The 57,671-nt window shown below is 72.9% G+C and carries 45 protein-coding genes, 1 pseudogene and 1 riboswitch (2 of these 47 running past the window's edge); of the genes and pseudogenes, 29 read left to right on the forward strand and 17 right to left on the reverse strand.

The window, feature by feature from the left end; all coding sequences use genetic code 11:
- The 5 genes and pseudogenes from AB0M03_RS14240 to AB0M03_RS14260 form a co-directional block, all read left to right on the forward strand.
- Positions 1-2,569, forward strand: the 3' portion of a protein-coding gene (locus AB0M03_RS14240; protein ID WP_363491687.1) for a hypothetical protein. Its footprint begins 1,445 nt before the window's first position; the window shows 2,569 of its 4,014 coding nt (coding positions 1,446-4,014); its start codon lies beyond the left edge, outside the window; its stop codon occupies positions 2,567-2,569.
- Between the two features lie 336 nt (positions 2,570-2,905).
- A pseudogene (locus AB0M03_RS14245) lies at positions 2,906-3,025 on the forward strand (family 1 glycosylhydrolase); the annotation flags it as partial.
- A gap of 253 nt (positions 3,026-3,278) precedes the next feature.
- Positions 3,279-4,250 carry a pyridoxal-phosphate dependent enzyme gene (locus tag AB0M03_RS14250; protein ID WP_363491689.1) on the forward strand — a complete coding sequence of 324 codons (972 nt, stop codon included), beginning with the start codon at positions 3,279-3,281 and terminating at the stop codon, positions 4,248-4,250.
- A 639-nt stretch (positions 4,251-4,889) separates the two neighbouring features.
- The gene (locus AB0M03_RS14255) at positions 4,890-5,294 is read left to right on the forward strand and encodes an ATP-binding protein (RefSeq protein ID WP_363491691.1); all 405 of its coding nucleotides are present in this window, start codon (positions 4,890-4,892) and stop codon (positions 5,292-5,294) included.
- Positions 5,295-5,419: 125 nt separating this feature from the next.
- A complete protein-coding gene (locus AB0M03_RS14260) occupies positions 5,420-8,353 on the forward strand; it encodes an AAA family ATPase (protein WP_363491693.1) in 2,934 nt (977 codons plus the stop codon).
- A gap of 86 nt (positions 8,354-8,439) precedes the next feature.
- Here the strand turns inward: AB0M03_RS14260 and AB0M03_RS14265 are convergent, their stop codons facing one another.
- Entirely contained in the window at positions 8,440-9,612 is a 1,173-nt protein-coding gene (locus AB0M03_RS14265; protein WP_363491695.1) for a peptidase M6, read from the reverse strand.
- 471 nt (positions 9,613-10,083) lie between these two features.
- Between AB0M03_RS14265 and AB0M03_RS14270 the strand changes: the two genes are divergently transcribed.
- Positions 10,084-10,176, forward strand: coding sequence for a hypothetical protein (locus AB0M03_RS14270; protein ID WP_363491697.1), 93 nt, complete (start codon positions 10,084-10,086; stop codon positions 10,174-10,176).
- Positions 10,177-10,395: 219 nt separating this feature from the next.
- On the opposite strand, the gene AB0M03_RS14275 is transcribed toward AB0M03_RS14270, so the two are convergent.
- Positions 10,396-12,819 carry a SpoIIE family protein phosphatase gene (locus tag AB0M03_RS14275; protein ID WP_363491699.1) on the reverse strand — a complete coding sequence of 808 codons (2,424 nt, stop codon included), beginning with the start codon at positions 12,817-12,819 and terminating at the stop codon, positions 10,396-10,398.
- Between the two features lie 512 nt (positions 12,820-13,331).
- Positions 13,332-13,874, reverse strand: a complete 543-nt coding sequence (locus tag AB0M03_RS14280) for a thioredoxin family protein (RefSeq protein ID WP_363491701.1) — start codon at positions 13,872-13,874, stop codon at positions 13,332-13,334.
- Positions 13,875-14,273: 399 nt separating this feature from the next.
- Between AB0M03_RS14280 and AB0M03_RS14285 the strand changes: the two genes are divergently transcribed.
- From AB0M03_RS14285 to AB0M03_RS14325, 9 genes are all read left to right on the forward strand, one after another.
- Positions 14,274-14,762, forward strand: a complete 489-nt coding sequence (locus AB0M03_RS14285) for a hypothetical protein (protein WP_363491703.1) — start codon at positions 14,274-14,276, stop codon at positions 14,760-14,762.
- Positions 14,763-15,401: 639 nt separating this feature from the next.
- Entirely contained in the window at positions 15,402-15,962 is a 561-nt protein-coding gene (locus tag AB0M03_RS14290) for an RNA polymerase sigma factor (RefSeq protein ID WP_363491705.1), read from the forward strand.
- On the forward strand, positions 15,959-16,786 hold the full coding sequence (locus AB0M03_RS14295) for a zf-HC2 domain-containing protein (protein WP_363491707.1): 828 nt from the start codon (positions 15,959-15,961) through the stop codon (positions 16,784-16,786). The genes AB0M03_RS14290 and AB0M03_RS14295 overlap by 4 nt, the downstream gene beginning before the upstream one ends.
- 32 nt (positions 16,787-16,818) lie before the next feature.
- A complete protein-coding gene (locus AB0M03_RS14300) occupies positions 16,819-17,628 on the forward strand; it encodes an ABC transporter ATP-binding protein (protein ID WP_363491709.1) in 810 nt (269 codons plus the stop codon).
- Positions 17,625-19,022 carry a hypothetical protein gene (locus tag AB0M03_RS14305; protein ID WP_363491711.1) on the forward strand — a complete coding sequence of 466 codons (1,398 nt, stop codon included), beginning with the start codon at positions 17,625-17,627 and terminating at the stop codon, positions 19,020-19,022. The genes AB0M03_RS14300 and AB0M03_RS14305 overlap by 4 nt, the downstream gene beginning before the upstream one ends.
- Positions 19,019-19,591: a hypothetical protein gene (locus tag AB0M03_RS14310; protein WP_363491713.1), complete on the forward strand. Its 573-nt coding sequence runs from the start codon at positions 19,019-19,021 to the stop codon at positions 19,589-19,591. Before AB0M03_RS14305 ends, AB0M03_RS14310 begins: the two co-directional genes overlap by 4 nt.
- 311 nt (positions 19,592-19,902) lie before the next feature.
- Entirely contained in the window at positions 19,903-21,258 is a 1,356-nt protein-coding gene (locus tag AB0M03_RS14315) for a discoidin domain-containing protein (protein WP_363491715.1), read from the forward strand.
- A 2-nt stretch (positions 21,259-21,260) separates the two neighbouring features.
- Complete coding sequence (locus AB0M03_RS14320; protein ID WP_363491787.1) at positions 21,261-22,514, forward strand: MFS transporter; 1,254 nt, start codon at positions 21,261-21,263, stop codon at positions 22,512-22,514.
- Positions 22,481-23,482, forward strand: coding sequence for a hypothetical protein (locus AB0M03_RS14325; RefSeq protein ID WP_363491717.1), 1,002 nt, complete (start codon positions 22,481-22,483; stop codon positions 23,480-23,482). Before AB0M03_RS14320 ends, AB0M03_RS14325 begins: the two co-directional genes overlap by 34 nt.
- A gap of 292 nt (positions 23,483-23,774) precedes the next feature.
- Here AB0M03_RS14325 and AB0M03_RS14330 read toward each other — a convergent pair whose 3' ends face one another.
- The 6 genes from AB0M03_RS14330 to AB0M03_RS14355 form a co-directional block, all read right to left on the reverse strand.
- Positions 23,775-25,028, reverse strand: a complete 1,254-nt coding sequence (locus AB0M03_RS14330) for a VWA domain-containing protein (protein WP_363491719.1) — start codon at positions 25,026-25,028, stop codon at positions 23,775-23,777.
- Between the two features lie 5 nt (positions 25,029-25,033).
- On the reverse strand, positions 25,034-25,891 hold the full coding sequence (locus AB0M03_RS14335) for a MoxR family ATPase (protein ID WP_363491789.1): 858 nt from the start codon (positions 25,889-25,891) through the stop codon (positions 25,034-25,036).
- Positions 25,892-25,965: 74 nt separating this feature from the next.
- On the reverse strand, positions 25,966-26,904 hold the full coding sequence (locus tag AB0M03_RS14340) for an XdhC family protein (RefSeq protein ID WP_363491721.1): 939 nt from the start codon (positions 26,902-26,904) through the stop codon (positions 25,966-25,968).
- A gap of 73 nt (positions 26,905-26,977) precedes the next feature.
- Positions 26,978-29,353 carry an aerobic carbon-monoxide dehydrogenase large subunit gene (locus tag AB0M03_RS14345; RefSeq protein ID WP_363491723.1) on the reverse strand — a complete coding sequence of 792 codons (2,376 nt, stop codon included), beginning with the start codon at positions 29,351-29,353 and terminating at the stop codon, positions 26,978-26,980.
- Positions 29,350-29,853: a (2Fe-2S)-binding protein gene (locus tag AB0M03_RS14350; protein ID WP_363491725.1), complete on the reverse strand. Its 504-nt coding sequence runs from the start codon at positions 29,851-29,853 to the stop codon at positions 29,350-29,352. The genes AB0M03_RS14345 and AB0M03_RS14350 overlap by 4 nt, the downstream gene beginning before the upstream one ends.
- A 19-nt stretch (positions 29,854-29,872) precedes the next feature.
- On the reverse strand, positions 29,873-30,754 hold the full coding sequence (locus AB0M03_RS14355) for a xanthine dehydrogenase family protein subunit M (protein WP_363491727.1): 882 nt from the start codon (positions 30,752-30,754) through the stop codon (positions 29,873-29,875).
- 195 nt (positions 30,755-30,949) lie between these two features.
- On the opposite strand from AB0M03_RS14355, the gene AB0M03_RS14360 reads away from it, so the two are divergent.
- The 3 genes from AB0M03_RS14360 (at position 30,950) to AB0M03_RS14370 (ending at position 33,987) form a co-directional block, all read left to right on the forward strand.
- Positions 30,950-31,957, forward strand: a complete 1,008-nt coding sequence (locus tag AB0M03_RS14360) for a LysR family transcriptional regulator (RefSeq protein WP_363491729.1) — start codon at positions 30,950-30,952, stop codon at positions 31,955-31,957.
- 109 nt (positions 31,958-32,066) lie between these two features.
- Positions 32,067-32,807 (forward strand): SRPBCC family protein, encoded by a 741-nt coding sequence (locus AB0M03_RS14365; RefSeq protein ID WP_363491731.1) that lies wholly within the window; start codon positions 32,067-32,069, stop codon positions 32,805-32,807.
- Positions 32,800-33,987, forward strand: coding sequence for an XdhC/CoxI family protein (locus tag AB0M03_RS14370; RefSeq protein WP_363491733.1), 1,188 nt, complete (start codon positions 32,800-32,802; stop codon positions 33,985-33,987). Before AB0M03_RS14365 ends, AB0M03_RS14370 begins: the two co-directional genes overlap by 8 nt.
- A 39-nt stretch (positions 33,988-34,026) precedes the next feature.
- On the opposite strand, the gene AB0M03_RS14375 is transcribed toward AB0M03_RS14370, so the two are convergent.
- Positions 34,027-34,293, reverse strand: a complete 267-nt coding sequence (locus tag AB0M03_RS14375; RefSeq protein WP_363491735.1) for a hypothetical protein — start codon at positions 34,291-34,293, stop codon at positions 34,027-34,029.
- A riboswitch (SAM riboswitch) is annotated at positions 34,287-34,429 on the forward strand. Its footprint overlaps the gene before it by 7 nt.
- 195 nt (positions 34,430-34,624) lie before the next feature.
- Between AB0M03_RS14375 and AB0M03_RS14380 the strand changes: the two genes are divergently transcribed.
- The 3 genes from AB0M03_RS14380 to AB0M03_RS14390 all read left to right on the forward strand — a co-directional run bounded on the left by AB0M03_RS14380 (position 34,625) and on the right by AB0M03_RS14390 (position 37,571).
- Entirely contained in the window at positions 34,625-35,338 is a 714-nt protein-coding gene (locus tag AB0M03_RS14380) for an IclR family transcriptional regulator (RefSeq protein WP_363491737.1), read from the forward strand.
- 113 nt (positions 35,339-35,451) lie between these two features.
- Positions 35,452-36,231 carry a class I SAM-dependent methyltransferase gene (locus AB0M03_RS14385; RefSeq protein ID WP_363491739.1) on the forward strand — a complete coding sequence of 260 codons (780 nt, stop codon included), beginning with the start codon at positions 35,452-35,454 and terminating at the stop codon, positions 36,229-36,231.
- 497 nt (positions 36,232-36,728) lie between these two features.
- Positions 36,729-37,571 (forward strand): hypothetical protein, encoded by an 843-nt coding sequence (locus tag AB0M03_RS14390; protein ID WP_363491741.1) that lies wholly within the window; start codon positions 36,729-36,731, stop codon positions 37,569-37,571.
- Positions 37,572-37,592: 21 nt separating this feature from the next.
- On the opposite strand, the gene AB0M03_RS14395 is transcribed toward AB0M03_RS14390, so the two are convergent.
- Positions 37,593-38,066 carry a hemerythrin domain-containing protein gene (locus tag AB0M03_RS14395; RefSeq protein ID WP_363491743.1) on the reverse strand — a complete coding sequence of 158 codons (474 nt, stop codon included), beginning with the start codon at positions 38,064-38,066 and terminating at the stop codon, positions 37,593-37,595.
- A 38-nt stretch (positions 38,067-38,104) separates the two neighbouring features.
- Entirely contained in the window at positions 38,105-39,268 is a 1,164-nt protein-coding gene (locus tag AB0M03_RS14400; protein ID WP_363491791.1) for an MFS transporter, read from the reverse strand.
- 343 nt (positions 39,269-39,611) lie between these two features.
- Here AB0M03_RS14400 and AB0M03_RS14405 point away from each other — a divergent pair, with 343 nt between their 5' ends.
- From AB0M03_RS14405 to narI, 4 genes are read left to right on the forward strand one after another with little or no spacing between them, the layout of a single operon-like run.
- The gene (locus AB0M03_RS14405; protein ID WP_363491745.1) at positions 39,612-43,304 is read left to right on the forward strand and encodes a nitrate reductase subunit alpha; all 3,693 of its coding nucleotides are present in this window, start codon (positions 39,612-39,614) and stop codon (positions 43,302-43,304) included.
- 58 nt (positions 43,305-43,362) lie between these two features.
- Positions 43,363-44,865 (forward strand): nitrate reductase subunit beta, encoded by a 1,503-nt coding sequence (gene narH, locus AB0M03_RS14410; RefSeq protein ID WP_363491747.1) that lies wholly within the window; start codon positions 43,363-43,365, stop codon positions 44,863-44,865.
- 4 nt (positions 44,866-44,869) lie between these two features.
- The gene (narJ, locus tag AB0M03_RS14415; RefSeq protein WP_363491749.1) at positions 44,870-45,631 is read left to right on the forward strand and encodes a nitrate reductase molybdenum cofactor assembly chaperone; all 762 of its coding nucleotides are present in this window, start codon (positions 44,870-44,872) and stop codon (positions 45,629-45,631) included.
- Positions 45,628-46,392, forward strand: a complete 765-nt coding sequence (gene narI / locus AB0M03_RS14420; RefSeq protein WP_363491751.1) for a respiratory nitrate reductase subunit gamma — start codon at positions 45,628-45,630, stop codon at positions 46,390-46,392. Before narJ ends, narI begins: the two co-directional genes overlap by 4 nt.
- A 282-nt stretch (positions 46,393-46,674) precedes the next feature.
- Here the strand turns inward: narI and AB0M03_RS14425 are convergent, their stop codons facing one another.
- Entirely contained in the window at positions 46,675-47,073 is a 399-nt protein-coding gene (locus AB0M03_RS14425) for a DUF4440 domain-containing protein (RefSeq protein ID WP_363491753.1), read from the reverse strand.
- 82 nt (positions 47,074-47,155) lie between these two features.
- A complete protein-coding gene (locus AB0M03_RS14430; RefSeq protein ID WP_363491755.1) occupies positions 47,156-47,959 on the reverse strand; it encodes a DUF6585 family protein in 804 nt (267 codons plus the stop codon).
- A gap of 246 nt (positions 47,960-48,205) precedes the next feature.
- Between AB0M03_RS14430 and AB0M03_RS14435 the strand changes: the two genes are divergently transcribed.
- Complete coding sequence (locus AB0M03_RS14435) at positions 48,206-49,678, forward strand: protein kinase (protein WP_363491757.1); 1,473 nt, start codon at positions 48,206-48,208, stop codon at positions 49,676-49,678.
- Positions 49,679-49,894: 216 nt separating this feature from the next.
- Complete coding sequence (locus AB0M03_RS14440; protein WP_363491759.1) at positions 49,895-50,671, forward strand: PE-PPE domain-containing protein; 777 nt, start codon at positions 49,895-49,897, stop codon at positions 50,669-50,671.
- Between the two features lie 23 nt (positions 50,672-50,694).
- Here the strand turns inward: AB0M03_RS14440 and AB0M03_RS14445 are convergent, their stop codons facing one another.
- Positions 50,695-53,130, reverse strand: a complete 2,436-nt coding sequence (locus AB0M03_RS14445) for a helix-turn-helix domain-containing protein (RefSeq protein WP_363491761.1) — start codon at positions 53,128-53,130, stop codon at positions 50,695-50,697.
- Positions 53,131-53,314: 184 nt separating this feature from the next.
- Between AB0M03_RS14445 and AB0M03_RS14450 the strand changes: the two genes are divergently transcribed.
- The gene (locus AB0M03_RS14450) at positions 53,315-53,542 is read left to right on the forward strand and encodes a hypothetical protein (protein WP_363491763.1); all 228 of its coding nucleotides are present in this window, start codon (positions 53,315-53,317) and stop codon (positions 53,540-53,542) included.
- A 367-nt stretch (positions 53,543-53,909) separates the two neighbouring features.
- On the opposite strand, the gene AB0M03_RS14455 is transcribed toward AB0M03_RS14450, so the two are convergent.
- Complete coding sequence (locus AB0M03_RS14455; protein WP_363491765.1) at positions 53,910-55,028, reverse strand: NAD(P)/FAD-dependent oxidoreductase; 1,119 nt, start codon at positions 55,026-55,028, stop codon at positions 53,910-53,912.
- Between the two features lie 53 nt (positions 55,029-55,081).
- On the opposite strand from AB0M03_RS14455, the gene AB0M03_RS14460 reads away from it, so the two are divergent.
- Positions 55,082-55,774, forward strand: a complete 693-nt coding sequence (locus tag AB0M03_RS14460) for a TetR/AcrR family transcriptional regulator C-terminal domain-containing protein (RefSeq protein WP_363491767.1) — start codon at positions 55,082-55,084, stop codon at positions 55,772-55,774.
- Between the two features lie 263 nt (positions 55,775-56,037).
- Here AB0M03_RS14460 and AB0M03_RS14465 read toward each other — a convergent pair whose 3' ends face one another.
- Positions 56,038-57,671 carry the 3' portion of a hypothetical protein gene (locus tag AB0M03_RS14465; protein ID WP_363491769.1) on the reverse strand. 394 nt of this gene lie beyond the right edge of the window, so the window shows 1,634 of its 2,028 coding nt (coding positions 395-2,028); the start codon falls outside the window, past its right edge; it ends in the stop codon at positions 56,038-56,040.

The raw sequence follows: 57,671 nt of genomic DNA on the forward strand, positions 1-57,671 counted from the left end.
CGTCTGCAAACTGACCGGCACCGCTCCGTTCCGCGCGGTGCTGCGCGGGACGCCGGCCAAGGCCTACCAGCTGGTGATCAACCGGACCGGCGAGGCGGCCGGGTGCGCCACTTGGCCGCAGTCGAAGTTCGGCGGCGCCTGGGGTGCGGAGATCGCGCTGACGGCGGACGTCCAGCAGGCCTGCCTGAGCCTGCCGGCCGACCAGCACTCCACCGCCGAGATGTACGACTACACCAACACCAAGAACCAGGCGTACGCCTCGATTCAGTTCGCCGACGCGGCGGGCAACGCGCCGACCTGCACGAACATCGGCGGTAGCTCCACCGGCAGCTGTGCGTTCACTGCCGGTGTCCCGTACACGGCGATGCTGGTGGGAGCCGGTTGGCAGGCCACGGACACCTACAAGCTGGTGCGCCGCGACCTCTCGCCGACGGCGACCTGCCCGACTCCGTCCTCGATGAAGGTCGGCGGACCGTCCATGCCGTTCGACCTGACCTCGGCGCTGGACTCCCGCTGCATCCGGGTCACCGGCTCTGCCACGGACAGGTTCTGGTTCAGCGCGCGGACCCTCGGCTCGCGCTACGACCCCTCCACACTCCTCATGGTCGTCGACGCCAACGGCAAGTTCGTCTGCACCCAGTGGGGCATCGCCTGTCGGGTCACCGGATCGACCTCCTACGTGGTGATCGTGCTGGCCTCCGGGTACAACGGCAGCACCATCCACACCAATGTGGACACCTGGAAGGTCGGTACGGCGGAAGGCTGGGCGCCGGAGTGCGCGGGGAACAAGATCTCGGTCGACGGCTTCCCGCTGCGCAGCGGGGTGCTGACCGAGTCCTCGACCGCCTATTGCGCCGTGGTCGACATGAAGCCCAACCAGGCCTTCAACGTCGTCGGCACCGCGAGCGCCACCGGTGTGGAGAACCCGTACCTGACTGTGGCCGGAAACACCGACTGGGTGGACCGCAACCTCACGTACCAGTGCAACGGTTCGTACGGCACGTTCGGCGCCCGGTGCCAGGCCACCAGCAGTTCCGTGGCAGGCCAGGCAGTCCTGGTCCTGAGTGCCGCCAAGGTGGCGACGCCGGTCGAGTACAGCATGCAGGGTGTCTGCGACTCCGGCTGCACTCGTCAGGCGGGCCCGCAGCTGGACGGGGTCAGCCCCGCGACCGGCGCCGCCGGCACGCTGACCCAGGCTGTCGTCCACGGCACCGGCCTCACCCTGGGTACCAAGGTGAAGCTGGCCCGCAGCGAGAGCTGGGACGGCAACCAGCCGGTCATGAAGCCGGTCTCGGTCAGCGCCGACGGCACCGAGCTCAACGTGCTGGTCGACACCAACGGTCTGACGGCGGGCATGTACGACGTGGTGCTGGACGGCGTCGGCTACACCCAGGGGACGCCCTCGCCGGGCTACTTCCCGAAGGCGTACACCGTGACGGCCGCGGCGAACCCGGCCAAGAGTCGGCTCGTCCCGATCACGCCGTCGCGGTTCCTGGACACCCGTGAGGGCATCGGTGCCCCGAAGGCGCGGGTCGGCCAGGGCGGTGTGGTGCCGCTGCAGGTGGCAGGTGTGAAGGGCATCCCGGCGACCGGGGTGACCGCGGTGGTGATGAACGTGACCGCGGTGAACCCGACGGGCGCCGGTTACGTCACCGTCTACCCGGACGGCCAGGCGGTGCCGGGGGTCTCGAACCTCAACTTCACGGCCGGCCAGATCGTCCCCAACCTGGTGACCGTGCCGGTCGCCAACGGGAAGGTCGACCTGCGCAACGCCTGGGGTTCGGTCGACCTGGTCGCCGACGTCACCGGCTACTACACCGATGGCAGCACCGGGTCCGCGCTGACCCCGATCACGCCGTCGCGGTTCCTGGACACCCGTGAGGGCATCGGTGCCCCGAAGGCGCGGGTCGGCCAGGGCGGTGTGGTGCCGCTGCAGGTGGCAGGTGTGAAGGGCATCCCGGCGACCGGGGTGACCGCGGTGGTGATGAACGTGACCGCGGTGAACCCGACGGGCGCCGGTTACGTCACCGTCTACCCGGACGGCCAGGCGGTGCCGGGGGTCTCGAACCTCAACTTCACGGCCGGCCAGATCGTCCCCAACCTGGTGGTGGTCCCCGTCGTGAACGGGAAGGTCGACCTGCGCAACGCCTGGGGTTCGGTCGACCTGGTCGCCGACGTCACCGGCTACTACTCGGCCACCGGGTCGACGTACTCAGCCGCCGGCCCGGTCCGGCTTCTGGACACCAGGCGGGGCATCGGGGCCCGGGCCGGCGCGGTCGGCCAGGGCGGCCTGGTCAGCATCCAGTTGTCCGGGGTGGCGGGCGTTCCGGCGACCGGCGTGACCGCCGTCGTGCTGAACGTCACGGTCACCGACCCGACCCAGAGCAGCTACCTGACCGTCTACCCGCACGGAATCGACCGGCCGGGGGTCTCCAACCTCAATTACACGGCCGGCCGGACCGTCCCCAACCTGGTGGTGGTCCCGGTCGTGGACGGCCGGGTGACCTTCGCCAACGCCTGGGGTGACGCCCACGTGATCGCCGACCTGAACGGCTACTTCGCGTCCTGATCCCGATCGGTACCGACTGCCGCGCCGCCCGACCAGGACGGCGCGGCAGCGTGCTTTTCAGGGCTCCGTCACGTTGTCGGATGCTTGATCATCTGATGGCACGCCGGGGCGTGGTGGATCTGGTTCAGGCCGGCGTATCCCCGCATCAGGCAGATCACCGCGTGCTTCCCACCCCCATGCCCTGGCCGACGACCAAGGCCGTCGCTGGTCACGTGTCGGGCGGACAAGGCCTAACTGTTGTTCGTAACTCCGTCACCAGACATCCGACTTGAGAACCACTGGTGACTCACGGTAAGGGCTTTGCCATAATGACAGCCTGTTCGACGGGCTGAGGGCTACCACCAGCGCTTCGGCCTGGTCCACGTCGACTTCGAGACCCAGCGGCGCACCCCCAAGGCCTCCTATGCCTGGTGCCGCGATCTGATTACTGCTCATCGAGCGAGGAAGGAAGCGTAGTTGACATCACGGACCGGCGTGACACGCGCCCAGTTCTGATCCAGCTTCGGCGGGGGCATCGCGAAGCAGTCCCACCGGCCGATCGAATCGTCATCGCCGTAGGAAGCACCGGATCGACCGCTCCGACCGGATCCTCACGACGCCGCTGCGGGTGCGGTACCCCGAACGGGACAGCTTCCAGGCGGGTTCACCGGCGGCTCGACCCCGACGGGCGGTTCGCCGGTGCCTACATCCGTCGCGTTCTGGGAGACGTATGAACACGGCACTGCTGCACGGGCGTTGTCCCGAACTTGAGCGAACCCTGCCGTTCCTCCGACTCGGGGACGGCCCCACTCCGGTGCGAGAACTCACCGGGACCACCCGCAACGACCTGTGGTGCAAGGACGAGAGCGGCTACGGCTCAGGCGGCTGGGGCGGCAACAAGGTCCGCAAGCTGGAGTGGCTCCTGCCCGAGGTGAGACGTCGCGGGGCGCGCACCATCCTGACCGTCGGCGCGACCGGGACGAATTGGGGCCTGGCGGCAACGCTGTACGCACGCGAACTCGGCATCGACACCGTCCTCGCCCTCATCGACCAGCCCGGGAACACGCATGTGTGCGAGCAGCAGCGCAGGTTGCGGTCGTCCGGCGCGACCATCCACTTCACCCGCACCAAGCGGCTGACGATCGCCGCCGCACCGTGGCTGTTCCTGCGACACGCACACCGACTGCGGTTGCCCCACTACCTGCCCGCCGGCGGCTCCGCACCGATCGGCGTGCTCGGCTACGTCGAGGCGGGACTGGAACTCGGGGAGCAGGTGGCCGCGGGCGAACTGCCGGAGCCCCTGCACATCGTCACCGCCGTGGGCTCGGGCGGGACCGCCGCGGGTCTGGCACTGGGCTGCGCACTGGCCGGACTGCGGTCGCAGGTGCTCGGGGTCGTGGTCAACGACACCCTGCCGCTCGCCGCGAGCGATCTGACTCGGCTCGCCGACCGGGCCGCGACTGTGCTGCGCAAGCGCGGAGCGGCATTCGACATTCCACCGCTGCGGCTCGCCTCGACCCGTGCCTACCTGGGCAACGGTTACGGCCACCCCACGCCCGAGGCCGGCGCCGCTGCGAATGTCGCCGCGGCCACCGGACTGCGGCTGGACCCCGTGTACACCGCCAAGGCGTTCGCCGCAGCACTGACTGCCGATCTGGACGGCCCGGTACTGTTCCTGAACACCCACGGCCCGAGGCGGTGAGCGAGCGGATCACTGTCTGTCGGAGGGCTGCCATGATCGGTGAGCAACTCCGGTCGGGCGAAAAAGGGACTGGCCGATGACCCGGGCCCTCGGGTGCCGGGAGGAATCCGGCCGTGGCCGGACGCCGACGGCGCCGGTCCCGGTGGGGGGCATCACCGCGCCGACGGCTCGGGCTGCCTGGCGCTGTCCATCTCCCGCTGGAGGGCCGCCCGGAACCGGCCCGTGCACGAGGTGGTGCCGCCTACCGTCCGCTGAAGGTCGACGAGGGTCTCGACCTTCACGTCGACCGCGATCTGCGTGCCCCGCGTCGGGTTCCTCTCGTGCCCCGCCGGCCGGCAGGCGCGCTCCGCCCTGGCGATCTTCTCGTGCGCTTCCGCCGCGCGCGGGTCGTTGCCGGGGATCGCGTGATCGCCGTACGGGTTCGGCCACCCGGCAATCGGCGGATTTGTCGGGTACCCGCGGTTTCCCGATACCGCATTGTTTCGGCGGCCCCGGGAAGGGAGCGTGACGTGCAGAGGACGGTCCCAGCAGCTTCGGGAGTCACTGATGATCAGTACCGATCCCCTCCGCCGCACCACCCCCGGCCCCGGCCTGCCGGGCCGGACAGCCGGTCCTCCAGCCAGGTCGGCCGCGTGTGTCATGGCCGCGAGCGCCGAATCGGTGCCCGCGCTGCGGCGGTTCGCCGGGGCGATGGCGCAGCGGTGGAACCTGCACGAATCCATGGACGAGGCTCTGGCGCTCGTCGTCACGGAGCTCTCCAGCAACGTGGTGCGGCACAGTGGCAGTCCGGACCTGGCCCTGCTGCTCACCGTGCACGGCCGCACGCTCACCGTGCAGGTCAGGGATGCCGGGCGGTGGCGGCAGCGCCGACCGACGGTTCCACCGCAGGGCTCGGCCTCCCCGCGTCAGCCCGAGGACGGAGAGGCCTGCGACGGTCGTGGCCTCCGGCTGGTCGAGGCGCATGCGGCGAGCCTCCGGGTGTGGTGTTCGACCCTCGGGACTCAGGTGACCGCGAAACTACTCCCGGTGCTGCCCGGGTCGTGACGCCCCACCGGCGCCGTCCCCTACGGCCCCGGTGACATCCTGCCCGGGAGGGCCGGTCGAAGGCTTGCCGCCGAGGCGGATCCAGCGTGAGAGTAGGAGGCAGAGTAGCGAGAAAAGGTGATCGTGTGGCACGGGTCATCGGGCCCGGCGCTGCGGCCCTCGGAGGAACGTTCCCGCTCGTCGGCCGGCAGCGGGAGCTGGGCCTGTTGCTTGCTGCCGCCCGGCACCCGCCGGCCGTGGTTCTGGTCGAGGGCGAGGCCGGGATCGGCAAGTCCCGGCTGGTCCACGAGGCGGCCTCGGTCCTGACCGCCGAAGGTCACCGCGTGCTCACCGGCCACTGCCATCCGCTCCGGGAGCCCTACCCGTACGGCCCGGTCGTGGACGCGCTGCGCAAGGCCGGCCGATTCCTCCCCACGGCCGGCCTGCCCCGGACGGCAGGCGCGCTGGCCCCGCTGCTCCCGGACCTGGCCGACCGGCTGCCCGACCCGCCGCCCCGCCCCGAGGACGCACGCACCCAGCGGCACCAACTGGTACAAGCCGTCGCCTCCTTCCTCGACGCCCTCGGACCGACCCTCCTGGTGGTCGAGGACCTGCACTGGGTCGACGACGCCACCCGCGACCTGCTGCTGCTCCTCGCCCGCGACCAGCCCGAACAGCTCGGTCTGGTCCTCACCTACCGTGCCGAGGACCTGCCGACCGACACCCGCGTGCTCGGCGCCGCCTACCGCCACCCGCCCGGGACCAACGGAGCCCTGCTCCGCCTCACCCCGCTGTCCGAACAGGACGTCCAGGAGCTCGCCACTGCGGCGCTCGGCGCGGACGCCACCCCGGAGCTCTGCGCCCGTCTGTTCGCGCGAAGCGAGGGACTGCCGCTGGTCGCCGAGGAGGATCTGATCACGCTGGCCGAGCACGGCCGGCAGGACGCGACCGGGCCGGACTTCGCCGCGGAACTGGAGCGCGCCGAGATCCCGCAGGGGCTGCGCGACGCCGTCACCGAGAGGCTCGCCTCCCTGTCCACCGCCGCCGCCGCGATCGTCGACGCCGCAGCCGTGCTGGCCGTCCCCGCCACCGAGGCACTGCTCACCCGGCTTGCCGGGCTCGACCCGCAGGAGGGTGCCCGGGCCCTCATCGAGACGCTGCACGCCGCCGTACTCCGAGAGGCGGGCTCGGACCGCTACACCTTCCGCCACGTCCTCGCCCAGCAGGTCGCCTACTGGCGAGTCCCCGGCCCCGAACGCAACCGCCTCCACCGCAGGGCCATTGCGGAACTGGAGACCCGGGTTCCCGCCCCGCTGGTACAGATCGCCCACCACACCCACGCGGTGGGCGACCACGAGGCCTGGCTCCGCCGGGCGGAGGCCGCCGCGGACCAGGCCGTCGCGCTCGGCGACGCGGGCACGGCTGCCACGCTGCTGCACCGGATCCTCCAACAGCCGCGCCTCGCGGACGACCTGCGCTCACGCACCGCCCTGGCGCTCGCCCGGATCGCCGTCAACGGAGTGGACTACACTGCCAATGCCGCCGTGCTCCGACGCATCCTCGCCGATCCGAGGCTTCCCGTCGCCACCCGGGGCGAGATCCGCCTGGCGCTCGGCCTGCTCGTGATCACCCACGCCGGTGATCGGGCTGGATTCCAGGAACTCGAGTGTGCTGTCGACGAATTGGCGACTCGTCCGGAGCGGGCCGCCCGGGCGATGGTCGCGCTGGCCATGAACGAGCAGAACGGGGCCTCCGGCCGGGCACGGGACTGGATCGACCGGGCCGAGCAGACCCTCGTGGAGGACTCCGAGGCGACGCGGGCCATGGTCCGCGCCACCCGGTTGACCCTGGTGGCCAGGAACGGCGACCCGGCCGTCTGGAAGCTGTTGGAGGAGCTGCCCCGGCAGGGCGATGACGTCGCGGTGCTGCGCCAGACCGTCCGGGCGCTCTACAACGTCGGCGAGATCGCCATCGAGCTCGGCCACGACCGCCACGCCGCAGACCTCCTGACGGAAAGTCGGCAGCTGGCGCGGCGCAGCAGTGTCCCGTACCTGGAGTGCTACAGCCGGATCGCCTTGCTGCGCCTGGAGCTGCTGGCCGGCCACTGGGTCGGCCTGGAGGAGCGCCTTGCCGCGCTCAGCACCGAGTACCCGGGCATCGCCATGGCCGGCGTGGAGCAGGCACTGCTCATCGGCCACTTGGCCACCGCCCGCGGTCGGCGTACCAGGGCATCCGAACACCTCACCGCCGCAGCCGAGATGGGGGCACGGGAGTCCCAGGTGACCTCGGCGCTGCGGGCCGCCGCCGGGCTGGCCGGGCTCCGGCTGGCCGAGGGCGCCGCCGAGGACGCCTGGGCGATCGCTGCGCCCGCTGTGGCGAGGCTGCGCCGTGCCGCCGCCTGGGCCCGCGCGACCGGTCTGGTCCCGGTGGCCGTCGAGGCCGCGCTGGCCCGCGGTGACCGCCGGGCCGCCGAACAGCTCGTCGACGACGTCGAGCACGGACTGGTCGGCCGGGACGCGCCCGGCGCGAGTGCCGAACTCGAATCCGTCCGGGGTCTTCTGCTCCAGGAGGCCGAACCGGAGGCCGCCGCCGAGTGCTTCGCGCGAGCCCGTGACAGGTGGCGCGACATCGGCCGCCCGTACGAGACCGCGGGCGCCGCCGCGCGCCGGGGTCGTGCCCTGGCCGGCGTCCGTCCGGAGGACGCCGCCGCCCACCTCGGCGAGGCCGTCGACACCTACACGCGGCTCGGTGCCACCGGCGACGCCGCCCGCTGCCAGCACCTCCTGCGCGAACTCGGTCTCGCCCGGCCTTCCTCACCCGGCCGCCGCGGATACGGGGACCGGCTCTCCCCCCGTGAGCAGCAGGTGGCCGACCTGCTGGTCGTGGGTGCCACCAACCAGGCCATCGCCGAAACGCTGTTCCTCTCGCCGCGCACGGTCGAGGCGCACGTGGCCCACGTGCTCAGGAAGCTGGGTACCACCCGGAAGGCCATTCGGACGCCCGTCGGGGCGGCATCGTCGGCCGACCCCCGAACCGGGTCGAAGGCTTCGCCGTCGGGCCACGACGGGCCACCCGGGTAGGCCTTCCCTCTTCGCCGGCGGCAGAGGCCGGTGATTCCCGGCCGTCGGGCGGGTCACCCGACGGCCGGAAGGTTCCGCGCATCAGGTCACCACTTGATGGCGTTCACCCTGCTGTTGTAGGCATCGGCGGACTGGACGGTGAACCGGACGTTCGAGGCGGGGTCGTAGAAGGTCTGGCCGGGTTGCCAGGCGGCCATGTCCAGCGTGGTGCAACCAGTCGGTGGCGCCGGGGCGTTGGGGTTGGCCACGACCCGGATCGGGCCCTGGCCGGTCGCGACGGAGGTGTCGACCTTGTAGATGAGCACACCGCTCGAGCAGGCGCTGGAGTCGTTGTAGGCCTTCCTCCGGGCCTCGGCGACGTACGCGGTGGTACCGCCGGTCCTCACCACCAGGAGCTTGTAACCGCCGGTGTACTCCACCCCGTTCAAGGTGGCGGTGTTCTGGGTTCCCGACTGGGACACGCAGACCACCTGGTTGTCGCCGATCCAGCCGAACTTCCACGTGAGCCAGCCGAAGTACTGGGGTCCCCAGCCGCTGATCCTGCCCATGAGGTCCCAGCCGCCGGTGTACTGGAACTGATCGCCGCTGTAGGCGTACAGGTCGGGCGCTCCGAAGGAGTGCGCGGTCTCGTGGCCGACTTCCTTATAGCCCCAGTTCCACATGTCCGTACCGAACGTTGCCACCCAGTGGAGTGAGGTGCCCCTGATGACGACCGGGCTGGACGGGCTCCAGGACCAGGCGGAGGAGCGGCTGATCCGGGAGTACGCGGTCGGGACGATGTAGAACATGTCGTACGCGGCCAGGTTGGCGCCGGCGCCCGCGGCGGCCGTCAGCGCGTCGGTCACGTACTGGGTGTGCTGCTGGTAGGTGGGGCTGGGGAAGCCGTAGCTGTTGGAGGTGGACGGCATCCGGACCCACGCGTTCACCGGTGCCTGCATGTTCAGCCAGGTCTTGCCGTACGAGGCGTTCCACATCCAATTGGCCGCCGGGGACAGGACGTTGTAGTAGTCGGCGACGCTGCCGGCGCCGGCCATGTCGGGAAAGTCGACGTACACCACGCCGATGTTCTTGGTGCCGATGGGGTTCTGGAACTGGGTGTAGTCGGTGTTCTGGCCCGCGTTGAGACCGGCTCCCTGCCCCCGGAGCGCGCACGGCGACGTACTGCCGTTGACGGCATGGGCAGACTGGGCGGGCACTGTGGTCAGGGCGAGCAGAGCCAGGAGCAGGGCGGCGAGGAGAACGGGGAGCGGGCGCCGCATCCGGTGGATCGAAAAGCGCATGGCGTGCCTTTTTGTGGGGGAAGTGGGGTGTTCGGGCTTCCGGCCGCCGGCCCCGATCCCGGACAAGCGGCCGACGGTACGGCGGCGCTGGTCATCAGTGGCTCCCGGGACTGCCGGAACGGCTCACGCGCACCCTCCCTTCCCGACGCCACGGGAACAATGCGGAGTCCGAAAAACCGCGAGTACGCGAGAAATTGACGGTCGCACACCGTGATCCCCGCGCGTGATCCGACCGAGTTCGGCTCGCCGCTCTGCCGACGCCCCTGCCCTGACCGCGGGCTGACGGAGGGGCAGCCGGTCTTTCCGTCCCCGCTGGCCCCTCGCGCAGGCGCTCGGGGAGTCCCGTCGGAGCGGCGTGGACGGCGGCGCCCGCGGGACGTGTGGGCCTGCAGAGGATGACAGGGTGTCCGGCGGGCCGAGGACTACCAGCAGCGCTTCGGCCTCGTCCACGTGGACTTCGAGACGCAGAAACGCACCCCGAAGGCCTTGTACGCTTGGTGCCGGGACGTGATCGCCGCCCACCGGGCGAGGCATCGGAGGTAGGCCAGGCGCTCTTCCGGGACGAGGCGAAGCGGATCGGCATCGCCTGCCCCGAAGTGGGTCGGCTTCCGGTCGTCCGCTGTGGCAGGACGGTAGACGGAGATTCCGGCCGGACCGAACGACCACCCGGCAGGTTCGTCCGGCCCCGGGCTCTTCGTCGTTGTGCGGTCCATGCCTGCTTGCAGCGTGTCCTGCGTGGGGCCGAAGTCACTTCGGTCCTGGCTACGGCAGCGGCAGCTCGGTCCACACGGTCTTGCCGTCCCGGGCGTAGCGGGTACCCCAGCGTTCCGTGAGCTGGGCGACCAGGAAGAGACCGCGCCCGCCCTCGTCGGTCATGCGGGCGCGCCGCAGGTGGGGTGAGGTGCTGCTGCCGTCGGAGACCTCGCAGATCAGGACGCGGTCGCGGATCAGCCGCAGGATCACCGGTGCCCCGCCGTAGCGGTAGGCGTTGGTGACCAGCTCGCTGACGGTCAGTTCGGCGATGAAGGCCAGCTCGTCGAGCCCCCACTCCGCCAGCGTGGAGGTGGTCAACCGGCGGGCCCGGGCGGCGGCGGTGGGCTCTGCGGGCAACTCCCAGGAGGCCACGTTCTCCGCCGCCAGCACCCGGGTACGGGCGATGAGCAGCGCGACGTCGTCGTGGGAGAACTTCGGCAGCAGGGCGTCCTCCACCGCCGTGCAGGTCTCCTCGAGGAGCTGGGCGGGCCGGCACAGTGCCTCGCGCAGCCGCTGCAGCCCGGTGTCGAGATCGCGGTCCCGGGCCACGACGAGCCCGTCGGTGTACAGCGCCAGCAGGCTGCCTTCCGCGAGCTGCAGCTCTGCGGCCTCGAAGGGCAGCCCGCCCAGGCCCAGAGGCGGTCCGGCGGGTAGGTCGAGAAGGCTGAAGCGGCCGTCCGGAGTCACCACCGCAGGCGGCAGGTGGCCGGCCCGTGCCAACGTGCACTGCCCGGCGACGGGGTCGTACACCGCGTAGAGGCAGGTCGCGCCGACGATCTGTTGCGATTGCGAACCTCCGTCGGCCATCTCCTGCTCATCGGCGAGGCGGTTCACCAAATCGTCCAGATGGGAGAGGACCTCGTCCGGCGCGAGGTCCAGGTTGGCCAAGGTGTGGACGGCGGCGCGCAGTCGGCCCATGGTGGCTGCGGCGTGCAGGCCGTGGCCGACCACGTCGCCCACGACCAGGGCGACGCGGGCGCCGGAGAGCGGGATCACGTCGAACCAGTCGCCGCCGATGCCCGCGGCCGGATCGGCCGGCAGATAGCGATGGGCGACTTCGACGGCACGGTGCTCGGGCAGTCCGTGGGGCAGCAGACTGCGCTGCAGGGTCAGCGCCGCTCGGTGCTCCTGGGTGAAACGGCGGGCGTTGTCGATGCAGACGGCGGCGCGGGCCGCGAACTCCTCGGCGAGCGTGAGGTCGTCCTCCTCGAACGCTTCGGGCCGCCGGGCCCGCCACAGGCTGACGATGCCCAGGATCAGGCCGCGGGCGATCAGCGGCACCACGATGAGCGAGTGGGCCCCCAGGGCGACAGCACGCCTGGAGCGCTCCGGGTCCTGGAAGTACCAGCCGGGGCTGCTCTCCAGCTCGAATTCGACGACCGGCGACTGCTCGATCAGGCACTTGGCCTGCGGCGTGCGGCGATCGAAGGAGAAGACCTCGCCGACCGGGTACATCACCTTGAGCGCCCCCGGTACGACCGCCTGGACCGCCGCCCTGCGCATCGGCCCGGATGCCTGGACGGGCTCCTCGCCCCGGATCACGGGCTCCAGAAGGTCCACCATGACGGCGTCGGCCAGATCGGGGACCGCGACGTCGGCCAGTTCCCGAGCGGTCTGCGCCACGTCCAGGGTGGTGCCGATCCGGGTACTCGCTCGGTTGAGCAGCGACAGGCGGCGCCGGGCCCGGTGGCGGTCGGTGACGTCCTCCACCGTCTCGGTGACCCCGAGGACCCGGCCCGAGGGGTCCTGCATCCGGAAGGCCGAGATCGCCACCATGCGCTCACGGCCGGGATCCCGCCGGACCCGACAGGGCTGCTCGGTGAAGATCAGCGGCTCGCCCGTCTCCAGGACCCGTCGCAGCCGTTCCTCGACCGTCTCCATGTCGGGACCGATCAGGAAGTCACCTATCCGCCGGCCGCGGTGCTGCTCGACCGGGACCTCGCTGAACCGGGCGATCGCCCTGTTGACCCGCAGGATGCTCAGGTCGGGGGCGTGCACCGCCAGGCCGATCGGGGAGCGCCGGAACAGGCCGTCGAGTACCGATCGGTCCGCCTCCCACTGGGCCACCTCCTCGGCGGGCGCTGCGACCAGGAACCACTCGGAACGTAGGTCGACCCGCGTCACGGTACGTGCCCGGAACCCCAGCTCCACCCTGCGGCCGCTCCGGTGCAGCACCGGCAGCACCCCGTACCAGCCGCGCTCGCGCTCACACTCCGCGACCGCGGTCAGCACGGCGTCCCGATCGGCGGGGTGGACCAGGAACTCGGCGGCCGCGCGACCGAGCGCCTCGCCGGGCCGGTAACCGAGCAGGGCCTCGGCCCGCTCGCTCCAGCCGACGACCCTGCCACGGTCGTCCAGGACCGCCCACGCCGAACGGCTCACTGTGAACGGATCCTCAGGAGCCTCGCCGATCGCGGGCACCGGTACGTCCATATCGCCAGTATCACCGAGGGCGGATCACCCGACTTGCCGAGATCGGCAGCGGCGACCGGACATGCTGCTCCGGGTGGGCATGTCACGACGTGAAGCGCTGCCCGAGGATGCGCGCCGGGGGCGCTGCAGGGCGACGTGTGGGGCATCCGCTGCTGGGAGCAGGAGGCCCGATGGTGCTGACGATGGCGCTACGGGCTGTAGCCGGGCGCAGCAGCCCGACGGATCATGCCGCCGACACGCGTCCATCGCCGGCCACGTGAACAGCCCGGGCGCGAGCAGCGAGGCGACCCGGGTGCGCACGCCGAAGGCGTCGTACGGTTGGTACCACGACCTGATCGCTTCCCGCCGTACGTGGCAGAAACGGTAGTCGGTGGCTGCGTCCGAGGTGGCACAAGAACAGTCCGATGAATCAGGTGCCCGAAGTCGCATTCAATGTGTTCGAGAGGTGCCGCCCACGGTTCGGTACGGCCGGAACGCCGTGATCTCCCGTAGGCCCGCCCGGCAGTCGTCCGTCACGCCCACTTGATGGAGCAGCCCATGCTCGGCCGGTGCGGTTCCGGGACGGTCCGGCCGGCCAGCACCAGGTCGATGGCGTGCCGCAGCAGGTCCCCGGTGACCGGTTTCCCGTTGCCGGGTGTCGAGTCGTCCATCGCGCCCCGGTAGGCCAGCTCGCGGTGGGCGTCGTAGAGGAAGAAGTCCGGTGTACAGGCAGCCTGGTACGCCCGGCCGACGGACTGGTCGAGGTCGACGAGGTACGGGAAGGCCCACCCCGTGCGTGTGACCTGGGCGTGCAGCCCGTCGGTGTCGTCGGCGGGTACGACGGTCGGGCTGTTGCTGCAGATCCCGACGACCGCGAGGTCCGGGAACTCGCCGACCAACTCGGCGAAAGCCTGCTCAACGTGCCGTACGTACGGGCAGTGGTTGCACAGGAAGGCCACCAGCAGGGCCGGTGCGGCGGCGAAGTCGTCCCGTGCCACGACCCGGCCGTCGATCGCGGGCAGCGAGAAGTCCGGCGCCGGTGTCCCGAGCGGGACCAGGGTGGAGATGGCTGCCATCTGATTCACTTCCTCTGATCGACAGCGGCGGCCGTGCGCATACCACCATGGTCGTCCGGCGGGGTCGGCGGTTGCCAATTCACCGATGCCGGTCACTGCGGCCGACGCAGACGTCGGCTGTACCCGGGCGTGGACCAGTGCGGCGTCCTCGACGTCCTGCCCCGCCGCGCCCTTACCGACGGACCGGCCGGGTCGGGGGCGTCGGAGTCGTTCCCGACCCGGCCGGCCGCCCGGGGTCGCGTGTCCGTGGTGTCACCATCCCGACACCGGACGCATCGGCCGGTCGGCAGGCTCTCCCGCGTCGAACCCGGCGAGCCGAAGCATGGGAAGATCGCTTCCCGACACCATCCGCGTCAAAGCGGTCGGCGAAGCCGTCCGAATCGTCATCGAGGAGCAGCTGTGACCGAGCAGCACGGCCCGCAGCAGCGCATCGCCGACGCCATCCGCCCAGCGATGCTCAACGGCCTGCAGGGCGCCGAACTGATCGGCGCGCCGGGCATCGAGCGCATCAACGAATGGGTCGACTGGATTGCGGCGGTCATCGCCGGCGAGGTCGTGCAGCCGATCGCCGCCGAACGCGATGCCTTCGCGGACCGGGTGGACACCCTCACGGATGTCGCCAGGCGCAACAAGGAGGGGTACAGGGGCGCGGCCCGGGACGTGCAGCTGCTCGAGGCCCGTGTCGCCGAGCTGGAAGCGGAGGTCGCGCAGTTGCGTGTACCCGGTGTCGTGCTCGCCGGCCCGGGGGTGGAAGCCGCCGCGGCATCGGTGGCCGGCGCGCCGTCGCAGTCCCTCCGGGACCGGCTCCGCGCCAAGTACCCCGCCACTGCAGAGGCTCTGGACCGCCGGGATGCCGAGGCCGGTCCGAGCTGGAACGCAGAGAACTGACGGTCCGCCGGACGCGTGGCAGCCACGGCGGGCCGGCCACCGTGGGCACGGTTCCGGCGCCCGGCCGATGACCACCCTCGTCCACCACATGCGGGACAACGGCATCAACCCCCGGCCTTCGGCCGGGGGTTGACCCATCGGGTTGCAGGCCATGTGCGAGGGCGGCGGCATGGCCAATGCCACCGTCCTCGAACTGCTCTGAACCGGTACCCGTCGGCGGGCGGCGAACCGTCGACACGGCGAAGCGCCGCCCGTACCGAGCTCTGGCCCGCCGGCCGCACCGCCCGAGGTCCGTCGTGCGGCTCGGTCCCGGCAGGCACATGGGGTGATGACAGGGCGTTCGAGTGGTCGGACTGCCTTCACCAGTGGTTTGGCCGGGTGAGATCGGGGCGGCTCGAGCGGGCTCTTCGTGACGGCGGTGGCCCCGCAGGCGGGTGGCCCGGCTGAGCCTGGTCGGCCTGGAGGACGCGAGGTTTCGGCCGAGCCGGATGTGTCCGGCCGGAACCTGTTCACCAGTTGCCGAACCGGATCGAAGCCGGCGACCGGGTTTCACGGGGATCGAAATCCTCCGCGCGTGACACTGTGACGCAGGTCACGGCAGGCGCAGAACCTGTGCGCCGGATCGGGCGTCTGGCTGGTGTGAGATCACTCAGGAGAGCACTGGACGAGCTGGACGAGGAACGCCTCGTCCGGCTGGTGGCCAGAGGCGACCGCAGGGCGTTCGACGAGTTGTACCGACGCACGTCACCATGGCTGGCGGTGCGGTTGCGCCGCCGCTGCGCGGACGAGCAGATCGTCGCCGAGGTCATGCAGGAGACCTATCTGGCGGTGTGGCGCGCGGCCGGTGCGTTCGCCGGGAGCGCGGTCGGCGGGACGGCCGTCGGGTGGCTGTGGACGATCGCGGCGCGCCGCCTCGTCGACGCGTTCCGGCGCCGTGCCCACCATGCCGAACCGCCGGTCGCCGCCGCCGAGCGGGCGCTGGTGCCCGCGGCGGAGGAGGAGGCGCTCGCCGGGACCGTCGGCGGCGACGTCGGCGACGCCCTGCGGCGACTGGCGCCGGAACTCCGAGAGGTACTGCAGGCCACGGTGCTCGACGGGTTCTCCGTCAGGGAGACCGCCGTCCTGCTCAGACTGCCCGAAGGCACGGTCAAGACCCGCGCCCGCCGGGCCCGGATCGCGATGCGGGAGGCGCTGTCATGAGCGGGGAACACGCGTCGAGGCGGTTGATCGACGACTATGCACGTGGTGACGCGACGATGGCCGCGGACGCGGTATGGGCGCTGGAGGCCCATCTGGAGACGTGCGCGCCGTGTCGGAGCCGCCTGGCGGCCTCCGTGGCCACCGAGGCGCCCGGCATCGCCGCGCTCGTCGACACCGTCCGGGCCGGTCTGGAACCGCAGTTGGACGCGGCCGTCCCGGTGCCCTCGCGGCGACGCCGCCCGAGGTGGGTGGCGGCCTGGCTGACGCCGGTCATGGCACCGTGGCTGGCCATGACCGTCGTCGTCACCCTGGTGGCGCTGCTGCTGGACGCGGTCGCGTCGCCGACGCTCTTCGGCAACGCCTCACCACTGTTGCTGGTCGCGCCCGTGCTGCCGCTGTGCGGTGTCGCCGCATCGTGGTCGCGCGGCCTGGACCCGGCACACGAACTGACGGCCTCGACCGCCCGGGCCGGCCTGCCCCTGCTCCTCAGGCGCACCACCTCGGTCCTCGTGGTGGTCCTGCCCGGGCTCCTGGTGGGGGACTGGCTGACCGGAACGATGACGGCCGCGCAGTGGTTGCTGCCCTCCCTGGCCTTCACCTCCACCGCCCTGGCGCTGGGCAGCGTGGTCGGCGTGACCCGCGCCGCCACCGGGCTGCTGGCCACGTGGGGCGTCGTCGTGGCGGTACCCGCATGGGCCACCGGCCACGTCCCCCTTGCCCTGCGGCTTGTCCTCCAGCCGGACCAACTGCCCGGGTGGGGGCTGCTCCTCGCCCTCGGCACCGGCGCTGTCATCGCCCGCAGAAACGCCTACTCAACGCTGTGAAACCATCGTCGACCCTCGAAAGGGACCACCGCATGACGCCCACCAAGAGCGCGGCCGACACCGCGCCGAAGACCTACGCCTGGGAGATCCGGGCCAGCGGCCTGAGAGTACGCGTCGGACGCAAGAAGATGGCCGTCGACGGGCTCGACCTCTCCCTGGGCATCGGCACCCACGGCCTCCTGGGGCCCAACGGAGCGGGAAAGACCACCCTGATCCGGGCCCTGGCCACCGTGCTGCGCCCCGCCGAGGGCGAATTGGAGATGCTCGGCACCTCCGTGGGCGGGGTGGGCGACCACCGGGCCCTGCGCCGCCAAATCGGCTACCTGCCGCAGGATTTCGGCTACTACAAGCGCTTCACGGTGCGTGAGTTCGTCGAGTACATGGCCTGGTTGAAGGAGGTTCCGAAGGCGGACGTCCCCGGGGCCGTTCAGCGGGCCGTGGAACGGGTGGGCCTGGCGGACCGCGCCGACCATCGGATGAAGACCCTGTCCGGCGGCATGGTGCGGCGGGCCGGCATCGCCCAGGCCATCGTCAACGACCCCGCGGTGCTGCTGCTGGACGAGCCGACAGTCGGCCTGGACCCGGCGCAGCGGCTGCGCTTCCGCGAGCTGTTGCAGGAGTTGGGCCGCGACACCTGTGTGGTCGTCTCCACCCATCTGGTCGAGGACGTCGCGGCCGCCTGTTCCGACGTGGTGCTCTTCGCCGAGGGCCGCCTCGTCTTCCAGGGCACGCCGCACGCCCTGGCGGCGGCGGGCGGCCCCGAGTACCCGGGCGACAGCCCCTTGGAGCGCGGCTACTCGGCGCTGCTCCAGGGCTTCGAGCAGCCGGGAGGCACCTGGTGAACGGACGTGTCCTGCGCATCGAGCTGAAGCGCTCCCTCGCCCCGTGGCCCGGCCTCGTCGTCCTGGGAGGCAGTCTGGCGGTCTTCTGCCTGATCGACGGGATCTGGTGGCAGGGCGACGCGGGATGGACGGCCCAGTGGACCTCCATGGCCCTGTGGACCCGGTACCTGTTGGGCTTCTGGTGGCCGCTCGTGGTGGGCCTGGGGGCGGTGTACGGGCTGCGCGACTCCCGCTCGCGGACGGCCGAACTGCTGACGACCACGCCGCTGCCGGCCTGGCGCCGTGCGGCGCTGCCGGCCGGCGCGACGGCGCTCGTGCTGGCGTCCGGCTTCGGCCTCCTGGTCCTCGTGGGCGCAGTCCAGGTGGCCCTCGGCGCCACCGCCTACACGAGTCTCGGCTGGCTGCCGATCTCGCTGGTGGCGGCGCTGTCGCTCATCGCGGGGGCCGTGTTCGGCATGGGCGTCGCGCGGGCCGTGCCCTCCGTGCTCACCCCGCCGGCCCTGACGGTGTTCCTCCTGCTTGCGGCCCTCCTCCTGCGGCAGAGCAATGAGAGCGCACTGCCCTCGAGCAGCGCGCCGAACCGGCTCGCCCTGCTGTTCCCGGTGACCGCGGAGCCGCGGGAGATGCTGCTGACCCTGTCCGGCTCCGTGCACCTCGGCCAGACGCTCTGGCTGCTCGGCCTGCTCGCCACCGGCTTCGCACTGCTGGTGGCCGCGACCCGCCGGGCCCGACTGCTCGCGGTGGCCCCCGTCCTGGCCGGCGCGGCCCTGGCCCTGTTGATCCTCCCGGCCGACCCGCGCGACACCTATGTCGTCGACAAGGCCGCCGCCACCCTGGTCTGCGACGGACCCGTGTGCCTGACGGCGGCGCACCGGTCGCGCCTGCCCGAACTCGCGCCGCGCGGCAAGGACGCGCTGCGCGTGCTGCACGACGCCCTCGGTGACCAGGCGCCGACCTCGGTGCGGGAGGACACCGAGCTGCGCGCGCTCGGCGACGACCGCCAACTCTCCGGCGAGGCGGTGCTGGTCGACTTCGACGACCCACTGATCGCCCATGCGACGGGGGCGGAACTGACCCGCCTCCTGGTCGCCCAGGGCCTGGCACCCAACTGCGCACCGCGCACCCCCTGGGAGGGCAGGGGTCAGATCGACATCCTCGTACAGAGCATCGCCGCGAGCTGGGCCCTCGGCGATCACCAGTTCAAACCGCTGCAGAGGCCGGACTCCTACGCCTACTCGCCACGTACATGGGCGGACGCCGACCTCGCCTGGCAGCGGCTGATGGCGCTGTCACCGGCCGAGCAGCGCTCGCGGATCGCCGAGGTGCATGCCGCCGCCCTCTCCTGCACGGGGTACAACGAGCTTTCGGTGCTGGCGGGGAAGGTGGCGCAATGAGGTGGCTGATCCTGTACGCCCGTTCACGACAGGTGCCCACCTCGGCCGCGGCGGTCGCGCTCGTCGCGCTGGCGGCGTGGGCCTTCAACCAGGACGGCGCGGGCCCGATGGACCTGGGGATCGCGGTCCTGATCCTGACCGCGAACGTGGCGGCCGCTTCCGTCGGGCTCGGTGGGCGGGACGTCGCGCTGGATCGGACGGCCGCGATCCGGTGGATGCCCCGGCGGGCGGCGCACGTGCTGCTGGCCGGTGCGGTCGCCGGGGCGGCGCTGCTGGCGGTCCAGGCGGCGGGAGCCAAGCTCGCCCCGGCCGCGCTCGTCGTCCGGGACAGTGCCGGCTTGGTCGGCCTGGCCGCGCTCGGCGCGGTGCTGTGCGGGGCACAGTTCGCATGGACCCTGCCGATCGGCTGGCTCGCGTTCACCCTCCTTGTCCCGGTTCCGCCCGGCATCGCGGGAGAGGTGGGCGGCTGGATGATCATTTCCCCCGCCACGACGGCGTCCGCCGCGACCGCGTGGGTCCTGCTGGCGACCGGCACCGTGCTCTATGCCGTGGCAGGCCCGAGACGGTAACGGCCACGCCCCGCGCCTGCGCCCGATCGACTCGGTACGGCCTGCCTTCGGGCTCGGATCTCACCGGCCCGCCGGGGCGCCGGGGCGAGGCGGGCGGAGGTTCGGTGTCGCCCCACTATTGATAGGTAACTTTCCTTTCTATTACGCTGGCGCCGGCGGCTTGGCGCGGCGCCCGTGTTGGAGGGCGTGACGCGCTCAGTGAGAGCTCTGACCCGGCCGCTGCGGTGGTGCGGTCGCCGCTTGCCCGGTGAGCTCGTGTGGTGTGGACCGGAGTCCAGCTCTCGCCGTTTCTCAAGGTCATGGAGTCAGGGATGCGTCTGGGTGTCTCGGCAAGGCCTGTTCGTGTCGGAGTCGTCGCCGCCGTGCTCTCGTTGCTCGGCGGCCTGTTGCTCGGCTGGTCCGGGCGGGCGGGGGCGGCGGGCGATCCGCTGATCTCGCAGGGGAAGGCCGCGACGGCCTCGTCCACCGAGGGGTCGTCGTACGCGGCGGGGAGGGCGTTCGACGGGAGCGCCTCCACCCGGTGGGCGAGTGCGGAGGGGAAGGACCCGCAGTGGTTGCGGGTGGACCTCGGAGGGAGCGCCAACATCTCGCGGGTGAAGCTGAGTTGGGAGTCCGCCCATGCGAAGGCGTACCGGGTGGAGGTGTCGGCGGACGGGGTGACCTGGACGACGGTGGCGGAGGAGAAGGCCGGGAACGGCGGGACGGACGATTGGCCGGGGCTGGGTGCCAAGGGCCGCTACGTCCGGATGTACGGGACGGTGCGCGGGACGTCGTACGGGTACTCGCTGTTCGAGATGCAGGTGTACGGGGTGCCGGACGGCAGCCCGTCCCCGACCGGCCCGTCACCGACCGGGCCCACCCCCGGCGGGGCGTTCACCGTGGTGGCGGCGGGCGACATCGCCGCGCAGTGCACCGCTTCGGACAGCGGTTGTGCGCATCCGAAGACGGCCGCGCTGGCCCGGCAGATCAACCCGAAGTTCTACCTGACGATGGGTGACAACCAGTACGACGACGCCCGGCTGGCGGACTTCCGGAACTACTACGACAAGACCTGGGGGGCGTTCAAGGCGAAGACCCGCCCGGTGCCGGGCAACCACGAGACCTACGACCCGGCCGGGTCGCTCGCCGGTTACAAGGCGTACTTCGGCAGCATCGCCTATCCGCAGGGGAAGAGCTGGTACAGCTTCGACGAGGGCAACTGGCACTTCGTCGCACTGGACTCCAACGCCTTCGACCAGAGCGCCCAGATCGACTGGCTGAAGGCCGACCTGGCGGCCAACGCGAAGAAGTGCATCGCCGCCTACTGGCACCACCCGCTGTACTCCTCGGGCGGGCACGGCAACGACCCGGTCTCCCGGCCGGTGTGGAAGATCCTCTACGGCGCCGGGGCGGACCTGGTGCTGAACGGGCACGACCACCACTACGAGCGGTTCGCCCCGCAGGACCCGGACGGGAAGGCCACCGCGGACGGGATCGTCGAGATCGTCGGCGGGACGGGCGGCGCCGAGCCGTACCCGATCGAGCAGGTCCAGCCGAACAGCCAGAAGCGGATCAGCGGCGACTACGGCGTGCTGAAGCTGGACTTCACCGACTCCGGCTACGGCTGGACCTACGTCGGAACGGACGGCCGGGTCAAGGACACCGGCCCGAAGTACAGCTGCCACTGATGATGTACCTGGCCACCACCGGCCGCCGTACGGACGCCCCGTCCCGTCCCGCCGGGACGGGACGGGGCGTCCCCGGCACGGTCATCGCCCTCGGCGCGGTCAGCCTGGTCACCGACGTCTCCTCGGAGATGGTCACCGCCGTTCTGCCGCTCTACCTGGTGCTGGGGCTCGGCCTCTCACCGCTGCAATTCGGTTTCCTCGACGGGCTGTTCAACGGCGCCACGGCGCTGGTCCGGCTGTTCGGCGGCAGGCTCGCCGACCACGGCGGCGGCCGGCACCGGACGGTCGCCGGGGTCGGCTACCTGCTCTCCGCGCTCTCGCGGCTCGGACTGCTGCTGGCCGGCGGAGCGGCCGGCGGGATCGCCGCCGCGCTGGCCGCCGACCGGCTCGGCAAGGGCGTGCGGACCGCACCGCGGGACGCGCTGATCTCGCTCAGCGCACCGCCGGAGGCGCTCGGCCGGGCGTTCGGAGTGCACCGGGCGATGGACACCACGGGGGCGCTGCTCGGACCCCTGGTCGCGTTCGCGGTGCTGTGGGCGACGGCGGACGCGTACGACGCGGTCTTCGTGGTCAGCTTCGCCACGGGGCTGTTCGGCGTGCTGGTGCTGGTGCTGTTCGTCCCGGCCGGGCCGGAGCCGGCGGCCGGGACGGCGGCGGCAGCCGAGTCGAGGCCGACCGGAAGGACGAGGAGCAAGGCGCTCGCCGATCCGGTGTTCCGGCGGGTCGTCACGGCCGCCACGCTCCTGGGGGCCGCGACGATCGGCGATTCCTTCCTCTACCTTCTGCTCCAACGCGGCCTGGACCTGCCGCCCCTGCTCTTCCCGTTGCTGCCGCTCGGCGCCGCGGCCGGCTACCTGCTGCTGGCCGTACCGGCGGGCCGGATCGCGGACCGGACCGGGAGGCGCGTTCCGTTCCTCTGCGGGCACGTTGCGCTGCTGGCGGCCTACCTCACCCTGCTGGCCCCGCCGGGATGGCCGGCCGCCGTACTCGTCCTGGTACTCCTGGCCGTCTTCTACGCCGCCACGGACGGTGTGCTGATGGCACTGGCCGGGCCGGTGCTGCCGCTCGACGGCCGAGCGAGCGGGCTCGCCGTGCTGCAGACCGGCCAGGCGCTGGCCCGGCTGGTCGGCGCGGCCGGCTTCGGTGCGGCCTGGACGTGGTGGGGGCCGCGACCGGCCCTGGCGGTGGCCGCACTCGCGCTGGCCGCCGCACTCGTCGCCGCATGGCGGACCCTGCCGGAGAGAGAGGTCTCGTGAAGGCGCGTTCAGTGGTGCTGATCGCCGCTGCCCTGGTGCTGCTGGGCGGTTCGCTGGGGTACGTGCTGCACGCCAGGCAGCGCGGCGACGGACAGCGGCTCGTGGCCGCGGAGAGCTCGTTCACGCTGGACGGGCCCGGGCTCTACTACCGGGACACCGCCACCGGGCGGGTCGCCCGCAGCCCGGGAGCGCCGGACGGGCCGTCCTGCGTCCGCTTCCACGCCGCGGGAGAGCGGGCCCTGTGCCTGCGGGCGCTGCCCGGCACCCCGGCCCGTACCCAGGCGGTGGTGTACGACCGGCGGTTCACCGAGCTCCGGACGGTGACTGTGCCCGGGATCCCGAACCGGGCCCGGGTGTCGGCCTCCGGGCACCTGCTCTCCTGGACCACCTTCGCCGTGGGGGACTCCTACGCGGCGGGTGCCTTCTCCACCCGGACGTCGATCCTGGACCTGCGCACCGGCTATCTGGTCAAGTCGGTCGAGTCCATCCCGCTGACCGTCGACGGTGCCCGCCACCACGCCGCCGACGTCAACTACTGGGGCGTCAACTTCGCCGCCGACGACAACCGTTTCTACGCCACCGTCTCGACCGGCGGCCGGACCCACTTGGTCGAGGGCGACCTTCGGGCGTGGTCGGCCCGCACGCTGCGGGAGAACGTGGAGTGCCCCTCGCTCTCGCCGGACGGTACCCGGATCGCCTTCAAGAAGAAGGTCTCGGCCGACCCGGCGGCGCCCTGGCGGCTCCACGTCCTGGAACTGGCGGGGATGCGCGAGCACCCGCTGGCCGAGTCGCGCAGCGTGGACGACCAGGCGGCCTGGCTCGACGGGAAGACGCTCGGGTACGCGCTGTCGACCCCGGACGGGAAGGGCACCGATGTCTGGAGCGTGCCGGCGGACGGCAGCGGGACGCCGCACCTGCTGGTGCCCGGCGGCTCGTCGCCGGTGACCGTGCAGGCGGCGTCGAACTGACCAGGCGGTCGGCGCCGCGCAGCCCCACGGCGCAGCGGCGGACGCCGAAGGCGTCGTACGCCTGGTACCGGGACCTGACTGCTGATCAATGCCCGTCGCGATCGACCCGGGCCGAGTGGCCCCGTAGGACATGGCGCCGAGCGTGCACGAGGTAGCTGCGTTTCATCGCCGCGGTGGTCTGCTCCCCTGAGGTGCCTTCCCTGCCTCGACAGCGGCCGGGGAACGCGTACGCTCCCATGGCGGCCGCCGGAGGACCCCGGTTCCGGCATTTGGTCCGGGTCGGGTGGAGTGCCTACGGGGTCGGCGCAGTTCTGTTTGCCGCCGACGGCTCGCGGCCGGCGATGGCGTCGAAGACGTCCGCCATCGCCGCGAGGCTGTGCCCGCTCACGAAGGCGTCGCAGTGCGGCAGCGCTGCCGCGATCCCGGCGGCGAGCGGGGCGTAACCGGGCGCGGCCTTACGGGGGTTGACCCAGACGACGCGATGGGCGAGTCGGCCGAGCCTGGCCGTCTCCCGGCCGACGGCCGACGGGTCCTCGCCCTCCCAGCCGTCGGAGAAGATCACCACCACCGCTCCCCGGGCCATGCCGCGCCGCCCGAAGCGGTCGTTGAACTCCGCGAGCGCCCGCCCGATCAGCGTGCCGCCGGACCAGTCGGGAGCGGCCCGGCCCGCCCGGCGCAGCGCGGCATCCGGAGCCGTGTGCCGCAGCACCGGCGTCAGACGGGTCAGCCGGGTGGCGAAGACGAAGATCTCGGCGGCCACCCCGGACCCCGCCCGTGCGCACAGCCGGGAGAAGAACCGCACGTAGACGCGGGTGTACGGCTCCATGGAGCCGGAGACGTCGCACAGCAGCACCAGCGGTCGGCGGCGCAGCCGGCCGTGCGAGCGGGCCAGCCGGACGGTCTCCCCGCCGGTTCGCAGGCTGCGCCGCAGGCTCCGGCGCAGGTCGATGCGGCGCCCCCGCGGGTCGGCCTCCCGGCGGCGGGTGCGGCGCAGCGGGACGCTGATCACGAGGTTGTCCAACAGGCGGTCCAGTTCGGCCAGTTCGCCCGGTCCGAAGGTGCCGAAGTCCTGCTGGGCGAGCGTTTCGGCGGTGCTGCCGACCAACCGCTCCGCGCCGGTGCGGCTGGGCCGCTCGCGCGCTTCGCCGGCGGCGTCCCGGTGGAGCGGTCCGCTCGGCAGGGGCCCGGCCGCGGGACGTGGCGGTGCCGGGGCGGCGGCCGGGGGCGCGCCCGGTCCGGGTTCGAGGCCCGGGAGCGGCGGGTTGTCGGGGGATCCCCGGCTGTCGGCCGGGTCCGCCTGCCCGCCGAAGAGTGCGGCGAAGACGCGGTCGAACGGCTCGATCTGTTCATGGGCCGTGACGAAGGCCAGCCGGGCCGCCCAGTACAGCGTCGTCGGGTCCACGGGCGGCAGCAGCTGCAGGACGTCCAGGAAGCGGCCCGAACGCTCGGGCGTGACCGGGACGCCGGAGCGGTGCAGCGCGGCGCCGAGGCGGGCGGCGAAGGCGGGCCGGTCGAAGGCCGGGAGCCGGGCGGGCGGTGCGGCCATCGGGCTCAGCCCTCGGGTCCGCCGACCAGCCAGGGGAGCCCGCGGTCGCGTACCAGGTCGACGTCCTCCCGGTACTTGACGAGGACGCCGAGGGTCCGGTCGGCGGCGTCGGCGTCGAGCCGCTCCACGCCGAGCAGGGTGAGCGCGCCGACCCAGTCGATGCTCTCGGCGATGCCGGGCGGCTTCTGGATCTCCAGGGTGCGGATCCGGCGTACCGACGCCGCCACGTCGGCCGCGAGCGAGGGCGTGGTCCCGGGGACGCGGCGGCGCACGATCTCGACGACCCGTTCGGTGTCGGGGTAGTCGATCCAGTGGTAGAGGCAGCGCCGTTTGAGGGCGTCGTGCAGGTCGCGGGTGCGGTTGGAGGTGAGTACGACGACCGGTGTGACGGTGGCGTGCACGGTGCCCAGTTCCGGGATGGTGACGCTGGCCTCGGCCAGCACCTCCAGCAGGAAGGCCTCGAAGTCGTCGTCGGCGCGGTCGATCTCGTCGATCAGCAGCACTGCGGGCATGGGGCCCGGGTGGGTCAGCGCGGCGAGTACCGGGCGGCGCAGCAGGAAGGCGTCGGTGAAGAGGTCGGCCTCGGCCAGTGCCACGCCCTGGCTCTCAGCGAGCCGGATGCTCAGCAGTTGGCGCGGATAGTTCCACTCGTACAGCGCCTCGGCGGCGTCGAGTCCGTCGTAGCACTGCAGCCGGATCAGCGGGCTGCCGAGGACGCCGGCCAGGGCGCGGGCGGCCTCGGTCTTGCCGACGCCCGGTTCGCCCTCCAGCAGCAACGGCTGGGGCAATCGCAACGCGAGGTAGAGCGCGGTGGTCAGGCCCGGATCGGCGAGGTAACCGAGGGAGTCCAGCGCGGCGTGCAGGGTCGGCGGGTCCGGTACGGCCCGCGCGACTGCCGCCCGGGCCGACTCGGCCGTCCCGGGCGTGCCGGCCTCGGTCACGGCACCTCCGCGGACTGGGCGGTCTCGGCCTCGAAGCGGTCGCGGCAGCCGGTCGAGCAGAACCAGTGCCGGTGCCCGCGGACGTCCGAGTACGGGGTGTCGGCGACGACGGCGACGGTCATGCCGCAGACCGGGTCGAGCGCGGTGAGCGGTTCGGCCGCCACCGGCGCGGGCTCGGCGGCCGCCTCCTCGGTGTGCACCGACAGGGCGTGCCGCGATGCCACCAGCTCGGCCAGGATCGACACGGCGATCTCGCCGGGCGTGCGGGCGCCGATCCACAGCCCGGCCGGCGTGTGGATCCGGTCCCGCTGCTCGGCGGTGAGGTCGAGGCCGTCGAGCACGGCGGCGCCGCGACGGCGGCTCGCGACCAGCGCGACGTACGGCACCCGGGCCCGCGCGGCACGGGTCAGCAGCCCCTCCTCCTGCCGTCCGTGGGAGGCGATCACCACGGCCGCCACGTCGGCGAGTTCCTCCGCGGTGACCTCCTCGGCGGCCGTCCGGATGTCGTACCCGAGCCCGGCACCGAGCGCGACCAGGCTCCGGCCGATGGGGGTGTCGCCGAGCACCAGCACCACCGGGGCGGGCCGCAGCGGCTCCAGGAAGATCTCCAACTCGCCGCCGGACAGGCAGGGGTTGGCGACCAGCAGGGTGCCCGCCTCGCCCTCCTCCTGCGGCTGTGCGGGAGCGTCGGGCGAGATCCGCAGCAGCAGCGACTCGCCGCTGCGCAGCAGCCGCAGTGCCTGCACGCGGACGGTCGCCTCGGCGCAGACCCCGCCGACGAAACCCTCGATCCGGCCGTCCTCCAGGACCAGCGCGGTGTCACCCGGCTGCGCGCTGGTCGGGTGCAGCGCACGCACCACAGTGGCCTTGACGAAAGGCACCTGGCTGCCGGTCAGTTCCGCCATCCGCCGCTCCAGAGCCGGGCTCGCACTCATGCGTCCGCCTCGCAGAGCTCGGCGGGCGCTTCGTGCACACGCACCTTTCGATCGGTGGCCTCGCTCCGCTCGTTCACTGCGGCGCCTCCACACCTCCGTGCATCGCCAGCCACACCCGGCCGGGGGTCAGCGGCATGTCGGCGTGCCGGACGCCGATGGCGTCCATCACCGCGTTGACGATCGCCGGGGGCGAACCGACCGTCGCGGACTCGCCGACGCCCTTGGCCCCGATCGGGTGGTGCGGGGACGGTGTGACGGTGTGGCCGAGCTCCCAGGCCGGCACTTCCAGCGCGGTGGGCACGAGGTAGTCCATGAAGGAGCCGGACAGGCAGTTGCCGTCCTCGTCGAAGCTGATGATCTCGCTCAGTGCCATGCCGACGCCGTCGGCGAGGCCGCCGTGCACCTGCCCTTCGATGATCATCGGGTTGATCCGGGTGCCGCAGTCGTCGACCGCGACGAAGCGGCGCACCTTCACCACGCCGGTGCCCGGGTCGACGTCCACCACGCACAGGTAGGCGCCGTACGGGAAGGTGAGGTTGGGCGGGTTGTAGACCGTGGTGGCCTCCAGATGGCCCTCCACGCCCTCGGGCAGCTCCAGTGCGCCGTGCGCGGCGAGCGCGATCTCCTGGATCGTCCTCGCGGCCGTCGGGTCGCCCCTGACGAACCAGCGGCCCTTCTCCCACTCCAGGTCGTCGGGGGAGACCTCCATCATGGCGCCGGCGACGATCCGTGCCTTGTCGCGGACCTTGCGGGCCACCACCGCCGCCGCGGCACCCGAGACCGGGGTCGAGCGGCTGCCGTAGGTGCCGAGTCCGAACGGCGTCTGGTCGGTGTCGCCGTGCACCACCTCGATGTCCTCCGGCGGGATGCCGAGCTCCTCGGCGACGATCTGGGCGAACGTCGTCTCGTGCCCCTGGCCCTGGCTCTGGACGCTGAGCCGCACCACCGCCTTGCCGGTCGGGTGCACCCGTAGCTCGCAGCCGTCGGCCATGCCGAGGCCGAGGATGTCCATGTGCCTGCGTGGCCCGGCGCCGACCGTCTCGGTGAAGAACGACAGACCGATGCCCATCAGCTCGCCGCGCGCCCGCCGCTCGGCCTGCTCGCGGCGCAGCGCCTCGTAGCCGGCCAGGTCGAGCGCTTTGCGAAGGGTGGCCGGGTAGTCGCCCGAGTCGTACTCCCAGCCGGTCTTGCTCGGGTACGGGAACTGATCGGGCCGGATCAGGTTCTTCATCCGCAACTCGGCCGGGTCGGCGTGCAGTTCGTCCGCCAGGCAGTCCACCAGCCGCTCGATCAGGTACACCGCCTCGGTGACCCGGAACGAGCAGGCGTAGGCGACGCCGCCGGGTGCCTTGTCGGTGTAGACGCCGGTGACGGCGCAGTGGGCGGCCTCGATGTCGTACGAGCCGGTGAAGACGTGGAAGAAACCGGCCGGGTACTTGCTGGGCTGGGCCGTCCCGTTGAACGCGCCGTGGTCGGCGAGCACCTTGACCCGGACGGCGAGGATCCGGCCCTCGCGGGTCGCGGCGATCTCGCCGTGCATGTGGTAGTCGCGGGCGAAGCCGGTGCTCATCAGGTTCTCGGAGCGGTCCTCCATCCACTTGACCGGCTTCTTGGTGAGGATCGAGCCCACGACCGCGCACACGTAGCCGGGGTAGATGGGGACCTTGTTGCCGAAGCCGCCGCCGATGTCGGGGGAGATCACCCGGATCTTGTGCTCGGGCAGTCCGGCGACCATCGCGTACAGGGTGCGGTGGGCGTGCGGCGCCTGGGTGGTGGACCAGAGGGTGAGCTTGCCGTCGACCGGATCCATGTCGGCCACGCAGCCGCAGGTCTCCAGCGGGGCGGGGTGCACGCGCGGGTAGAGCATGTCCTGGACGACGACCACCTCGGCGCGCGCGAACACCTCGTCGGTCGCCGTTCTGTCGCCCGCCTCCCAGTCGAAGATGCGGTTGTCGGTGCGGCCCTCCTGGTCGTCCCGGATCACCGGCGCGTCGGCGTCCAGCGCGTGCCGCGCGTCGATCACCGGGGGCAGCGGCTCGTACTCGACGTCGATCAGCTCGACGGCGTCGCGTGCCGCGTAGTGGTCGTCGGCGACGACGAACGCCACCTCCTGGCCCTGGAAGCGCACCTTGTCGGTGGCCAGCACCGCCTGGGTGTCCATCGACAGGGTGGGCATCCAGGCCAGGCCCAGCCCCTCCAGGGCGGCACCGGTGATCACCGCCCGGACCTTCGGGTGCGACTCGGCCGCAGAGGTGTCGATGGACACGATCCGGGCGTGCGCCAGCGGGCTGCGCAGCACGGCGCCGTGCAGCATGCCGGGCAGCTGCACGTCGTCCACGTAGTGCCCCTTGCCGCGGACGAACCGCGGGTCCTCCTTGCGCTTCAGCCGCCCGTAGCCGATCGGGCGCTCCTCCGCGGGCGCCGATCCGGTCTCCTGAACGGCGGTCATGGCGTGCTCCCCGCGCTCGCATCGGCGGCGACGGTGGCCTCCGCCGGGTGGTCCGCGGCCCATCGGACCGCGCGGACGATGTTCAAGTAGCCGGTGCACCGGCAGAGTTGGCCGGAGATCGCCTCGCGGATCTCCTGGTCGGTGGGGTCCGGATCGCGGTCCAGGAGCGCGCGGGCGGTCAGCATCATGCCCGGCGTGCAGAAGCCGCACTGCAACCCGTGCTGCTCGATGAACCCCTGCTGGACCGGATCGAGGCCGTCCGCGGTCTCCAGGCTCTCCACGGTGCGCACCCGGTGCCCGGCCGCCATGGCCGCCAGCATCGTGCAGCTCTTGACCGGCTCGCCGTCGAACAGCACCACGCAGGTGCCGCAGTTGCTGGTGTCGCAGCCCCAGTGGGTGCCGGTGAGGCCCAGGTCGTCGCGCAGGAAGCGGACCAGCAGGTGCCGGGCCTCCACCTCGGCCGTGCGGTCCTCGCCGTTCACATTGATGGTGACCTGCATCGCGGGCCGTCCTTTCGGTTTACGCCGTGCTCACGGCCTGCCGGGCCCGTTCGGCGGCCCGGCGCAGCGCGCGCTCGGTGAGCTCGCCGGCCAGGTGCCGCTTGTAGGCGGCGGTGCCGCGGGTGTCGGTGACCGGATCGCAGTCCTCGGCGGCGATCCGGCCGGCCGCGGCGAACGCCTCCTCGGACGGCTCGCGGCCGACCAGGGCCTCCTCGGCACGCCGGTAGCCGACGGCCGACACACCGACCGCCGCGAGCCCGACGCCGGCCGCCTTGATCCGCCCGTCCGCCAGCGACAGGGCGGCGCCGGCCGCCGCGATGGCCCAGTCCCCGGTCTTGCGCTCGACCTTCTCGTAGGCGCTGCCGGCGTTCGGCAGGATCGGCACGCGGATCTCGACCAGCATCTCGCCGAGCCCCACCTCCGTCTCGTACGGCCCTTTGTAGAAGTCCGCCATCGGCACCGAGCGCCGCCCGCCGTGGCCGAGCACCACCGCCACCGCCCGGACGGCCGCGCAGACCGCCGACAGGTCCTCCGCCGGGTCGGCCTGGCAGAGCGAGCCGCCGATGGTGCCCCGGTTGCGCACCGGCGGGTCGCCGATCACCCGTTCGGCGTCGTGGAAGATCGGGAAGAGCCGGCCGACCGGCTCGGACTCCAGCAGGCCGCGGTGGCGGGTGAGCGCGCCGATGCACAGCTCCGCGCCCTCCTGCCGCACGTAGTCCAGTTCGTGCAGGTCGTTGATGTCGACCAGGAGCCCCGGACGGGCCAGGCGCAGCTTCATCATCGGCAGCAGACTGTGCCCGCCGGCGATGACCCTGGCCTCCTCACCGAACCGCTCCAGCAGGGTGAGGGCGTCGTCCACGCTCTCCGCCCGCCGGTACTCGAATGACGCGGGAACCTGCACGGCGGCCTCCTCACGCAGTGCCTCCGGTGATGGCGGACCCGCGGCAAGGACCACGTACCGCACGAGCGCACTGTCACCCCGGCGACCACCCGGGTCAACGGCGACTGAAGGGAATGGTTAAGAGGCGTCCCCGGCTGACATGTGGGGGGGAGGCCGTGACACGTGGGGGAGGCCTTGCGACCGCTGGAGGCGGCGATGACCCTCACACAGCTCAGGGCGTTCGTCGCGGTCGCCCGGCTCGGCTCGGTCAAGGCCGCGGCGATCTCCCTGGGGGTCAGCGAGCCCGCGGTCTCGGGCGCGGTCGCCGTGCTGCGCCGCGAGCTCGGCGACCGGCTCTTCGTCCGGGTGGCGGGCGGGATCACCCTGACGCCCGGCGGGCGGCGGCTGGCAGCGGGCGCGGCCGAGATCGTGGGCCTGGCCGAGGAGACCCGCCGACAGGTCCGGCAGGCCGGCGCGGACAGCTCCCACCTGCGGGTCGCCGCCACCGAGACGACCGCCGAGCAGATCGTCCCGCCGCTGCTGGAGGCCTTCGTCCGGCGGCACCCGGACGTGGAGACCACGACCCTCGCGGTGCCGTCCACCGCGCTCGGCGAGCTGCTGCTGGACCGGCGCGCGGACGTCGCGATCAGCCCGGTCGCCGCCGAGCCCGGCGCGGTCGCCGCAGCGCCCGGCCCGGACACCCTCGAGCACATCCCGTTCCTGCGCATCCAGCTCGTGGTGGTCGCCTCGCCGCACCACACCGGCGCCCGGCCGGACCACGTCGACGGCGGCCGGCTGCACCTGCCGATCGGCAGGCTGTCCCGGGAGCACTGGTTGCTGGGCCCGGGCGGGCTCGACCCCGGCACGCCCGGCGGCTCCTTCCTGACCCGGCACGGCGTCGGCGACGCCGACGCGTCGATCTTCCCCAGCACCAGTGCGGCGCTGGGCGCGGCCGTCGCCGGCGACGGGCTGTCGCTCGCCGTGCTCCACCTCGTCCGCGACGAGCTGCGCCACGGCACCCTCACCGTCGTCGCCGTCCCCGGCACCCCGGTCAACGGCGTGCTGCGGGTCTCCGCCCTGTGCGGCGACCGGCGCTCGCCGGCCGCGTCCGCGCTGTGCCGGTTCGTGACCACGCCCACCGCCGTGCGGAGCCTGCTGACCCGGGCCACCGGCGTGCCGGTGGACCACTACCGGCCGACCGTCCGGGTGAGCCTGTGGAGCTGACCGGGGACGGCTCCGGGGGAATCGCCGGGTGGCCGGTCATCGTTGGAACGTACGTCGACGGCCGGAACATCGGGGCACCGGGCAGATCCGGGCAAGGAGGCTCGTCCGCATGGAGTTCACCAACGAGTTCCGCGTGAGCCTGCCGGTGGAAGCGGCCTGGGACCTCTTCACCGACGTCGAGCGGATCGCCCCGTGCATGCCGGGGGCGCAGCTCACCGAGGTCGAGGGCGACCGGTTCCACGGCACGGTCAAGGTGCGGGTCGGAGCGGTCGCCGTGCAGTACCGGGGCACCGCCGCGTTCGACGAGCGGGACGAGGCGAACCGCACCGTGCGGCTCACCGCCTCCGGACGGGACGCACACGGCCAGGGCAACGCCGACGCGCACATCACCGCACGGCTGGCACCGGACGGCGACGGTACCCGGGTGACCGTCGAGACCCGGCTCAGCATCACCGGGAAGGTGGCCCAGTTCGGCAAGGGCGTCATGACGGACATCAGCCGGAAGCTGCTGGACCAGTTCGTGGCCTGCCTGGAGGAGCAGCTGGCCGCCGAGCACGAGAGCGGGGGCGAGGCCGCGCCGGTCGCGCAGCCGACGGCCGCCGAACCCGCCGCCGCCGCACCTGCCGCTGCCGCACCTGCCGCTGCCGCACCCGCCGCCGGGTCGGCCGAACCCGCGGGGGAGCCGCAGGCCGCCTCGGTGGAGGGCGAGCCGCTGGACCTGCTCGCCGTGGCCCGCTGGCCGGTGGCCAAGCGCCTGGTGCCGATCGCCCTCGCCGGGTTGATCCTGCTGGGGGCCGCGCGCCTCCTGCGCCGGGCCTGCCGGTGTCCGCGAGGGGGACACCGTGCGTGACGTCCTGGACGAGGTGTACCGGTGGTACCGCGCGGGCGAGAGCTTCGGGCTCGCCACCGTGGTCAGCACCTTCCGGAGCGCGCCCCGCCGGCCGGGTGCGGCGATGGCGGTGTCGGCCTCCGGCACCGTGGTCGGCAGCGTCTCGGGCGGCTGCGTCGAGGGCGCGGTGTACGAGGAGGCCGAGGAGGCCCGGATCTCGGGACGCCCGGCGCTGCGGTCGTACGGGGTGAGCGACGGCGACGCCTTCGAGGTGGGGCTGACCTGCGGCGGTACGATCCAGATCTTCGTCGAACCGGTGTCCAGCCGGACCTTCCCCGAACTGCCGGACGTGGTGACGTCGTTGGACGCCGGCGAGCCTGTCGCGGTGGCCACCGTGGTGACCGGCCCGGACGACGGCCCGGGCGCGCTCGGGAGCCGCCTGGTCGTCTGGCCGGACCGCGCCTCGGGCACCCTCGGCTCGGCCGCGCTGGACCGCGTGGTGGGCCTCGACGTCCGCGGCCTGCTCGAGCACGGCACGACGGGGCTGCGCCACTACGACACCGCGGGCCGCTGCCTGGACGGTGAGGAGTTCGCCGAGTTCGGCGAACTGACCGTGTTCGTGGGGTCGTTCGTCCCGCCGCCGCGCATGCTGGTGTTCGGTGCGATCGACTTCGCCGCCGCGGTCGCCGAGTTGGGGTCCTTCCTCGGCTACCGCGTCACGGTGTGCGACGCGCGGGCAGTGTTCGCCACCGCCTCCCGCTTCCCGCACGCGGACGAGGTCGTGGTGCGGTGGCCGCACGAGTACCTGGCCGAGGAGGCCGCGGCGGGCCGGATCGACGGCCGCACGGTGGTGGCCGTCCTCACCCATGACCACAAGTTCGACGTGCCGCTGCTGGCCACCGCGCTGCGGTTGCCGCAGCTGGCGTACATCGGCGCGCTCGGTTCGCGCCGGACCCACCGCGAGCGGCTGGCCCGCCTGCGCGAAGCCGGCCTGGAGGAAAGGGAGTTGGCCCGGATGTCGGCCCCCGCCGGGCTCGACCTCGGTGCCCGCACGCCGCAGGAGACGGCGGTCTCCGTCGTCGCCGAGATCATCGCCGCCCGCTGGGGCGGCACCGGCCGGCCGCTCACCGGGACCGACGGCCCGATCCACACCGCCGCCGCAGCCGGCGAGCAGCCGCCGGCCCCGGTGGAGGCCGGCTGAACAACGCGTCCGGCCGGCCGCCGGGGTGCGGACACCCCGTCAGTTCCTCCTGGAGACGGTCACCGCGAGGCTGTCGCAGGCGGTGGTCCCGGTGGCGGAGGAGCTGCCGTTGGTGTCGAGGACCTTCGTCCAGGTCCCCGCAAGCAGGGTGACGTCGTAGGTGCTGCCCGTGGGGTTGTGGACGACGACGGTGTCGTAGCTCGTGGGGGAGTACGTTGCGGCAGTCCCGGTGAAGGGTGGGTGGGGGATGCGGCGGGGGGTTTGGCGGGCCGCCCGGGGAATCTTGTATGGTTCCTCGCGAATCATCCAGAGGGGTGGAGGGACCGGCCCTACGAAGCCCCGGCAACTCCCCGGTCGACCCGGCGTCCGAAGTACGCGCCGCGCCGTCCGGGATCAGTGCCAACTCCGGCCTGTCGCCAATGTGGCGCGGGAAAGATGAGGAGACACGGTGCTCTCTGTGCTGTCCTTCGTCCGGGCGCTTCCCGCTCCGGCCTCCCCGCGTGCCCGTCTCGTGCCCGGCGCAGGCAATCGGCCGACTTCTCCGGCCTGTCCTCGCTGACCACCCCCGCTCCCCGCACGGAGCGTCCGTGAGCGAGGCCACCCGCCGCTCACGGGATCTGAGACGGAGTACCCATCCATGGAGAACACGAGCGGCGTCGGCGTGCTCGACAAGGTCACCTCGATCCTCGGCGCGCTGGAGGCCGGTCCCGCCACCCTGGCCGGACTCGTGACCGCCACCGGCCTGGCGCGGCCCACCGCCCACCGGCTCGCCGTCGCACTCGAACGCCACCGACTGGTCGCCAGGGACCTGCAGGGCCGGTTCACCCTCGGCCCCCGGCTCGCCGAGCTCTCGGCGGCCGTCGGCGAGGACCGCCTGCTGTCCGCGGCCGGCCCGGTCCTGGCCCAGCTGCGCGACGTCACCGGTGAGAGCGCCCAGCTCTACCGCCGGCAGGGCGGGATCCGGATCTGCGTGGCCGCCGCCGAGCGCCTCTCCGGCCTGCGCGACACGGTCCCGGTGGGAATCGCCCTCCCCATGAAGGTCGGCTCCGCCGCCCAGATCCTGCTCGCCTGGGAGGAACCCGAGCGCCTCCACCGCGGCCTGCAGGGCGCCGGCTTCACCGCCACCGCCCTCAGCGGCGTACGGCGCCGCGGCTGGGCCCAGTCCGTCGGTGAACGCGAGCCCGGGGTCGCCTCCGTCTCCGCGCCCGTCCGCGGTCCGTCCGACCGGGTCGTGGCCGCCGTCTCGGTCTCCGGCCCGATCGAGCGGCTCACCCGTCACCCCGGCGCCCGTCTCTCCCGGGCCGTCATCGAGGCTGCCGGCCACCTCGGCGAAGCCCTGCGCCGCCCCTGACCGGCTCGCACCTGCACGTGGGGGCTCGAGCCGCCGGGGCCCGGCCGGACGGCAGTCGGTCCGGCGGACCCGCGGGGTAGCCGATTTGCCGGCGGCATCGGTAGCGTCAGCGCGTGGATCAGGACGAACGGTTGCTTCACGCCTCGTCGTTCGGTGCTGCGGCGGTCGAGTACGCCGAGCACCGCCCGGACTACGCGCAGGCCGCGGTGCGCTGGGCGCTCGAACCCGCGCCCGGCCTGCGGGTGCTCGACCTCGGCGCCGGGACGGGCAAGCTGACCGCGGGGCTGGTCGCGCTGGGTGCCGAGGTCGTCGCGGTCGAGCCCGATCCGGCGATGCTGGCCGAGCTGCGCCGCTCGCTGCCGGGCGTCCGCGCCCTGCCGGGCACCGCCGAGGCGATACCGCTGCCGGACGCCTCCGTCGATGCCGTGCTGGCCGGCAACGCCATGCACTGGTTCGACATGGCCGTTGCGGGGCCCGAGATCGCCAGGGTCCTCGCACCCGGCGGCGTCCTGGCCGGTCTGTGGAACGTCCTGGACGACCGGGTCGAGTGGGTCGCGGGGCTGGCCCGGGTCGGCGGCAGCGCGGCCGTCGGCCCCCGTGACACGCCTGCCGCCTGGCGGGCCGAGACGGCCGGCATGCACCTCCCGAAGACCGGCGGGGCCGCCCGGTTCGGTTCGCCGGAGCAGGCGGAGTTCCCGCACGGGCAGCGCCGCACCGCGGACTCCCTCGTGGCGGCACTCGCGACCCGCGCGGGGCTGCTGGTCATGCCGGAACAGGAACGGGAGGCCGCGCTGGGCCGGATCCGCGCCTTCCTCGCGGGCGGACCGGAGACCGCCCGCGGTGAGTTCACCCTGCCGATGCTGACCGGCGTCCTGCGCAGCCGGCGGCTGTGAGGCCTCACGTCGACATTCGGGTCCGCAGCACTGCCGCGAGCACGCGGGGGTTCCGCGATCCCGGCCGGTCGCCGGGTGATGGACTACGGCGACAGCGACATCACCAAGGGGTTCGGCAACTGCACGGAAGCCACGTACAACACGTGTGCGGAGCTGAAGAAGGGCGCCGGGGACCGTGCCGCGGGACGGCTCGCGGCCACGCTGTCCTGGACGACCACCTACAACGATCCGTGGTACGTCGACAAGCTGCTGGGCGATGCGCGGGTGGACGGCATCATCGCCGGCTACGGCGCCTTCACCGGGGTGCGCGAGTACGACGGCGGCTGGCAGTGCGCCAGTGCCGTGAACCTCGTCCGCGACTGGGTGAACCGCCACGGCGCCACCCGTCGCATGGCCGACGCCGGTGACCGCCTGTTCAGGTGGCGGACAGCGGCCGGCCCGCCGCACCGGCGGCGTTTCGCCCGGTCGACGGTCCGGAGGCCGTCTAGTCTCGGCCCGTGGGACAGCCCGAGCAGCGCGCCGAAGGCGCGGGACCGTTCACCACCCGGCTCACCTGGCACCCGCCCGGCGGTGGCACCGCCGTGTGGGAGTCGCGGCTCGCCCGGCGGCGCGGACTCATCGCCGTCCACCCGGCCGGCGCACGCACCGGCCATCACGCCAGCGCCGACGACGCCGGACTCCGCCGCCTGCGCAGGCTCAACGCCGTCGCGGCCACCGCCTTCGTCATCGGCGGTGCGCTGTTCGCGGCGGGCGCCGGTGTCGCCCAGTTCGGCTCCGGCGACGCCACCACCTGCGCCTCGATCTACTTCGCCGGCGGCCTGTTCTTCAACACCGGCGGCTACGTCTCCCTGCTCCAGGTCGTCAACGCGCCCCGCCATGTGCCCGGGGGCGAGGGCCGACTGGTCACCCGGCACTGGCGGTGGTGGAGCTACGAGCCGATGCGGGTGGACTGGCTGAGCGCGTTCGTCCTGTTCGCCGGCACCCTGGTGTTCGCCGTCAACCTGATCGACTCCTTCATGCAGGGGCTGAGTGTCCAGCAGGTCAACCGGCTGATCTGGGCGCCCGACGTCATCGGCTGCGTGCTCTTCCTGGTCTCCGGCCACCTGGCGTTCGTCGAGATCTGCCACGGCCGGCCCTGCATCCGCCGCCGCAGCCTCGGCTGGTGGATCGTCGCCGTGAACCAGCTCGGCTCCGTCCTCTTCATGGTCTCGGCGCTCGCCGCCTACACCCGCCCCGCCACCGGCAGCCTGATCAACTCCGACATCGCCAACTGGGGCACCCTCGTCGGAGCCCTCTGCTTCTCGGTGGGCGGTGTCCTCCAGCTCTGCGAACGTCCGTAGCGCGCGGGGTGCGGCGGGCCGTCAGCCGGTGGCGTTCGGCAGGGCCGTGCCGACCCGGGCGCGTACGGCCTCGACCGCCTCCCAGTCCGCCGTGCTCAGCAGGGCGAGGGCGGCGGGGAAGACGCCGTCCTGTTCCTTGAGGATGTGGGCCCGAAGCCGGCCGAGGGTGTCCATGAGGCGTCCGGGCCAGGTGGGGTCGGCGGGCGTGCCGTCCGCCGCCTCGCCGAGGACGGCCTCGATGTGTCGGTGTTCGGCCTCCAGGACGGCGATGTGGTCGGGGAACTCCCCGGCCAGGGCCGGGAACAGGCCGCGCTCCTCGACCTCGGTGTGCGGGCGGAGCAGGGCGGCGATGTGCCGGGCGGCCTCGGCCGCGCGGGGCGTGTCGCCGTCGCGGTGCGCGGCCCGGACCGCGCCGATCAGGTCGACCACGGCCTCGTGTTCGTTCGTCAGGTCGCGTATGGCGGTGAGGGCCTGGCATCCGCAGTACTCGCACATGTCGGGGAGATCCCCTCTCTCGGCCGGCCGGCGGCCGGTCAGGCGTGGGCGGCGCGGTGGACGGCGCGCCTGACCCGGGTGGCGGTGAAGGCCATGGCGGCCAGGGCGACGAGGACGAGCGCCGCCAGGCCGGCGGCGTAGGAGTGGTAGCTGCCGTACAGGGCGCCCAGCAGCAGCGGCGGGACGAATCCGCCGAGGCCGCCCGCCGCCCCGACCACACCGGTGACGGAGCCGACCCGGTCCGCGGGCGCGAGCAGGGCGACCAGGGCGAACGTCGCCCCGCTGCCGGCGCCCAGGGCCGCGGCCATGGCGAGGAAGGCCACCGTGCCGAGCGGGGCCAGTGCGGGGGTGAAGGCCTGGACCAGGGCACCGAGGGCGACCACGGCGAGCGCCCAGCCGAGCACCCGGACAGGGCTCGTCCGGTCCGACAGCCAGCCACCGACCGGCCGCATCAGGACCGCCAGCAGCACGAACCCGGCCATCCGGTTCGCCGCATCCGCCTGCTGGAGCCCGTAGGCGGTCTTGAGGTAGGTCGGAAGGTAGACGGAGAAGGCGACGTAGCCGCCGAAGGCGACGGCGTACAGGGCCGAGGCCTGCCAGGTGGTGCGCAGCCGGAGCGTCTTGCCGAGGCGGCGGGCCAGCGGCTCGGACGGCACCGTGCGCCCCGGTGCGTCGCGCAGCAGGAGCAGGGCCACCACCGCGTACGCGGCGAGCACGATCGCGGTGAGGACGAAGGGGGCGGCGGTGCCGTGGCTCTTGACCAGGTTCACCGTGGTCAGCGCGCTGATCGCGGTGCCGCCCATGCCGGCCCCGAAGACGCCGACGGCCGTACCCCGCCGCTCCGGGGGGAACCAGGCGCTGACGAAGGGCACGCCGACGGCGAACGAGGTACCGGCGATGCCCAGGAAGAACCCGCCGACGAGCAGCTGGGCCAGCGACGAGTGCCCGGCGAGGCCGAGGTACAGCACCGGCACGACGGTGGCGGCGGACACCAGCGGGAACATCACCCGGCCGCCGTAGCGGTCGGTGAGCGCGCCCGCCGGGATGCGGCCCAGGGAGCCGACGATCACGGGCACGGCGACGAGCAGGGACTGCTGGAACGAACTGAGGCCGAGCGAGTCCTTGAACCGCGGGCCGAGCGGGCTGATCAGCGCCCAGGCCCAGAAGTTGAGGGCGAAGCCGAGGGTGGCCAGGGTCAGCATCAGCGTCCGCTGCCCGGACGTGGGCCCGGACGTCGGCGCAGTCGGTCGGTTCCCGTTCGGACGGGTGTCCATGGTGTGCTCTCCGTTTCTCCGGTGCGGGCGACGGATCGGGCCGGCGGGAGGAGCCCGGCCGGGCGTCGGACCGGGTCGTGCACGGTGGTCGCCCTCCGGTCCGATCGGGCATCAGCCTGCTGTGTCCGGGGTCTTCCGGGGCCCTGCCGACGGTCCCCGAGCGGGGGACCGGAGGTCCTGATTCCAGCCGGGGCTCCCGGGTCCCCCGGCCAGGTCGTCCGGGACCTTCGGCCCCCGCGCGGGGAGGTGCTCGCTGCCTACCGTTCGGCCCATGGAGCGTGAGACGACGGCGGGTGACCCCGGTACCCGTGGAGAAGAGCAGTGGCCGCTGGCGGCGAGACGGCTGCTGACGCGCCGCGAGGTGTCGGCCGACGGCCGGGCCGTGTTCGGCGAGGGCGGCACCGAGTGGGAGGGCTTCTACCGGGACCGCTGGTCCCACGACAAGGTGGTGCGGTCCACCCACGGGGTGAACTGCACCGGTTCCTGCTCCTGGATGGTGTACGTCAAGGAGGGCATCATCACCTGGGAGCACCAGGCGACCGACTACCCCTCCATCGGCACCGACTGCCCGGAGTACGAGCCGCGCGGCTGCCCGCGCGGAGCCTCCTTCTCCTGGTACACCTACTCGCCCAGCCGGGTGCGCTACCCGTACGTGCGCGGCGCGCTGCTCGAGATGTGGCGCGAGGCCCGCGGCCGGCTCGGCGATCCGGTGGCGGCGTGGGCCGAGATCACCGGCGACCCGGCCAGGGCCCGGGCGTACAAGAGCGCGCGCGGCAAGGGCGGCCTGGTGCGGGCGGACTGGGACGAGGTGACCGAGCTGGTCGCCGCCGCCCAGGTGCACACCGTCAAGACGTACGGCCCCGACCGGGTGGCGGGCTTCTCCCCGATCCCGGCGATGTCGATCGCGTCGTTCGCGGCCGGGGCCCGGTACCACTCGATGATCGGCGGGACGCTGCTGTCGTTCTACGACTGGTACGCGGACCTGCCCATCGCCTCGCCGCAGGTCTGGGGCGACCAGACCGACGTGCCGGAGTCCGCGGACTGGTGGAACGCGGGATACCTGATCATGTGGGGCTCCAACATCCCCGTGACCCGCACGCCCGACGCGCACTTCCTGACCGAGACCCGCTACAACGGCACCAAGATCGTCGCGGTCAGCCCCGACTACGCCGACAACGTCAAGCACGCCGACGAATGGCTCGCCCCGCACCCCGGTACGGACGGCGCGCTGGCCATGGCCATGGGCCACGTGATCCTGCGCGAGTTCCTCGTCGACCGCGAAGTGCCGTACTTCCGGGACTACCTGCGCACGTTCACCGACGCCCCGTTCCTGGTGGCCCTGCGCGAGCACGAGCACGGTCTCGTCCCGGACGGGTTCCTGACCGCGGCCGACCTCGGACACGACACGGAGCACGCCGGGTCCAAGACCGTCCTCGTCGACTCGGCCACCGGCGAGCCGGTCGTGCCGAACGGCTCGCTCGGCTTCCGCTGGGCGAAGGAGCAGGGCCACTGGAACCTCGACCTGGGCGATGTCGTACCCGAGCTGAGCCTGCTGGAGCGGGCCGAGGAGACGGTCGAGATCGCGCTGCCCCGCTTCGACGAGGGCGCCACGGAGGGCGGCTCGGTCCTGGTGCGCGGTGTGCCGGTGCGCCGGATCGGCGGCCGACCCGTCACCACCGTCTTCGACCTGATGCTTGCCCAGTACGGGGTGCACCGTCCCGGTCTCCCGGGCAGCTGGCCGTCGTCGTACGAGGACGCGTCGCAGCCCTGCACCCCGGCCTGGCAGGAGACGATCACCTCCGTGCCGGCCGAGCAGGCGGCCCGCATCGGCCGCGAGTTCGCCCGCAACGCCGAGCGCACCAACGGCCGGTCCATGATCGCGCTGGGGGCCGGAACCAACCACTGGTTCCACTCCGACACCATCTACCGGGCCTTCCTGGCGCTCATCACCATGACCGGCTGCCAGGGCGTCAACGGCGGCGGCTGGGCGCACTACGTCGGCCAGGAGAAGGTCCGCCCGGTCACCGGGCAGCAGCACCTGTCGTTCGCCTTCGACTGGCAGCGGCCCACCCGGCACATGGCGGGCACCTCGTACTGGTACCTGAACTCCGACCAGTGGCGCTACGAGGCGTTCGGGCCCGACGAGATCGCCTCCCCGCTCGGGGAGGGACGGTTCCGGGGCAAGGGCTTCGCGGACTGCCTGGCGCAGGCCGTGCGACTGGGCTGGACGCCCGGTCACCCCGGCTTCGACCGCAACCCGCTCGACCTGACGGACGAAGCCGCCCGGGCCGGCCGGCCGGTCGCCGAGCACATCGTCGACGAGCTGAAGTCGGGACGGTTGCGGTTCGCCGCCGAGGACCCCGACGACCCCGCCAACTTCCCGCGCGTGCTGACCGTGTGGCGGGCCAACCTGCTCGGCTCCTCCGGCAAGGGCAACGAGTACTTCCTGCGCCACCTGCTGGGCACGGACGGGTCCGTCCGCTCCGAGGAGACCCCGCCCGAGGGGCGTCCGAAGGACGTGGTGTGGCGGGAGGAGGCGCCCGAGGGCAAGCTCGACCTGCTGGTCACCATGGACTTCCGGATGACCTCGACCGGCCTGTACGCCGACGTCGTCCTCCCGGCCGCCACCTGGTACGAGAAGGACGACCTGTCCAGCACGGACATGCACCCCTTCATGCACGCCTTCACCCCGGCCATCGCCCCGCCCTGGCAGGCGCGCACCGACTACGACACCTTCCTGGCCCTCGCCGACCGGTTCAGCGAGCTGGCGGCCGACCACCTCGGCACCCGCACCGACGTCATCGCCGTGCCGCTGCTGCACGACACCCCGGACGAACTCGCCCAGCCGGGCGGTGTGGTGCGGGACTGGAAGACCGGCGAGTGCGAACCGGTCCCCGGGAGGACCATGCCGAAGCTGGCGGTCGTCGAGCGGGACTACACCGCGATCGCCCAGAAGATGCGCGCCGTGGGCCCGCTGCTCGACACCCTGGGCACCACCACCAAGGGCGTCACCGTCGTCCCTGACAAGGAGATCGACGAACTCCGGCACCGCAACGGCACCGTCAGGGACGGGATCGCCGCCGGACGGCCCTCGCTCGCCACCGCGAGCCACATGTGCGAGGCGGTCCTCGCCCTGTCCGGCACCACCAACGGACGTCTGGCCGCCGAGGGCTTCCGGGTGCTCGAGAAGCAGACCGGCAGCGAGGGCCTGGTCGAGCTCGCCGCCGAACGCGAGGCGGAGCGGATCACGTTCGCCGACACCCGCACCCAGCCCCGCGCGGTGCTGACGTCGTACGAGTGGTCGGGCTCGGAGACCGGCGGGCGGCGCTACTCACCGTTCGTCATCAACACCGAGCACAAGAAGCCCTGGCACACCCTCACCGGCCGGCAGCACTTCTTCGTCCAGCACGACTGGGTGTCCGAGGTCGGCGAGCAACTGCCCGTCTACCGGCCCCCGCTGAACTCGCCCCGGCACTACGGCGACGAGCACCTGGGCGACGGCCGGGCCGAGGTCACCGTCCGCTACCTCACCCCGCACTCCAAGTGGTCCATCCACTCGAACTACCAGGACAACAAGTACATGCTCGACCTGTCCCGCGGCGGTCCGGTCATCTGGATGTCCACCGGCGACGCCGAGAAGATCGGTGTGAAGGACAACGACTGGATCGAGGCGTACAACCGCAACGGCGTCGTCGCCGCGCGAGCAGTGGTCACCCACCGGATGCCCGAGGGCACGGTGTACATGTACCACGCCCAGGACCGCAACGTGAACGTGCCGAAGACGGAGGTCAGCGGCAGGCGCGGCGGCATCCACAACTCCCTGACCAGGCTGCTGCTCAAGCCCACCCATCTCGCCGGCGGCTACGCACAGTTCACCTACGCCTTCAACTACTACGGCCCGACCGGAAACCAGCGCGACGAGGTCACCGTCATCCGGCGTCGCTCGCAGGACGTGGAGTACTGATATGCCCCCTGGTGAAGCCACTGTCGGACCCCGCGGCGGAGCCGCCGTCGGACGGGTGATGGCCCAGATCGCGATGGTGATGAACCTCGACAAGTGCATCGGCTGCCACACCTGCTCGGTCACCTGCAAGCAGACGTGGACCAACCGCACCGGTGTCGAGTACGCCTGGTTCAACAACGTCGAGACCAAGCCCGGCGTCGGCTACCCGCGCCGCTACGAGGACCAGGAGAAGTGGAAGGGCGGCTGGATGCTCGACGCGCGCGGGCGGCTCGTCCTGCGCTCGGGCGGACGCGTCAAGCGGCTGCTGTCGCTGTTCTCCAACCCCGACCTGCCGTCCATCGAGGACTACTACGAGCCGGTCACCTACGACTACGACAACCTCGTCAGCGCCCCGGCCGGGCGCGACGTCCCGGTCGCCCGCCCGCGCTCGGTCCTCACCGGGGAGCCGACGGCGATCACCTGGGGCGCCAACTGGGAGGACGGCCTGGGCGGCGCGCCCGAGCACGCGGGCGGTGACCCCAACCTGACCGGCGAGTGGGCCGAGAAGGTGAAGTTCGAGTTCGAGCAGACCTTCCTCTTCCACCTGCCCCGGCTGTGCGAGCACTGCCTCAACCCGGCCTGCGTGTCGGCCTGCCCGTCCGGCGCGATGTACAAGCGGGTCGAGGACGGCATCGTCCTGGTGGACCAGGACCGCTGCCGCGGCTGGCGGATGTGCGTGACGGCGTGCCCGTACAAGAAGGTGTACGTCAACCACGCCACCGGCAAGGCCGAGAAGTGCACCTTCTGCTTCCCGCGGATCGAGGCCGGCCAGCCCACCGTCTGCTCCGAGACCTGCGTCGGCCGGCTGCGCTACCTGGGACTCCTGCTGTACGACGCCGACCGCGTCGGCGAGGCCGCGGCCACCCCCGACGAGAAGGACCTGCTGGACGCCCAGCGCGGGGTCTTCCTCGACCCGCACGACCCCGAAGTGATCGCGGCGGCGCGGGAGTCGGGCATACCCGAGGATTGGATGGAGGCCGCCCGGCGCTCCCCCGTGCACGCACTGGTCTCCACCTACAAGGTGGCGCTGCCGCTGCACCCGGAGTACCGCACCCTGCCGATGGTCTGGTACGTCCCCCCGCTCTCCCCGGTGCTCGACGCGGTGGACTCGGCGGGCGGCAACCAGGACGACCCCGACCACGTCTTCGCCGCCGTTACCCGGCTGCGCATCCCGCTGGAGTACCTGGCGGAGCTGTTCAGCGCCGGGGACACCGACGTGGTGGCCGGCGTGCTGATGAAGCTCACCGCGCTGCGCTCCTACATGCGTGAGCGCACCCTCGGCGAGGCGGGCGACGAGAGCGCGCTGAAGGCGGTCGGGCTCACCGCCCGCGAGGCGGAGGACCTGCACCGGCTGCTCGCCGTCGCCAAGTACTCCGACCGGTACGTCGTGCCCGCCGCGCACAAGGAGGACGCCGCAGCCCTCGCCGGGATCGAGGACCGGTGCCCGGTCGAGGTCTCCGGCGACCGGGACGGCCGGGTGATGCTCGGCCTCCCCACCCTGCGCCGCAGGACGGGGGAGTAGGGGCATGAACGCACCGCACATCGGCATCCGCCCCCGGGCCCGCCGGACCTGTCCGGTCGGCACACCGCAGGAGACCGCGCAGCGCGTGCTCGTCCTGCGCCTGCTCTCCCTGCTGCTCCAGTACCCGGACACCGAACTGGCCGGGGCGCGACAGGCGTTGGCCGCCACCGTCGAGGCACTGCAGCCCTCCCCGGCCGCCGCCGAACTCGCCGCCTTCACCGCCTGGTTCGCCGAGCAGCCCCCCGACGCCCTGGAACGCCACTACGTCGAGGTCTTCGACCTGCGCCGCAGGAGCAGCCTCTACCTGACCTACTACCTGCACGGCGACACCCGCCGCCGCGGCACGGCCCTGCTCGCCCTCGCCCAGCGCTACCGCGCCGCCGGCTGGGAGCCCGACGCCGCCGAACTCCCCGACCACCTCCCGGTCGTCCTCGAGTACGCCGCACTCGAGGGCCCGGGCAACGGCGAAGCGCCGCTGCGCCAGCACCGGCGCGGGCTGGAGCTGATCCGGCACTCCCTGGCCGACGTGGCGTCCCCCTACCGGCACCTGCTCGCCGCGCTGCTCACCCTCCTCCCGCCGCCGACCGCCGCCGATCTGGAGGCCGTGGCGGAACTCGCCGCCGCAGGCCCGCCGGCCGAGGAGGTCGGTCTCGAACCGTACGGCGGTCACCTGTTCGCGCCGCCGCAGACCTTCGTTCCGCCCGAGCCCGCCGCTCCGACGCTGATTCCGCTGTTGCCGACCCGGACCCGGGAGGACGACCGATGAGCCCCGCAGGAACCCCGCTCGCCGCCGCCGTGGGCGGTGCCGACCTGCTGCTGTGGGTCGCCCTCCCGTACATCTGCCTCGCGGTCTTCGTGGTGGGGCACGTCTGGCGCTACCGCCAGGACCAGTTCGGCTGGACCTCGCGCACCAGCCAACTCCTGGAGCACCGTTGGCTGCGCTGGGGCAGTCCGCTGTTCCACCTGGGCGCCTTCGCGGTGATCGGCGGCCACGTCGTGGGCCTGGCCGTGCCGGCCTCGTGGACGGAGGCGGCCGGGATCTCCGAGCACGCCTACCACCTGACGGCCGTCTCGCTCGGCACGGCGGCCGGTGTGGCCATGATCGCCGGACTGGGCATGCTGTGCGCCCGCCGGCTGCTCACCCGGCGCATCCGGCTCACCACCGACCGGAGCGACAAGCTGCTCTTCCCGCTGCTCTCGGCGACCGTACTGCTCGGCTTCCTGGCCACCGCGGTGCACAACGTCGCCGGCGACGGCTACGACTACCGGTCCACCGTCTCGGTCTGGTTCCGCGGCGTGTTCACGTTCCACCCCCAGCCCGAGGCGATGGCGGGCGCCCCCCTGCTGTTCCAGCTGCACGCGCTCTCGGCCTGCCTGCTCTTCGCCGCCTGGCCGTTCACCCGCCTGGTGCACGTGTGGAGCGCCCCCGTCGGCTACCTGGTCCGCCCGTACCTGGTCTACCGCCGGCGAGCCGCCCCGGCAGGCCGTCCGCGGGGGGCTGCGGCGGTACGCGGACGCCGGGCCTGAAGCGGCGAGAACCCCGCGGCGGGACACCGGAGCGTCGCGCCGCGGGGTTCACCGGGCACCGGTCAGCAGCGGACGCTGTGCTCGCAGTCGAGCCGGCGCTTGATCTGCGCCTCGATGGCGGCCGCGCGGGCGTCCACGGCGTTGGCCTCGCGGAAGTGGCCCCGGCTGCGCAGGCGCTTGGCCTCCTGGCGGAGCTTCGCGGCCTGGACCTGCAGTGCCGGGATGTCGACCGTCCGGTACGCGCGGGGTACGCGTCCGGCGCCGGTGGTGTGGACGGCCCGGTCAGAGCTCGTCGTGCCAGGCGAAGGCCGTGATCCGCCATCCGTCGGGGGTGCGGACGAACTGGATGGTCTTGGTGCCGCCGCCCTCGAACGGGACGCCGTCCAGGACTCCGGACTTGCGGTACTCGCCGAACCGCGAGGCGACGCCGCCGACGATCTCCGTCCGCTCGGAGGTCTCCCACTCGGAGAACTCGACCAGGCGGCCCTCGGAGAGCAGCCGCACCCGCGGCTCGATGAACTCCTCGACGGTGTATGCCGTGAACTGCGGGTTGGTGCTGACGATCACGCCGCCGGGAAGCATCAGGCGGCGCAGCCGGGCCACGTCGGCGGGCTTGCCGTCACGGTTGTCGAAGGCGCCGAAGAACTCGGTGGTCAGCTGGTCGATCTCACTCTTGGACACGGTGCGACGGTAACATTGCACAGGCCTGCGGCGGCAGGGGTCGGGCGGACCACGAACGACCGCCTGCGGGCCGGAACCCGGCTCAGGCGGTCGGACCGTGCGCGTGCTCGCGGAGGCGTTCGGCGAGGGCGAGGAAGACGAAGACGTTCGGCGTCGTGCTCACCGCGGCACTGGTGAGCGCGCGCCACCGTCCGGCGACCTTCAGCCTGATGACACCGTCGAACACCTTGATCTCCTGGATCTCCTGCCACCGTGCCGACTCGCGCGCCGACCCGACCTCGTGCCTTCCGTCGGAGGCCAGTGCGGCGATCGCTGCGGGGAGTCGGGCGCGGGTGACCGCGTCCTGGACGGCCGGCCCCCACTCGCGCGGGTCGGTGAACCTCCCCGGCTCCGCGACCTCGCCCACGCCGTCCGCCCGGCCGCGCAGAACGACCTTCCCGCCCGCGACGTCCGTGAGCGTGTACTCGTACGACGTGTATCCGCCGACTCCGGTGTGCCGCACGGTGTTCTGGAGGACGGACGTGCTCTCGTAACGGGCGGCGTGGATCCGGCCCTTCACCACGGCGGTGAGGCCGCGGTCGTAGAGGTCGAGCCGAACACCGCTGTTCTTCCTGGCCGTCGACCGCTCCAGCGGGATGCCGATCAGGCACAGCACGAGCAACCCCAGCGGCAGCACCGCCATGGCCGTCCCCGCGGTCAGGGACAGGGCGAGCGCGATGCCGCCCAGGACGAGGACGGCGGCCGCGGCGCAGCCGACGGAACCCGACTGCGACTGCGCTCCCGGGTACACCGCGCGCCGGGCACCCAGGCCCGCGCGGGCCGCGGCCTCGTCGACGGCGGTCGGCAACCGGCCTTGGTCGTCCGTGCGGCTGTCCTGTCCGGTCATGATCTCCCCTTGACGGTTCGGCGCGGTGCGCACCGGACGGGGCCGTGCGGTGCAGTGCCACGCTTCCCGCCGGACGTCCGGGCGGACAGGACACGGCACCGGCCGGATGTGACCGGTCGTCACCGCGCCCGTGCGACAGCGCTGCACCGCACCGCACGCCCGGCGGGAATCGTCGGACACGCCCTAGGATGCGGCTGGTCGCAACGGGGTGCCCGGGGCGGGAGTTGCTCCGAAGGAGGGGGACGGATGGCGGGCCGGATGCTGTCGGACCGGTACGAGCTGGAGGAGTTGCTGGGCCGGGGCGGCATGGGCGAGGTGTGGGCGGCCCGTGACCACCTGATCCGGCGCCGCGTGGCCGTCAAGCTGCTGCACCCCCAGCGCGACGCCGACTCCGCGGAGGAGCTGTTCTTCCGCGAGGCGCGCACCGCCGGCGGGCTCAACCACCCGGGCGTGGTCACCATCTTCGACCTGGGGACCGACACCGACGGCACGCCGTTCCTCGTCATGGAGCTGCTGGCCGGACGCGACCTGGGAACGGTGCTGCGCCAGGACGGCCCGCCCGAACCGGCCGTCGCCGTCGAGTGGGCCACCCAGGTCGCGGACGCGCTCGCCGTCGCCCACGCCGCCGGGGTCGTGCACCGGGACCTCAAGCCCGCCAACCTGATGCTGACCACGGCCGGTTCGGTGAAGATCCTCGACTTCGGCATCGCCCGCTACCTGTCGACCGTGACCAAGGCCAGTCGCATCATCGGCACCCCCGCCTACATGCCTCCCGAGCGGCTGGAGGGCAAGGCCGGCGACGGCCGGGCCGACCTGTACGCGCTGGGCTGCGTGCTTCACGAACTGCTCACCGGGCGCTCCCCGTTCGGTGACCTGGACGCGGCTGCGCTGATGTTCGCCCACATCGGGCGGGTGGCTGCGCCGCCCAGCGCCCACCGCCCAGGCGTGTCCGCCACCCTCGACCTGCTCGTCGCCGACCTGCTCGCCAAGAAGCCCGAGCACCGGCCGACCACTGCTGCCGAAGTCGCCGACCGCCTGCGTGCGATGGCCGTTGCACCCCCGAGGCCGCGCACCGCGGAGCCGGGCCCGGCGGTTGTCGAGCCGGTCCCCACCGCCGTGGACGGCGGCCCGCGCGAGGCGGTGCCGATCCCGACCGCCGTGGACCCCGACCGGGACCGGCGCGGGCCGGCCCAGGCCACGACCCGGGACGCCACTGGCCGCGGCGCGGTTGCCGTGCAGACGCCGCCGGCGGAACCGGCGGAACCGGCGGAGCAGGAAACGCCCGCGGAGTCCGCCGACTCCCCGCCGCCTGCGGAGACTGCACCGGAGACCGACGAGAAGCCCCGCAAGCCCGCGATGTCCCGGCCGCGGTCGGTGGTGGGAGCCCTGCTGCTGCTGTTCCTCCCGGCGGTGACGGTCTGGGTGACCTCCGGATTCACCCACGCCTACCAGGCGGAGCCCGGCCCGGCGGTCTGGAAACTGGTCGTCTACGCCGTGGTCGCCCTGCCGGCCCTGGTGCTGGCCGGGCTGCCCGCCGTGGTCGCCTACTCGGTGATGAGCGTGGACCGGGAGGAGCCGGGCTGGCTCGTGGCCCTGGGGCCGTCCGTCCTGTTCCTCGGATGCCCGGTCGTCTTCGTGCTGAGCCTCATCGATCCCGGCTGGTTCGGCGTGCTCGGCACCTCGGCCGCGGTGGTCCCCCGTCTGCTCGGCCTCGTCTGATCCCCGCCGACAGGCGGTCTTCGCAGGCGCCTGACCTGGGGAAACGGGTGACCGGTCGTATTCGGCCGGTCGGTGTCCTGGCTGCTGACCGTCCGCCGACAGCACGATGTGACGCGTCGGAAGCAGCCGACGCCGCGTCGTCGCACCGTGCTGACGATGCACCGGATCAGTCGGCCCGGACGAGGGCCACCCATGCCGAACCAGGGGAGTACCAGCATGTCCGACTCGCGTGCGAGCAAGTTCGTCCGCCGTTGCAAGGCCGTCGTCGGTGCGACCGCGCTGGCGTTCGCCGCCGCCGCGGCCGTCCCGACCGCAGCGCAGGCCGAGCCCGTGCACCACTACTACATCGAGATCGGCGGCACCGGCGCGACGATGGAGGCGCCCGGCTGCACCTCCACCTTCTACTTCGCGAACCAGCACCTGAACGGCGGCATCCCGATCCCGGTCTGCTACCCGGCCAGCGGCGGCCCGTTCGTCGGCAGCCACAACGAGATGCCGGCGCCGTTCGCGGCGAGCTTCGGCGACAGCGTCGACCAGGGCTTCCGGAACGCGCTCGCCGCGCTCGAGAACGCCTACCGTGCCGACCCCGCGGGCCACTTCACGATCGCCGGGTACTCGCAGGGTGCCTGGGTCGGCGACCTGCTGCTCCAGGCGGTTGCCGACAACGCCACCGCCGTCCCCCGGTCGCAGGTCGACGGGATGCTCTACGCCGACCCGCTGCAGCCCGGCACCGGCTTCTGGCACCTGGTCCCGCGCGGGGTCTACCTGCCCGCGGTCGCGGTGTCCCCGGGCACCGGCCCGGCGGAGTTCCCGGGCGTCCCGGTGCAGCGCTTCTGCATCCGTACCGACGGGGTGTGCGACGCGACCTCGCTGGAGTCGTTCGGCGGCTTCCTCAAGCAGCACCCGCTCTACTGGCAGGAGGGCAGCATCATGACGCAGACCCTCGGCAACACCGGCGGCAACGGCACCGTCTGGCTCCCGGCCGCCGCCTGACGGAAGGCACCCGGGCTGGCCGGTCAGCTCCGGTCGGCCCGGTCCTCCGCCGCCCCGCCGCGGTTCGCGGACCCGGCGCGGTCCGCAGGCCCCGCACCGGAGTCGGCGAACCGCGCCGGCGCGTACTCCGCCTGCTGCTGCCGGTAGGAGTGCGCCAGGTGGTGCTGCAGCCGGACGTGCCGGAACTGGTAGACGGCGCCGGTCTGGCGCAGCACTCCCCGGCGGTACGCGTCGTCCAGGAAAGCGGCCGTGTCCCAGGGCAGTTTGCCGGTCAGCGGCAGCCAGACCCGGGACAGCACCACCCACTGCCCCCAGGCGGTGAAGGAGAGGACGTACGACAGGGCGCCGCCGATCCCGCCGACCGCGCCGATCAGGAGCCCGTCCGTGAGCCCCCAGGACATCGGCCCGAGGAAGCCGCGCAGCAGGCCGACGATCAGGTACCCGCCGACGGCGATCGTCACGACGAGCAGCGGTGCCAGGACGGCGAGTTGCCGGGCGGCCGTCGCCCGGTTCGAGGAGAGCAGGCCGGTCGGGGTGGCCGCGGAGGCGACGTCCAGCGGCGCCTCGAGGACGGCCACGAGCCCGAAGACCAGTCCGGCGGCCGAGCCGAAGATCAGCCCGAAGGCGAGCATGTTGATGAGCGTGCCCTGGAGCACGTACACGTTCGTCAGCGGCAGGCCCGTGTAGACGGCCCGTTCGAGGGTGAGGGCGCATGCGCAGCCGATGCCCATCACGGAACCGCCGAGCATCCCGCTGCCGAACCGGCCCACGAAGGTGCGCACGGGCCCGCGGCCCATGCTGTTGCGGGCTCTCGGCAGCCGCAGCCGGAACCGGGCCGGCTCGAACGACCGGCCGCCGGACGCGGCCAGGACGGCGTACACCGAGCCGAAGGCCAGGCCGGCGGCCGGGCCCATCAGCGCCCCCTGCAGCAGGGCCTCGCCGAGGCCGGTGGGGGTGATGAGCAGGGTGACCGCCCAGTCGGCGCCGGCGACGCACAGTGCGGTGGCCAGGACGACCGCCGCCGTGCGCGTCGGCCGCCGCAGTGCGGCGGAGAGCTGCCACCAGGCGAGGTCCTGCTGGTCGCGGTCGAGCCGCACCAGGTGGTGGGCGAGGAATCCGAGCCAGCGCCGGGCGGAGTCCGGGTCCCGGTTCTGCGGCCCGCCGGGCCGGCCGTCGGCGGACTGCTCGGCGGCGCGCCGCCGGTAGACCGTCGGCACGAAGCCCGCCAGCAGGTGGTCCTCCAGGGAGTGCGCGGTGGGGAACCTTGCGCCGTCCAGCAACTCCGCCGGGCTCCGGTCGCGTGCGTCGCTGTACATGGTGCGGGCCAGGATGACCATCAGCGGGGTGCTCAGCACCTCGGCCAGGTGCCTGCTCGCCGGGCTCTCCCCGGCCCGCAGCTCCGCCAGGACGTCCTCCCACACCGCGCCGGCCGGGCCGCCGCCGTCGGCCTGGGCGGCCGGCCGGGCGGTCCGCGGCAGGTAGTCCGCGAGGTCGTCCAGGGTGAGGTCGGCGAGCTCGATCCCGGCCGCCCACACCAGCGGTGTGCCCGCCGCCCGCACGGCCTCGGCGAACTCGCCGCGGCGGCTGGTCAGGACGAGCGGCAGCGAGGTGGAGTTGAGCGCCTCCAGCGCCTCGCACCGCAGCCCCTCCGCGATCTCGTCGAAGCCGTCCAGGACGGGCAGCACGAGGTCGGCGTCGACGAGTGCGGCGGCCAGGGTCGCCCCGCTGGGGACCCGGCGGGCCAGGTGCGGGTGGTCGCGCAGCAGCCGGCCGACCAGCCAGTCCCGCAGCACCGTCGTGGTCGGGTCCCAGGAGCCGAGGCTGAAGATCACCGGCACCCGGTCGGCACCGGTCCGGGTCTCCAGGAAGTCCAGGGCGAACCTGATCGTCAGGATCGACTTGCCCGAGCCGGCCCGGCCGAGCACCACCAGCCGGCCGGAGGAGATCCTCCGGTAGACCTCGGCGGCACTGCGCAGATCACCGCTCAGGTCCACCCGGTCCGCCGTGGCGCCCGGTTCGAGCCGCTGGACGTTCTCCGAGTGGTCCGTCAGATCCGGCGGCGCCTCCCGCCAGCGCACCGGGAGCGGGAAGGGGTCGTGGACCCGACGCTGCTCCTCCTCGCGCCGCCAGCGGCGCCGCACCTCCCGCGCCAACTCGTCCGCGGCGTCGGCGAGTGCGCCGCGCACCGGCGGCGGGCCGGGCGGTCTGGGGGCCGGCAGGGCGGCCGGCGCACTCCCGGCCCGGCCGAGCGTGGCCGCCAGCAGCCGGCGGTCCTCGGGGCCCACCTCCAGGGCGTCCGCCAGCAGGTTCACCGTGCCGAGCCGGTGGTCGGTGGCCTTGCCGGTCTCCAGTCTGCGGATCGTACGGACGCTCACCCCGGACCGCTCCGCCAGGAGCTCCTGCGTCAGCCCCGCCTGCGTGCGCAAGCGGCGCAGCAGCGGCCCGAGTTCATCCGTCACTGCACTCCCTCTACTACTCCCGGGTAGGCCGAACCGCGGACGAGCCTACCCTGACGGTCGGTCATATATGGCCGGTGCCATGGCCTGTGCTCCGACCAGGGTGAACAGCAGCATCGGTGCCGGGGCGTGTCTCACGGATCTTGCCGGGCGGCGCGTTCCGTCGGGCAACCCGTGAGGAGAGGACATGGCCTACCGCTACTGGTGCGGCGAGTGCGGATTCAGGACGGCCTGGCTCGGCGAGTCCGAGGGCGAGCGGCAGCAGGTCGAGCACTACCGCCGCAAGCACCCCGGCATCCCGCCCGGCGGCCACGTGGAGGTCGACCGGAAGGACCCCGGGGGAGGCCTCGGCTGCCTCCGGCTCGTGGTCGTCGCCGTCGTCCTGCTGGCCCTCGCGGCCTCCTGCCGCCGCTGACGAAAGGAACGAAGGAACCATGGGAACGAACGACGACGAGCAGGGCTGGGACGCGGCCAGGGCCGCACACCGGGCGCTGCACGGCATCCTCGTCGAAGGCAAGCGGGCCGGGCAGGTCCAGGACGACCTCGACCGGGCGGGGCCGGCCTTCATCGGGGTCTTCTGCGCCTTCTTCCGCAACGTCATGGAGCGGGCCCTCACCGGGCACGAGAGCGTGGACAACGTCCGGTCGTACCCGAACCGCCTCAAGGCCGCCCACCCCGGGGAGCTGGCGGCCCTCCGGACGTACCCAGGACCGGACCGGCGCGGTGCCGTACTGACCCGTGAAGCCGTGGCGAGCCGGTGCCGGTGCTCTTGCGCTTGGCAGTCAGGATGGCTGGACTTGGTCGAAGAGGGCGAGGGCTTCTGTGGGGTCCGGGCTCACGAGGCGTTCCAGACCGGCCGTCGTGATTTTCGCCCACCTGCCGGCCCGTGCCCACATCTGTTCCTCGAAGGCGCGGACGGCCTCGTCCAGATCTCCAGGGCAGGTAGTGATGGCCTCGGCGAGTTCGGCGCCTTCCAGCATCGCGAGGTTCGCGCCCGCCCCCAACGGGGGCATCAGGTGGGCGGCGTCGCCCAGTAGCGTCACCCCGGGGACGTGGGTCCAGGTGTGGGACACGGGCAGGACGTAGAGGGGGCGGTGGACGAACGCGATGCCGTGGCGGAGGAGGTCGAGGACGGGAGCGGCCCAGCCGTCAAACAGAGCCAGCAGGCTCGATCGCACGGCCTCGACGTCGGCCAGGTCCAGGTTCGTGTGCCAGTCCAGCGGCGCGCGGAACTGGGCGTACACCTTGACGTGGCCGCCGCCGTTGCGCTGGGCGACGAGGGCGCGGTTCACGCCGTACACAGCCACGGAACCGTCGCCGATCAACCGTGCGAGGTCGGGGTGACGGGCGTCGACGTCGTCGAGGGAGGTCTCGACATAGGTGACGCCGGTGTAGTGCGGCGTCACCGGCGAGACTGCCGGGCGGGTCCGGGACCAGGCGCCGTCCGCGCCGACCACGAGGTCGAACGTCTCCTGTCGCCCGTCCGCGAAGTGGACCAGTGCACCGTCCCGGGTTCCCGGCACCACCTGCGTCACGCCCTGCCCCCACCGGACGTCGAGAGGGCCGAGCAGCAGGTCACGGAGTTGCCCACGGTCGATCTCGGGATTCGCTCGGTCATCCGGGCGGGGTCGCCAGTCACGCAGGACGGTCCCGGCCGTGTCCAGGATGCGCATGGCCTGCCCCTCGGGACGGGACAGCGCCTGGAACTCGGCCAGCAGCCCCGCCTTGTCCAGTGCGAGCTGGCCCATCCCCTCGTGCAGGTCCAGCGTGCCGCCCGGGGGGCGTGCGTCGGGGGCGGGATCGCGTTCGAAGACGGTGACGGGGTGGTCATGGCGTTGCAGGACACGGGCGAAGGTAAGGCCGGCAGGGCCGCTCCCGACCACTGCGATGCGATGTCTCATGTCGATACACTGTATTGGCTCATTACGATACATCGCAACGGTACGATGTCACTATGACTGTGTGGGACCGGCCGGAGCCGCCGACTCAACCCGTGCCGCTCGACCGGGAGCGGATCGTCGCCGCCGCCATCGCGCTGGCCGACGAGGGCGGGCTGGAGGCAGTGTCGTTGCGCAAGGTCGCCGCGCGCCTGGATGCCGGTCCTATGAGGCTGTACCGATACATCTCCACCAAGGAGGAGTTGTTCGACCTCATGGTGGACGAGGTGTACGCCGAGATTCTCCCCGAGGAGCAGCCAGGTGACTGGCGGGAGGCGTTGCGCGTCCTCGCCCAGCGCACCAGGCAGGCCGCTCTCCGTCACGAATGGCTGGCCGACCTGCTCGGCGGTCGCCCGGCCCTGGGTCCGAACGGCCTCGCCGTGACCGAGGCCACGCTGGCCACCCTCGACGGCCTCGCCGATGTCGACACCGTCCTGCGCGCCGTGGAGACTGTCAGCGCCTACTTCATCGGCGCGATCAGGCGCGAGATCGCGAACCTGCGGGCCGAGCGCGCCACGGGCCTGTCCAAGCACGACTGGCAGCGCACCCGCGGCCCGCATGTGACGAGAATGTTGGCCACGGGCCGCTTCCCGGCGCTGGCCAAGGTCGTGTACGACGGCACGGACGTGGACGCCGATACATCCTTCGCAACCGGCCTGGACTGGGTCCTCGACGCCGTGGCCACCAAACTCACCCGGCCGTCGGCGTGACGCTCGGCCCCTGCCGAATGTGAGCGAGGTTGGGGTCGCCCGGATCAACCGTTGGTGAGCGACCCGTCGACGTGCAAAGCCGCTGCTTTGATGTGCGGCTCAAAACCGTCACGGACATCTACGCGACACATCGCCTCAGTTCAGAGTCCACCCGCACACATCGAGAGTCGGTAAAGGCGACATCCTGGAGCTGTACCTCCAGGGCGCCTCCGCCCGCTACGTCACCGGCACGTACTGACCGGGTGGCCCGCAAGGAGCGCCCGTCACGGCGTGGCCGTCTCCCGGTGGAGGTCGAGGGCGACGAGGAGGTGGACGGCTGCGTCCGTCCACGGGGTGACGGCTGCGGCCGGGGTGTCGGTGCCGAGGGTGGTGGCGACGGTCCGGACCAGTCCGGCGGCGGTGTGCAGGCCGGTGCGGTGCAGGTCCGCGGCGGCCGAGGTGAGGCGGTCGTGGCCGGTGCGGCCGCACCCCCGCAGGCCCGTCTGGACGAGATCGGCGAGGGCGGAGAAGGCGGACTCCAGGGCGCGGGTGATCGGGTCCGCGGTGCGAACGCCGGCGGGCGCGAGGGCGCGGGTGCCGGTGTCGGCCGCCAGGTCGGGGAGGACGAGCCCGTCAGCGGTGAGGACGGCGAGCGGGTCGAGCACCGGGCGGCCGCCCTCCCGCCGCAGCAGGCCGCTGACGAAGCGGACCCGCCCGCCGCCGAGCGCGTCGGCGAGGGCGTCCAGCCGCCCCGGGCAGACCGGGTCGTGGTGGGCAAGGACGAGTGCGCTCCCGCCGGACGGGTCGTGGATGACCGCCTCCAGCCGCTGCCGGGCGGCGTCGTAGCCGACGGGGCCGACGGAGGAGACCGCCAGCACGCGGGCGGTGTCGGCCTCCACCCGCGGCCGGATCAGCCGTGGCGGCCGGTCGTCCCGGTCGCCCAGGTGTGCGGCGATGTCGCGGACGAGGAGCGTCCCGGGCAGGTCGGCCCAGGCGGAGCCGACCGGGGTGACGCTCGTGGCGGCCACCCGTCCGCGGCCGATGGCGACCGTCCGGCCGGGGCTGCGGGAGATGGACTCGCTGACGATGTTGGCCCCGGCCAGGGCCCGCAGCGGGGAGCCGAGCAGGCGCCGGGCGGCCAGGTCGGCGCCGGTGAGGGACTGGCCGTCCGCCAGGTCCCAGCGCTTGCGCAGCACCAGGGCGATCCCGGTGTCCGGCTGGGCGAGGTACAGCTCGGCCGAGCGTTCGGCCGGTGTCCGGCCGGAGATCCGGCAGCCGAGCGCGACCAGCCGGACGCGGCGCAGCGGGGTCTCGGCCGGCTCCTGGGTGCCGAGCACGCCGGGCCGGTCGAGTGCCCCGGCCCGGTGCCGGGCGTGGAGTTCGGCGACCAGAGCGGCGACCTGCGCCGCCTCGTACCGGGTGTCGCGTGCCGCGTAGGAGTCGACCTGGCCGCGCAGGTCGGTGAGGACCGCCGCGGGCCAGTGCAGCGCGGCCCGGGACAGGGCTGCGCCGGTGCGGTCCAGCTGTGCGGCGAACACGGGCGTGGTGTGGGCGACGCCGTCCAGCAGCAGCTCGTCGGCGAGGGCCAGGGCCTCGTCGAGGCCGGAGGGGTCGGTGTCGCGGCCGGGCCCGGCGGGGGCGGGGCCGCCGACCGACACCCGGCGGCCCGCCGCAAGGGTCTCTCCGCCGTCCGCGTCGGCCGTGCGGAAGGCCCAGACCGCGAGGGCGACGGTCTCCCCGCGCTGCGCCGCGGCGGCGTCGGTCAGGGCGTAGCCGAGCTCGTGCGGGACGGGGAAGCGCACGGTGCAGGTCGCCAGTTCGACCCAGGGGACGGGCTGCGCCTCGCGGGCGGGATGCACGGTCGCCGTGTAGCCGCGGGCGAGGACACGGCGGGCGGCGGCGAGGGCGGGCCCGCCGA

Source organism: Kitasatospora sp. NPDC051914 (genome assembly GCF_040680995.1).
Lineage (GTDB): Bacteria > Actinomycetota > Actinomycetes > Streptomycetales > Streptomycetaceae > Kitasatospora.

Bases quoted from the DNA above. Each gene is read 5' to 3' on its own strand.
- AB0M03_RS14380 (WP_363491737.1), top strand. From the start codon at position 34,625: ATGGAGAACACGAGCGGCGTCGGCGTGCTCGACAAGGTCACCTCGATC.
- AB0M03_RS14430 (WP_363491755.1), bottom strand. From the start codon at position 47,959: ATGACCGGACAGGACAGCCGCACGGACGACCAAGGCCGGTTGCCGACC.
- AB0M03_RS14325 (WP_363491717.1), top strand. From the start codon at position 22,481: ATGGCGGACCCTGCCGGAGAGAGAGGTCTCGTGAAGGCGCGTTCAGTG.
- AB0M03_RS14295 (WP_363491707.1), top strand. From the start codon at position 15,959: ATGAGCGGGGAACACGCGTCGAGGCGGTTGATCGACGACTATGCACGT.
- AB0M03_RS14255 (WP_363491691.1), top strand. From the start codon at position 4,890: ATGGCCGCGAGCGCCGAATCGGTGCCCGCGCTGCGGCGGTTCGCCGGG.
- AB0M03_RS14455 (WP_363491765.1), bottom strand. From the start codon at position 55,028: ATGAGACATCGCATCGCAGTGGTCGGGAGCGGCCCTGCCGGCCTTACC.
- AB0M03_RS14450 (WP_363491763.1), top strand. From the start codon at position 53,315: ATGGCCTACCGCTACTGGTGCGGCGAGTGCGGATTCAGGACGGCCTGG.
- AB0M03_RS14265 (WP_363491695.1), bottom strand. From the start codon at position 9,612: ATGCGGCGCCCGCTCCCCGTTCTCCTCGCCGCCCTGCTCCTGGCTCTG.
- narI (WP_363491751.1), top strand. From the start codon at position 45,628: ATGAGCCCCGCAGGAACCCCGCTCGCCGCCGCCGTGGGCGGTGCCGAC.
- AB0M03_RS14250 (WP_363491689.1), top strand. From the start codon at position 3,279: ATGAACACGGCACTGCTGCACGGGCGTTGTCCCGAACTTGAGCGAACC.
- AB0M03_RS14360 (WP_363491729.1), top strand. From the start codon at position 30,950: ATGACCCTCACACAGCTCAGGGCGTTCGTCGCGGTCGCCCGGCTCGGC.
- AB0M03_RS14460 (WP_363491767.1), top strand. From the start codon at position 55,082: ATGACTGTGTGGGACCGGCCGGAGCCGCCGACTCAACCCGTGCCGCTC.
- AB0M03_RS14340 (WP_363491721.1), bottom strand. From the start codon at position 26,904: ATGAGTGCGAGCCCGGCTCTGGAGCGGCGGATGGCGGAACTGACCGGC.
- AB0M03_RS14395 (WP_363491743.1), bottom strand. From the start codon at position 38,066: ATGTGCGAGTACTGCGGATGCCAGGCCCTCACCGCCATACGCGACCTG.
- AB0M03_RS14365 (WP_363491731.1), top strand. From the start codon at position 32,067: ATGGAGTTCACCAACGAGTTCCGCGTGAGCCTGCCGGTGGAAGCGGCC.
- AB0M03_RS14275 (WP_363491699.1), bottom strand. From the start codon at position 12,819: ATGGACGTACCGGTGCCCGCGATCGGCGAGGCTCCTGAGGATCCGTTC.
- AB0M03_RS14315 (WP_363491715.1), top strand. From the start codon at position 19,903: ATGCGTCTGGGTGTCTCGGCAAGGCCTGTTCGTGTCGGAGTCGTCGCC.
- narH (WP_363491747.1), top strand. From the start codon at position 43,363: ATGGCCCAGATCGCGATGGTGATGAACCTCGACAAGTGCATCGGCTGC.
- AB0M03_RS14435 (WP_363491757.1), top strand. From the start codon at position 48,206: ATGGCGGGCCGGATGCTGTCGGACCGGTACGAGCTGGAGGAGTTGCTG.
- AB0M03_RS14280 (WP_363491701.1), bottom strand. From the start codon at position 13,874: ATGGCAGCCATCTCCACCCTGGTCCCGCTCGGGACACCGGCGCCGGAC.
- AB0M03_RS14300 (WP_363491709.1), top strand. From the start codon at position 16,819: ATGACGCCCACCAAGAGCGCGGCCGACACCGCGCCGAAGACCTACGCC.
- AB0M03_RS14350 (WP_363491725.1), bottom strand. From the start codon at position 29,853: ATGCAGGTCACCATCAATGTGAACGGCGAGGACCGCACGGCCGAGGTG.
- narJ (WP_363491749.1), top strand. From the start codon at position 44,870: ATGAACGCACCGCACATCGGCATCCGCCCCCGGGCCCGCCGGACCTGT.
- AB0M03_RS14345 (WP_363491723.1), bottom strand. From the start codon at position 29,353: ATGACCGCCGTTCAGGAGACCGGATCGGCGCCCGCGGAGGAGCGCCCG.
- AB0M03_RS14440 (WP_363491759.1), top strand. From the start codon at position 49,895: ATGTCCGACTCGCGTGCGAGCAAGTTCGTCCGCCGTTGCAAGGCCGTC.
- AB0M03_RS14375 (WP_363491735.1), bottom strand. From the start codon at position 34,293: ATGATTCGCGAGGAACCATACAAGATTCCCCGGGCGGCCCGCCAAACC.
- AB0M03_RS14310 (WP_363491713.1), top strand. From the start codon at position 19,019: ATGAGGTGGCTGATCCTGTACGCCCGTTCACGACAGGTGCCCACCTCG.
- AB0M03_RS14330 (WP_363491719.1), bottom strand. From the start codon at position 25,028: ATGGCCGCACCGCCCGCCCGGCTCCCGGCCTTCGACCGGCCCGCCTTC.
- AB0M03_RS14320 (WP_363491787.1), top strand. From the start codon at position 21,261: ATGTACCTGGCCACCACCGGCCGCCGTACGGACGCCCCGTCCCGTCCC.
- AB0M03_RS14405 (WP_363491745.1), top strand. From the start codon at position 39,612: ATGGAGCGTGAGACGACGGCGGGTGACCCCGGTACCCGTGGAGAAGAG.
- AB0M03_RS14400 (WP_363491791.1), bottom strand. From the start codon at position 39,268: ATGCTGACCCTGGCCACCCTCGGCTTCGCCCTCAACTTCTGGGCCTGG.